Here is a 57,671-nt window from a genome sequence, read left to right as displayed (position 1 = left end):
ATCGCTATATTCTAAACAACTTACCTCTATATTATAAAGTTCTAATGCAAAATGTTTGTTTAAACAATAATATACTTTGCTATAACCTTCTTTATTGACTTCAAGGCCCATACTTTTTTTCCCTACTAAGTTAAAATCTATTACATCTAAAGCCTTTTTTATATGCAATTCTCTTCCCCTATTATAATCGTATAATCTATAGGTAGTATCACTATTTTGTTGAATTTCTGCAATGATTAACCCTTCACCCATAGTATGGATTAAGCCACTTTTTATTAAATAAACATCCCCTTTTTTTACTTCTATTACATTCATATACTTTTCTGGATTTCCCTCATAAATAGCCCTTTCAAATTCCTCCTTAGTGCATCCATTGGTACCTAAAATTAATTTAGCTCCCCTTTTTGCAGCTACTACATACCAAACCTCTGTTTTTCCCATATCCTCTTCCACTTCTTGGGCATATTTATCGTCTGGATGTACTTGTACTGATAACTTGTCGCTTGTGTTTAATAGTTTTACCAATAAAGGAAACCAATCCATTGAAATTTTACTTCCTATTAAATCTGGACCTTTTTTAGTAATAAGGTCATCTAGCCTTATACCCTTATACTCACCATTAGCAACTATACTAGTACCATTTTTGTGACAAGCTACATCCCAACTTTCACCTATTTTGCCTTCAGGTAGATTCCCCCTAAATGTTTCTAAATCTCTGCTGCCCCATACCTTTTCACTATATATGTTTTCAAACTTTAATGGATACATTTTAATTCCTCCTTATAAGCAATATTTATTCCTGTATAAGTAAACTAAAAGTCTATTTAAAGTTTTTATTATAATATAAATTTAAATTCATTTATTGCCCTTTCTATACTTCCCAAAGAAGTGTCTATATCTATTCCAAGTGCCATTATTTTACTGTAATCTAATCTTAAATCCCTTTTTCTATCTTTATACCTTTCATTGTCCCTAATTACTATCTCTTCAATCCTCTTTTCTGAAATTCCCATCTTTTTTAACATAAATAGGGCTGTGTCATAAGTACTATTTTCATTGATTGAACCAAAATGATAAGTATCATAGGGAAGTTCAAATATTTTTTCTAAATTATCAATTAAATCATAGGCATAGGTTATTCCTCTGTACTCGTTAGATGCTATCTTAATCGGTCTATTAGATATAAGAGCTCCTATAAGTTTCCAAAAGAGATTAAGATTGTTAGGCATACCTCTTTATGGCAAACTAAACATCCAACTAAGCCTTAAAATCCAAAGCTCTTCTAATTCTTTTTTTAATAGGTTTTCTGCAGTTAATTTAGTCTTACCATATACTGTGCTAGGAACTGGTTCTTGATCTTCTTTATAAGGCCCATCATTTATATTCCCATTAAAAACCTGTTCGCTACTTATAAACAATAACTTAGAACCTATTTCTTTAGCTTTTCTTGCAATATTAACTGAGGCTTCTACATTTACTTTGTATGCAAAATCAGGATTATTTTCACAAGCTTCAGTTGCAGAAATAGCAGCAGTATGTATTATTATATTTGGCCTTACTTCTTCAAGAATTTTATTAGCTAATTGATGATTTGTAATATCTAAATCTTTACTAGTAAGTGGTATCATCTCATGTTTATCCTTAAACGTTTTGTTTATCCTTGAAGCTAAAAAACCATTAGCTCCAGTGATTAATATTTTTCTTCTATCCATAACTTTCACTCCTTTTTTCTTTAAATATATAGCTTATTATCCCTCCTAACTTCCATTTCCTATATATACACAAAGTATTTCTATCATTTTTATAATCTTCTACTGTTTAATCTCTACAATACGTTATTCAATAAAAATTAAAACTTACTTCTTCTATATTATCTGAAGTTTATATTTGTGTAGTTTTTCCATTATTACTGATGAAGGTTTCTCATCAGTTATCAGAGTGTCTATATCCTTCAGATCTGCAAATTTATAGATGCCGTCATAAAAAATTTTTTATTTTCCATTACAAGGAATACCTCTTTACCACATTCTATAATTGCTTTTTTTGTATTTCCATCTTCTACATTGAATGTGGTCACACTTCCAGTTTCAATATCTACACCACAGCTACCAATAAAAGCCTTTTGAACTGTGTATTTTGATATTGATTGAATTGCAGCTGAACCAACAAAACCACCTATATTTTGATAAAGAATGCCCCCAGGAGAAATTATTTGTATTTTTTCGTTAGCAGATAGGATTTTTAAAATATCTATAGAGTTAGTGATAACTGTAAGCTGATTTGAAGAAGTAGCTATCTTTTGTGCAAGTATCATATTAGTAGATGAAATATCTAGAAATATTGTTTCTCCTTTTTTCAATAAGGAATATGCCTTTTCAGCAATCTTACATTTTTCTTCGGTGTTGTATTTAGCCCTTTCTTCAATCTTTATATACTCTGCTATTTGTTTTTTTAATATACCACCTCCATATGTTCTTTCTAAAATTCCTTGATTTTCAAGATACTTTAAATCCTTTCTAATTGCATCTTCAGATACATTAAATTGTCTGCTTAAATCTTTAACTATAACTTTTCCCTTTTCATAAAGAATCTGAACTATTCTGTCTAATCTTTCCTTAGCAAACATAGCAATTCCCCTTTATTGTTTGTTATTATTTGTTCGTATTTTTATTATACCTATAATTCGTGTATTTATCAAGGTTTTATTTTAACCGTGTCTTAAATTGTTAGTAAATCATATTGACATTTCTTTATAATCAATATAAAATAATATTAAATAATATTAAATAATAAAACATTAAGGGAGTGATTTCATGTCAAGTACAAGCCCTAGAATCGAACACTTACGTAATTTATTATTTAAAGATAGAAGAAAAATATCCCTCGAAAGAGCTAAATTGTATACAGAAAGCTATAAACAAACGGAAAATCAGCCAACTATTATAAGAAGGGCTAAAGCCACAGCTCATATCTTAAATAATATAAATATTACAATAAATGACGGTGAATTAATAGTGGGAGGAAGGACTGTTAACCCCCGTTCAGGAATAGCATCGCCTGAAATGTCTCCTTATTGGATATATAATGAGCTAAATACTCTTCCTACTAGACCTCAAGATCAATTCGATATATCTGATGAAGATAAAAAACTATTTAAAGAAGAGCTATTTCCTTATTGGAAAGGAAAATCTCTAAAAGACTATATAGAGAATAAGCTTACAGATAATGTTAAAAAATCAATTGAAAAGAAAATTGTGAAATTAAACCAAACTGATAAAGGTCAAGGGCATATAATACCTTCCTTTAGTAAACTTGTTAATAGAGGCTTAGAAGATATAATAATGGAAGTTAGAAATAAAATAAAAAAAGACACTGATAATAACTTTTATAAAGCAGCATTAATTACTCTTGAAGCTACCCAAAATTATATTCTAAGATATGCAAAATTAGCAGAAAACATGTCCTATGAAGAAAGAGATGAAATCAGGAAAAGAGAACTACTAGAAATAAGTAGGATTTCTTTAAAAATTTCAAAGGAAAAACCTTCTTCCTTTTATGAAGCTTTACAATTGTTCTGGTATGTAAATATAGCTTTACAGTATGAATCAAATGCAAGCTCTATATCTACAGGAAGATTCGACCAATATATGTATCCTTTCTATAAAAAATCTATTGAAAATGGAATGGACAAAGAATTTGCTAAAGAATTATTAAGATGTCTATGGTTAAAGATGAACGATGTTGTTCTATTGAGAAGTCAAGAAAGCGCTAAATATTTTGCAGGTTTTCCTACAGGATATACTATTATACTTGGAGGTATTGACCGTTACGGACGGGATGCAACAAATGAATTGTCATATATTGTTTTAGAAACATATGCAGATATAAAACTTCCACAACCTAATATAGGGGTAAGAATTAATGAGAAAACTCCTAGAAAGTTCCTTGTAAAAACAGCAGAAACTATAAGATTAGGTACTGGAATTCCTCAAGTTTTTAATGATGAAGTAATAATACCTGGTTATATAAATAGAAGAGTAAGTCTTGAAGATGCAAGGGATTATGCTGTAGTAGGATGTGTTGAGCTTACTATACCAGAAAAAACCTATGGTCTTCATGATATAGCATTATTTAATTTGCTAAAAATTATGGAAATTACACTTAAAGAAAGCAAAGGTCAAATAGCAACCTTTGATGAGTTAATTGGTAATATTAAAAAGAATATTTCTAAATATGTAAAGGATATGGTAGAAGGCTCTAACATTGTTGATGAAAGCCATAAGGAATTTGCACCAACTCCATTGCTTTCTTCCTTTATTGAAGGATGTATAGAAAGTGGTAAAGATGTTACTTCAGGAGGAGCCAAGTATAATTTTTCCGGTGTGCAGGGAATAGGAATTGCAAATCTAAGCGATTCCCTATACACTATTAAAAAGGTTGTATATGATAATAAAGAAATGACATTAACTGAATTGTTGAAGATATTAGATTCAAACTACCAAGGCTACGAACCTCTTCGCCAAAGGTTTATCAATAAATTTGAAAAATACGGTAATGATATTGATGAAGTTGACTATTTAGGTAGTGAAATATTAGCTTATTACTGTAAAGAAGTAGAAAAATATAAAAATATAAGAGGTGGTTTTTTTCAACCAGGGTCTTACACTGTTTCTGCCCACATTCCTTTAGGCGAAGCTGTAGGAGCAACTCCAGACGGAAGACTAAATGGTGAACAGCTGGCCGACGGTGGTCTATCTCCAATGGTTGGCAGGGATAAAAATGGACCTACTGCTGTATTAAAGAGTGTAAGTAAACTTGATAATTATCTAACCTCCAACGGAAGTCTTTTAAATGTAAAATTTAGCCCATCAGTTTTAGAAGGTGATGAGGGTATTAAAAAGTTAGTTGGATTTTTACAGGCCTTTATGAGGTTAAAATTACAACATATACAATTCAATATAGTATCGGCAAAAACCTTAAGGGAAGCTCAAAAGCATCCAGAAAAGTACAAAAATCTAGTTGTAAGAGTAGCTGGATATAGTGCTATATTTGTCGAATTAAATGAGGCAATTCAAAATGATATTATAAATAGAACAGAACACAGCTTATAGGATGTGATATTATGAATAAAGCAACTATTTTCAATATACAAAGATATAGTATACATGATGGTGGAGGTATTAGAACAATTATATTCTTTAAAGGTTGTCCCCTTACATGTCCTTGGTGTTCAAATCCAGAGTCTCAGGATTTTAAGCCTGAAATAATGCGAAAAGAAAATTTATGTATTAAGTGCAAAAGTACAAGCTGTTTTACCTGCACTAATACTCCTGATCTTTGTCCTACAGGTGCACTAGAAATTGTAGGAAAAGAAATTGATATTGAGAAAATTATTAATGAAGTGAAAAAGGATATAGTTTTTTACGACAGTACAGGTGGTGGTGTTACTTTATCTGGCGGTGAACCTCTCTCTCAAGGAAAATTTGCTATAGAATTATTAAAAAGGCTGAAATATCTAGGTATAGATACTGCTATAGAAACTACAGGCTTTGGAAAATGGGAAATCCTTGATGAGATGTCTAACTACCTAAACACAGTATTATTTGATTTGAAAATAATGGATAGGAAAAGGGCAAAAGAATTTTTAAATGCTGATGTTAAATTGATACTAAGTAATTTTAGAAAGTTAATTAATAAAAGAGCAAAGGTTATTCCTAGAATCCCTCTAATTCCTAATTTTACTATGGATGATAATAACATTAATTCAATTATTGACTTTGTTGTATCCCAAAAAATCAAAGAAATTCATATTCTTCCTTTTCATCAGTATGGCAGCTCAAAATATAAGGGTTTAGGTAGAAAATATGAATTAGAAAACTTATCCCCTCCTACAGAAGAAGAAATAAATAAAATTAAAGAAAAAATGACTAACTATGGTTTAAATGTAATAGTAGGTGGAAAATAATAAGGACCTTTTCTAGGTCCTTGTTATTTTCTACTATATGAAAATTTTATCATACTGATTTTTATGTTAAACATCCCTTTATTTTACATATCGTCCTGCATTAAATAATAGCCTCGCAATCTAAAAAATATCTATTTAGTATATTCGTGAATCTATCTAAATCCTTTATGTAAAAATATACCCCAACAAACTCTAAAGTAAAACCTATAATAAATAAATAGCAAGCCCTAATATTAACATTTTCAGCATTTTTAATCTTATTTCCCGTAATCCTTTGTCTATTTACACATAAGTTTGCTCGTGAAAGGTTTACTCATAAAATGAGTATTCATACGCAGCGTATAACCTACAGAGGAAATATCAAAACCACATACACATCGTAATTTTACTTGATTTCAAAGAATTACAACTGCGTAAAAATTCATATTTTTATTTATTTCAATATATATTTCTACACACAAAAAAACCGCCAAAGGTATCTAAACCCATGACGGTTGGCACTTGCAATAAACAAACTTTGTAAGTTTGAACAAACTCGTGTGTAAATAAACAATTTTTATCTCTTTGAGAATTGTGGAGCACGCCTTGCTTTCTTTAAACCGTACTTCTTTCTTTCCTTCATTCTTGAATCTCTAGTTAAGAAACCACCCTTCTTAAGTACTGGTCTTAACTCTTCATCAGCTTTAAGTAATGCTCTTGCAATACCATGTCTTATAGCTCCTGCTTGACCAGTAAATCCTCCACCTTTAACATTAGCCACAACATCATACTTATCTACTGAGTTTGTAGCAACGAGAGGTTCTACAACTATAACTTTTAATGTATCATAATCAAAATATTCATCTATACTTCTATTATTTATAGTGATATTTCCATTTCCTGGAATTAACCTTACCCTTGCTACTGCCTTTTTTCTTCTTCCAGTACCATAATATTGAACGTTAGCCACTTACAGTCCTCCCTTCCGAACTTATATTTCATAAACTTCGGGTTTCTGAGCTTCATGATTATGCTCGGATCCTCTGTATACTCTCAATTTCTTCAACATTGATCTTCCTAAGCTATTTTTAGGAAGCATCCCTTTTACTGCTAATTCTATAACTTTTTCAGGTTTTTCTGCCATCATTCTTTTATAAGGTATCTCTTTTAATCCTCCTGGATAACCTGTATGATATCTATATTTCTTTTGTTCAAGTTTCTTTCCTGTTAATTCAACTTTATCGGCATTTATAACTATTACAAAATCTCCCGTATCTACATGAGGTGTATATATTGGTTTATGTTTTCCACGCAAAATCTTTGCAATTTCGCTAGCCATTCTACCAAGTTTTTGTCCTTCAGCGTCTATAATATACCATTTCTTTTCTACTTCATTTGGTTTAGCGATATAACTTTTCATTGTTTTCCCTCCTTACTACCTAGTTAAAAATAAATCCATATCTATATAAAATCCGGGGCTAGTGGATTTTTATCACACATACACATTTATATATTTTAATACATGGTGCCAAGAGTGTCAAGCTGTATCTCTCATATTTTGTGATTATTTTGATATTTTTTTAATTGTAATATACTTTTTCTAAATATAGTCCATGAGGTGGTGCAGTATGTCCTGCTTTAGTTCTATCTTTAGCTTCTATTATCGATGAAATAGAGTTAATATCAAGTTTTCCTGCTCCTACTTCTACTAATGTACCAACTATTATTCTAACCATATTATATAAAAATCCATTTCCTCTTACTCTAAAATCTATAATATTATCATTACTCGTCAAGGACATATCATGTATAGTTCTAACTGTGTTAGTTACACTACTACCAGAAGCCATAAATGAGCAAAAGTCATGTTCTCCACAAAAATATGGTATAGCCTTTTTCATTTTATCTATGTCTAATTTATATGGAATATAATATGTATAATTTCTTAATATAGGGCTTCTTATCTTATTATTATAAATTAAATATCTATACTCTTTTCCAATGGCACTATATCGTGAATTAAACTCATTACTAACCTCTTCAGACTCTATTATAGCAATATCTGGTGGCAAATGATTATTAATTGCGTATTTAAACTTTTCTCCAGGAATAGTCGAATTTGTATAGAAATTTGCCACCTGTCCTTTTGCATGAACACCTTTATCAGTCCTACCAGAGCCAAATATTGTTATCTCTTCGTCTAATATTTGAGATATTAACCTTTCTAATTCACCTTGAATAGTTAAAATCCCTGGTTGTTTTTGCCATCCGTGAAACCTTGTACCATCATATTCTATTACTAATTTTATATTCCTCATATCATCACCTAAACTTAAATATGAGAATGTAATTTTTGCTTATTCTCATGAAAATTAAATTACAGTAAATTTTAATTTTATATATATCTAATAATAATGATAGCAGAAAATATTACTATTGAAGTATATAAGACCACAAAATCCCTTTTTTCCATTTTTAGTTCTTTCATCCTAGTCCTATTTTCTCCACCTCTATAACATCTCGCCTCCATAGCCATAGCTAATTCATCTGCTCTTCTAAAAGCACTTACAAACAATGGAACAAGCAAAGGAATAAGGCTTTTTGCTCTCTTAATTATATTTCCACTTTCAAAATCTGCTCCTCTCGCCATTTGGGCTTTCATAATCTTATCCGTTTCTTCTAATAATGTTGGTATAAATCTTAATGCTATAGTCATCATCATAGCTAATTCATGTGCTGGTACGCCAATTTTCTTAAAAGGATTTAAGAGCTTTTCAATACCATCAGTTAAAGATATCGGTGAAGTAGTTAAAGTCAAAAGGGATGTACCTACAATTAAAAATATAAGTCTTAAAGCCATAAATGTACCAATTCTTAAACCTTGCAATGATGCAGTTAGTGGTCCAATTTTAAATAATACGTCACCTTTAGTCATAAATAAATTGATAAAAAAAGTAATAAATATAATTATTAATAATGGCTTTATTCCTTTTATTACATATTTAAGTGGAACTTTTGATACTCTTACAACTAAATATATAAATAAAGCAACAAAAATATAAGGATAAAAATTATTTATAAAAAATAATGAAAAAATAAACATAAAAGTAACGAGTATTTTTATCCTTGGATCTAATCTGTGTATAATAGTATTGCCTGGATAATATTGTCCTATGGTAATATTACTTAACATTTTTATTTCTCCTCATATACCTTAGTATTTCATTTTTGGCTTCATCAACTGTTAACACATCATCTCTTACTTTTCTGCCCTTTTCTCTGAGAGCTTTCATGAAATAAGTTATCTGTGGAACTGCTAGACCTAAGTTTTCAAGCTTTGCAGTCTCTTTAAATACATCTTTTGGTACACCATCCATAGCTATTTTGCCTCTGTGCATAACTATTATTCTATTCACAAGTCGTGCAATATCTTCCATACTATGAGATACTAGAATAATTGTAATATCATTCTTTTCATATAGATTTTGAATCTGCCCAAGTATCTCATCTCTGCCTTTAGGATCTAGTCCTGCAGTTGGTTCATCAAGTATGAGTACCTTAGGTTTCATAGCTAATACTCCTGCAATAGCAACTCTTCTTCTTTGCCCTCCACTTAATTCAAATGGAGACCTATCTTTTACACTTTCAGTGTCAAGGCCAACAAGCTCCATAGCTTCCATTACTCTATGGTGAATATCACTTTGTGATAATCCTAAATTACTAGGCCCAAAAGCAATATCTTTATAAACTGTTTCCTCAAATAATTGATGCTCAGGATATTGAAAAACCAGTCCAACATTCTTACGGATTTCCTTTAAATCTGCATCCTTAGATGTAATATTTAAACCATCTATCACAATGCTTCCATAAGTAGGCTTAAGCAAGCCGTTTAAATGCTGTATTAACGTAGATTTGCCTGAGCCAGTATGCCCTATTAATCCAATAAATTCACCATCATTAATTGTCAAATTAATATTATCTAACGCTTTCGTTTCAAATGGATTACCTTGATTATAAATGTAAGTAAGATTTTTAATTTCAATTGTCATAACCACATCACCAATTCTTCAATAGTTAATATATCTGCTGGAATGTTTATTCCTTCCTTTATTAGCTCGTGAGCCAATTCAGTAACTTGCGGCACGTCAAGACCCAATTTTTTAACTTTTTCAACTTGACTAAACACTTCTTTAGGACTACCTTCTAATACTATTTTTCCCTCAGACATTACTAATATCCTATCGGCTTCAACGGCTTCATCCATGTAATGAGTGATATGAACGATAGTTTTATTATCTTCTTTGTTTAATTTTTTGATCGTTCTCATAACCTCTTTTCGTCCAGATGGGTCTAGCATAGCTGTAGGTTCATCTAAAATTATACATTCAGGTCTCATTGCAAGAATACCAGCAATTGCTATTCTTTGTTTTTGTCCTCCTGATAAAAGGTGTGGTGCATGCTTTTTATACTCACTCATTTCTACCATTTCTAAAGCTTCATCTACCCTTTTTCTTATTTCCTTTGGATTAACACCTAAATTTTCAGGGCCAAAAGCTACATCTTCCTCAACAATCGTCGCTACCAGTTGATTATCGGGATTTTGAAATACCATTCCAGCCTTTTCTCTAATGTTCCATAGTTTACTCTCATCTGTTGTATCCATTTCGTCAACATATACTTTCCCTTTTGTTGGTAAAAGCAATGCATTCATCAATTTAGCTAATGTAGATTTACCTGATCCGTTATGTCCTAAAATAACAACAAATTCTCCTTTTTTTATTTCTAAATTAATATTTTGCAAAGCAACAAAATCTTTGTCTTCATTTGACATGTATTCAAATGTCACATTATTCATTTTTATCATTGAATCGCTCATATTATCCCTCATTTATATACTAATACTAATGTTTTTACTAAATACTCATCTGTTGCTTATTTTAGCACAAGTAATATTATGATTCAATCATAATCATTAATAAAATATAAAATTAGGGATTAAGTTAAAAAAGTTAACTTAATCCCCTCACTCATTTTAAAGTAACTCTATTATAACCATTTCTGAAGCATCGCCTCTACGTGGGCCTAACTTTAATATTCTAGTATATCCACCATTCCTATCTTCATATTTAGGAGCTATCTCATCAAATAATTTTTTAACTGTTGTTTCATCGTATACATATGCTAAAACCTGACGTCTTGCATGCAAGTCTCCTCTTTTAGCTAAAGTAATCATCTTTTCAGCCATTCTTTTAGTTTCTTTTGCTCTAGTTTCAGTTGTTTCAATTCTACCATGTTTCAGTAAACTAGTAACTAAATTTCTTAGCATAGCTTTACGATGATCAGTTGGACGTCCTAATTTCCTTAATTTAGCCATTATCATCCCTCCTATTCCTTATAGGGTCATACTATTCGTCACTTTTTCTCAAGCTCAATCCCAATTCTGCAAGTTTATTTTGAACTTCTTCAAGAGATTTCTTTCCAAGATTTCTAACCTTCATCATATCTTCTTCAGTTTTTGTAGTAAGTTCTTCAACTGTATTTATTCCTGCTCTCTTTAGACAGTTATAAGATCTAACTGATAAATCTAACTCTTCTATGGTCATTTCTAATACCTTTTCTTTTTTATCTTCTTCTTTTTCTACCATTATTTCTACATCATTAACATGATCAGTAAGTGTAATAAACAAATTCAAATGTTCGTTTAATATTTTTGCAGCTAATGATGTAGCTTCATCTGGTTTAATAGTACCATTTGTCCAGACCTCAAGAGTTAGTTTATCGTAGTCAGTAATTTGCCCAACTCTCGTGTCTTCAACTTTAAAATTTACTTTTCTAACTGGTGTGAATATTGAATCTACAGGAATTACGCCTATAGTTTGTTCATCGCCTTTATTTCTTTCTGCTGTTACATATCCTCTCCCTGATACCATTTCCATTTCCATATAGAGTTTTCCATTATCGCTAATAGTTGCTATATGCAAATCTTTATTTAGTATTTCTACATCAGGTCCTGTAATAATATCTCCAGCAGTCACTTCTGTTGGGCCTTCTAAATCAATTTTAAGAGTTACAGGCTCATCAGTATACATCTTTGCAGCAATATCTTTTATATTTAATATTATTTCAGGAACATCTTCTAAAACACCTGGAATTGTCGAAAATTCGTGAAGAACGCCCTGAATTTTAATAGTATGCACTGCTGCACCAGGTAAAGAAGACAATAAAATTCTTCTTAAAGAATTTCCTAATGTAGTACCATATCCTCTTTCTAGAGGTTCAACAATAAATTTGCCATACGTGTTATCATCACTCAATTCAACTATCTCAATTTTAGGCTTTTCAATTTCTATCATTTACAATAACCCTCCTCATCAAATTTTTTATATCTTGAGGGCAACTGATTCTAACTATATTACTTAGAATACAACTCAACAATATTATGCTCTTGAATTGGTATTTCTATTTCTTCTCTTGATGGTTCAGCTAAAACTCTGCCTTTCATTCCTTCTAAATCAACTTCTAACCAGTTGACCAATGTCTTTTGATGGTTTTCTATTAATTCTTTAAATTTGGGTGAATTTTTACTTTTCTCTTTAACCTCTATTACATCACCAACGCTTACCAAATATGATGGTATGTTTACTTTATTGCCATTAACTGTGAAATGTCCATGTGTAACTAATTGCCTTGCTTCAGCTCTTGATGAAGCAAATCCTAATCTATAAACAACATTATCAAGTCTTGATTCTAATATTTTTAATAGATTTTCACCAGTTACTCCATGAGTTTTTTCAGCCATGTTAAAGTATTTTTTCATTTGACTTTCTGAAATACCATAGTATCTTCTAACCTTTTGTTTTTCTCTTAACTGCAACCCGTACTCAGTTAATTTTTTTCTTCCTTGTCCGTGTTGTCCTGGAGCATAGTTTCTTTTAGCTATAGCACATTTATCTGAATAGCATCTATCTCCCTTCAAATAGAGCTTTTGCCCTTCTCTTCTACAAAGTCTACACACTGAATCTGTATATCTAGCCATGTTGTACACCTCCTATTTCATCAATTTATTATACTCTTCTTCGTTTAGGTGGCCTGCAACCATTATGAGGTATTGGTGTCGTGTCTTTAATTAAACTTACTTCCAATCCTGCAGCCTGTAATGATCTAATCGCAGCCTCTCTACCCGATCCTGGTCCTTTTACATATACTTCTACTGTCTTTAGGCCATGCTCCATTGCTTTTTTAGCAGCTTCTTCAGCAGCAGTCTGTGCAGCAAATGGAGTTGACTTTCTAGAGCCTTTAAATCCAAGTTGCCCTGCACTGGCCCATGAAATCACATTGCCTTTTGTATCGGTTAATGTCACTATTGTATTATTAAAAGTTGATTTAATATGCGCTTGACCTCTTTCGATATTTTTACGTTCTCTTCTTTTAACACGAGTTCTACTAGCTTTTTTAGCTACCAATTAACTTCCCTCCCTCATTTCCTACTTTTTCTTCTTACTTGCTAATTTTTTTGGGCCTTTTCTAGTCCTAGCATTATTTTTAGTGTTCTGTCCTCTTACAGGTAATCCTTTTCTATGCCTAATACCCCTGTAGCATCCAATTTCTTTTAATCTCTTAATATTCATGGCAACTTCTCTTCTAAGGTCACCTTCAACCATATATTTATCTATAACATTTCTCAATGCTGTAACTTCTGACTCTGTTAAGTCTTTCACTCTTGTATCTGGGTTAACATTAGCTTTTGATAATATCTCATTAGCTCTTGATCTACCAATACCATAGATATATGTCAACCCTATTTCTACTCTTTTATCTCTTGGTAAGTCAATACCAGCAATTCTGGCCATTAATTTTCACACCTCCTGAACTATATATGCTTTTTGTGAATGTCCTACAATAATAAATGATATTTAAAACAGCCGCGGTATATATTTTAATAGTATTTTTAAATACTATTATACACTTAAATAACTAAAAAACCATCTTAGCATTTAATATTATCCCTGCTTTTGCTTATGTTTTGGATTTTCACAAATAACCATTACTTTCCCTTTTCTTTTGATTATTTTGCATTTTTCACAGATCTTCTTTACAGATGGTCTTACTTTCATCGTAATCCCTCCTCACTACTTTTTACGCCATGTAATTCTACCTCTCGTTAAATCATATGGCGATAATTCTACAGTAACTTTATCTCCTGGCAATATTCTTATAAAGTTCATCCTTAATTTACCTGATATATGAGCTAAAATTTCATAGCCATTTTCAAGCTTAACTTTAAAAATAGCATTTGGTAGAGCTTCAATTACAGTCCCCTCTACCTCAATTACATCCTTTTTTGACATCCGGCAATCGAACCTCCCGTTCATTGCATTTTAAATCTCCTTATTGAAAGGTGCCAACATTTTTCTTATATAAGCATTATTAATCTTCTCTTTATTTTTTATTTTACCCTTTATTTCATTAAGCACTGTGTTATATACTATCAGGTGTTTGATTTTTTTCTTTTTAGGATGATCCAGCTTCCTTAGGTCTCCATCAACTATCAAAACATATTTATCATCTAAAATGTCTACTACCACAAATATTCTCCCTTTGTCACGTCCTGCTCTAGATTTGACCACCTGACCAATCTCTATATCGCTAGTGCTTTCCATTAATTTCACCTCTTTAAAAGGGGATTATCCTTAATAATTATATAATACTACTTGCTTAATAATGGTAATCAATTTGTAAAATCCTTGAGAAAGGCATGACCATGCCTTTCTCTTTAATGCAGTTAAATTATTTTTCCAATGCATTAACTATGTCTAAAAATACTTTATCAATATCTTGTTCACCATTTATATCAAGAAGTATTTCTTTTTTCTTATAGTATTCTATAAGTGGTTTAGTTTGTTCAGAATAAACCTCTATCCTTTTTGATACTGTTTCAACTGTATCATCTTTTCTTTGGTAAAGCTCTCCTCCGCATAAATCACATTTTCCATCTTGTTTTGGAGGGTTATATTTTATGTGATATGTTGCACCACAGTTTTTACAAATTCTTCTTCCGATTGCCCTTTCAACTAATATATCCTTGTCAACATTAATGTTAATAACATAATTTAGTTTATAACCTAATTTTTTCAACTCACCATCAAGTGCGTCAGCTTGAGCAACAGTTCTTGGAAATCCATCCAATAAAAAACCATTTTTACAGTCTTCCTCAGTTAATCTATCTTTTACAATAGCTACTACTATATTATCAGGTACAAGCAATCCTTTATCCATATACTCTTTTGCTTTAACACCAAGTTCCGTATTTTCCTTAATATTTTTTCTAAATATATCGCCTGTTGATATATGAGGAATACTATATTTTTTTACTATTGATTCAGCCTGTGTTCCTTTTCCAGCACCAGGTGGTCCTAATAATATTAGTCTCAATACAATCATCTCCTTAGGGAGTTATTTTAAAAATCCTTTATAATGTCTCATGAGCATTTGAGATTCTATTTGTTTCATTGTTTCCAAGGCAACCCCAACAACAATTATCAGTGCAGTACCTCCAAATCTAATATTTAGCTTTGTAGTTGAAAGTAGTATTATTGGAAGCGAAGCTACCAAAGCTAGTACAATAGCACCAATTAAAGTTATTCTGGATATTATTTTGTTTAAATACTCAGCAGTAGGTCTACCTGGTCTAATTCCTGGTATAAATCCTCCGTATTGTTTTAAATTGTTAGCATATTCTATAGGATTAAATTGTATAGCAGTGTAAAAATATGTGAATAAAATTATTAAAAAGAAGTTTAAAATAGAGTATATCCAAATTCCAACTCTTCCATTCACTGTTAAATATTCAGTAATCCATTTAGCAGCATTTCCTTTAAAAAACAGAGCTAATGTCTGTGGAAAAGCTAATAATGAAGTTGAAAAGATTACTGGAATAACACCTGCCATCAATACTTTTAATGGTATATGTGTACTTTGTCCGCCATACATCTTACGTCCAACTACTCTTTTAGCATACTGCACAGGTATTTTTCTTTGACCTTCTTGTACTAAAATTATCAATACTATTACTGCTAAAGCAAATATAACAAAAGCTAAAATCTCAAGTATATTCAATTCACCAGCAGAGAATAAGCTTAATATTTTTGCTATTCCCGAAGGTAATCTTGATACAATACCTATAAAAATGATAAGTGAAATACCATTGCCAATACCTTTATCTGTTATTTGTTCTCCAAGCCACATGAGGAAAGATGTTCCAGCAGTAAGTGTAAGTATTACTATTGAAACAGAAAGAAAATCTTTTCCTATTAAAGCTTTATTGAAAAATCCAATAGTAAATCCTAGAGCTTGAATTAAGGCAAGAATTACAGTTCCATATCTAGTGTATTGAGCTAGTTTTTTCCTTCCTTCTTCGCCTTCCTTAGCTAACGCTTCAAGTCTAGGTATAGCAATAGTTAATAATTGTATTATAATAGATGCAGTAACATATGGGTATATATTTAAAGCAAATATGGTGAAGTCTTTAAAAGCCCCACCTGCCATTAAATTTAAGAAATCTAATATACCACCAGATGTGCCTTCAAACATTTCAGCAATAATAGCCTTATCCATACCAGGCACTGGAATATTAGCTCCTATTCTAAACACAGCAAGCATCAATAAAGTAAATAGCATTCTTTTCCGCAAATCAGGTATTTTCCAAGCATCCTTTAAAGTTGAAAACACTTTAAATCACCTCTACCTTTCCTCCTGCAGCCTCAATCTTTTCAGCAGCAGATTTGCTGAATTTATTGGCTTTCACAATGAGTTTTTTATTTATTTCCCCATCTCCTAAAATTTTAACGCCATCCTTTACTTTATTAATAATCCCTTCTTGGATTAATAATTCTGTAGTTACTTCTGTTCCATCCTCGAATCTATTTAGATCAGAAACATTAACAATGGCAAATTCCTTAGCAAATATATTTGTAAAACCTCTCTTAGGCAATCTTCTATATAAAGGCATTTGTCCACCTTCAAATCCTGGTCTAGTTCCTCCACCTGAACGTGAATTTTGCCCTTTTTGACCTCTACCAGCTGTTTTACCTTGCCCTGTTGCTGTCCCTCTACCAAGTCTTTTTGTATTTTTACTTCCTCCGCCTTTGTTAGGTCTGATTTCATGCAGTTTCATTATTACACCTCCTCTTCTTACCCTTACTCTATAACTTCTACCATATGTTTAACTTTCTCAATCATACCTCTTATCTGAGGAGTATCTTCTTTTTCAACAATTTGGCCGATTTTTCTCAAGCCCAAAGCTTCAATAGTTCTTCTTTGTTTTTCGATTCTACCTATTTTACTTTTTTTAAGTTTAATCTTTATTGTAGCCAAGGTATTTTCCCCCCTAACCTAATAACTCTTCAACTGATTTACCTCTTTGTCTAGCAACATCTTCAGCTCTTTTTAAACTTTTTAAAGCTTCCATTGTTGCATTTACAACGTTTCGAGGGTTATTTGAACCTAAAGATTTTGTTCTTATATCTCTTATACCAGCGAGCTCTAATACTGCACGAACAGCTCCACCAGCTATAACTCCTGTACCTTCTTCAGCAGGTTTCAATAATACTCTTCCAGCACCAAATACTCCTATAATTTCATGTGGAATAGTTGTTTCAACTATTGGAACTTCTATTAGTCTCTTTTTAGCATCTTGTATTGCTTTTCTAATCGCTTCAGGAACTTCTAATGCCTTTGCCATGCCCACTCCTACATGGCCATTTTCATCACCAACTACAACTAAAGCACTAAATCTAAAATTTCTACCACCTTTTACAACTTTAGTTACACGATTTATATTAACAACTCTTTCTTTTAAATCTAGTTCACTTGCATCAATACGTCCGCGTTGCATTAATTCCCCTCCTTCACCTAAAATTTAAGTCCGTTTTCTCTTGCTCCTTCAGCAAGCTCTTTAACTCTACCATGATATAGGTATCCACCTCTATCAAATACTACAGTTTTTATACCTTTATCTAGTGCTCTTTTTGCAACTAATTTTCCGACAGCCTTTGCTGCTTCTTTGTTTCCTGTATTATTTACACTATTTTTTATTTCACTATCTAATGTTGAAGCTGAAACTAAAGTCCTGCCTTCAACATCATCTATAATTTGTGCATATATATGCTTTAAACTTCTATATACATTTAATCTTGGTCTTTCAGGAGTTCCTTGTACTGTTTTCCTAATTCTCTTATGCCTGATCTGTCTTTTTTGGTTACTATTCACCTTCTTAAGCACCTTTATTCACTCCTTTCTACTTACCTGTTTTACCTTCCTTACGTCTTATATGTTCTCCAACATATTTGATGCCTTTACCTTTATAAGGTTCAGGTTTTCTCAATTCTCTAATAACAGCCGCATAATTACCTACTTTTTGTTTGTCTATTCCTTTTACAACTATCTTATTGTTACTAGGAACTTCTACTTCAATTCCTTCTGGGTCTTCCATCTCTACAGGATGAGAAAATCCTAAATTTAATACTAATTTTTTCCCTTGTTTTTGCGCACGGTACCCTACTCCTACAATTTCTAATTCTTTAGTATATCCCTTAGTAACTCCGTCAATCATATTAGCTATTAATGTTCTTGTCAATCCGTGCAATGATTTATGTTTTTTATTTTCTGTAGGACGTTCTACTGTTATAGTATTATCTACAACTGATATTTTCATATCTTTGCTAAATTGTTGTTCAAGCTTTCCTTTTGGTCCTTTAACTATTACATAGTTTTTATCATTTATATTAACTTCTACGCCATCTGGAATTGCTATAGGTTTTACACCTATTCTTGACATAATCGCACCTCCTGTTCCCTAACTTATTATAAATACTATTACCATACGTAGCAAACAACTTCTCCTCCGACACCTTCTTTTCTAGCATTTTTATCTGTAATTATGCCCTTAGAAGTTGATAATATAGCTATACCAAGACCTCCTAATACTTTAGGTATTTCATCATGTCGTGCATAAACCCTTAATCCTGGCTTAGATATTCTCTTAATTCCCGAAATTACTCTTTCGTTATTGTCACTATATTTAAGTTGAATTCTAATAATCCCTTGCTTTCCATCATCTATTACATCAAAACCCTTTATATATCCTTCTTCTAATAAGATATTAGCAATAGCCTTTTTCATATTAGAACTAGGAATATCAACAGTTTCGTGTTTTGCATTATTACTATTTCTTATTCTAGTTAGCATATCAGCAATAGGGTCAGTCATAACCATTACAGTCTACCTCCTTCCAATCTAGAAACTTACTCTTACCAGCTCGCTTTCTTCACTCCAGGAATTTGTCCTTTATAAGCTAATTCTCTAAAGCAAATACGGCAAATTCCAAATTTCCTTAAATATGCATGTGGTCTTCCGCAAATTTTACATCTATTATATTCTCTTGTACTAAATTTTTGTTTTCTTTGTTGTTTTACTTTCATTGATTTCTTGGCCAAATTTCTCCCTCCTTATCTACTTTTTAAAGGGCATACCCATCATTTTCAAAAACTCCTTAGCTTCTTCATCAGTCTTTGCTGTTGTAACTATTACAATATCCATACCTCTTACAGCATCAACTTTATCATATTCTATTTCTGGGAAAATCAATTGTTCCTTAACACCTAATGCGTAATTTCCTCTTCCATCAAATGATGTGTCTGAAACTCCTCTAAAATCTCTAACTCTTGGCAATGCAATATTCATTAATTTATCAATGAAATAATACATTTTTTCTCCTCTTAATGTTACTTTAACGCCTACAGGCATTCCTTTACGAACCTTAAAGTTAGCAACTGATTTTTTTGCCTTTGTAATTATAGGTCTTTGCCCAGTTATTACACTTAATTCTTCAACTGCTGATTCAAGAGCCTTTGGATTCTCTTTCGCTACACCGATTCCCATATTAATTACTATTTTCTCTAATTTTGGAACTTCCATTACATTCTTATATTTAAATTTTTCCATCAAAGCAGGGATAACTTCATTGTTGTATTTTTCTCTAAGTCGTGAAGCCATTTAGTCTACCTCCTTCCTCATGTGATTCTAATCTAGAACCTCACCGCATTTTTTGCATACTCTCACTTTTTCGCCATTATCTAAAAATTTATATCCAACCCTTACGCCCATTTTATCTTTTTCGCAATAAAGCATAACTTTTGACGCATCAATAGGTCCTTCTTGATGGATTATCCCACCTTGTTGAAGTTTAGGAGTTGGTTTTTTATGCTTAGTTAACATATTTACTCCTTCAACTATAACTTTATTTTCTTTTGGAAAAGCAGTCAACACTTTCCCTTTTTTCCCTTTATCTTCACCAGATATAACTACTACTGTATCACCTTTTTTAACGTGCATCAACTACACCTCCCTAACACAGAAATTATTAACTCTCTGTTTTATAAAACTTCTGGTGCTAATGATATTATTTTCATAAAATTTCCATCTCTTAACTCTCTTGTAACAGGGCCAAATATACGAGTACCTACTGGTTGTTTGTCATCTTTTATAATAACAGCTGCATTCTCATCAAATTTAATATATGAACCATCATTTCTCCTCAAACCTTTTTTTGATCTAACAATAACAGCTTTAACAACTTGACCTTTTTTTACAACACCTCCAGGCGTTGCACTTTTAACAGTAGCTACTACTATATCACCTATATTTGCATACCTTCTTCTTGACCCTCCAAGAATTTTAATAACTAATAACTCTTTAGCTCCTGAATTGTCTCCTACTTTCAAACGAGTTTCAGCTTGAATCATTTTATAACCTCCCTTCTGTAGACGCAAGGACTATTTTGCTTTTTCAACAATGCTAACCAATCTCCATCTTTTATCCTTGCTTAATGGTCTGGTTTCCATTATTTTTACTCTATCACCGATTTTACATTCATTATTTTCATCATGCGCCTTAAATTTTTTAGTTTTTTTAATTTGCTTGCCATAAAGTGGATGAGTAACAAGAGTTTCTACTGCAACAACTATGGTTTTATCCATTTTATCGCTTACAACTTTGCCAATTCTTACTTTTCTATTACCTCTTTCCATCTAGCTGGCCTCCTTTCCTTCTGGTTACGCCTTCATTTTCCCTAATTCTCTCTCTCTTAAAACTGTTTTTACACGTGCAATATCTTTTCTAACAGCCTTTATTCTCATTGGGTTATCAAGTTGACCTGTAGCTAATTGAAATCTAAGATTAAATAATTCAGCTTTTAAGTCTAATAATTTATTATCTAACTCTTGAGTCGTCATTTCACGAATTTCATTAGCCTTCATTAACTTCACCACCCTCTTCAATTGCATCTTGTCGAGTGACAAATTTACATTTTATAGGTAGCTTATGAGCAGCTAATCTCATAGCTTCTCTTGCAATTTCTTCTGAAACACCGCCCATTTCAAATAATATTCTTCCTGGTTTAACAACAGCTACCCAATATTCTGGTGCACCTTTACCGGAACCCATACGAGTTTCTGCAGGTTTTTGTGTTACTGGTTTATCAGGAAAAATCTTAATCCAAATTTTCCCACCTCTTTTTACATATCTAGTCATAGCCCTTCTTGCAGCTTCTATTTGATTTGAAGTTATCCAAGCTGGTTCCAGAGCTTGTAGCCCATAATCACCATAAGCTATTTTATTGCCTCGAGTAGCTTTACCAGTCATTCTTCCTCTATGAACTCTACGTCGTTTAACTCTTTTAGGCATTAACATGTTAACTCCTCCTTCCTACACTACCTTATTTATCTAATTTATCTTCGTTTTGTTCTACCTTTGCAGTAGGAAGAACCTCTCCTTTATATATCCACACTTTTACACCTAATTTCCCATAAGTTGTATTAGCTTCATAGAAACCATAATCGATATCTGCTCTTAACGTATGAAGAGGTATTGTCCCTTCACTATAACCTTCTGTTCTCGCCATATCAGCTCCACCAAGTCTACCTGAAACAGCTGTTTTAATACCCTTAGCTCCAGCTCTCATACTTCTTTGTATTGCTTGTTTCATAGCTCTTCTAAAAGAAACTCTTCTTTCCAGTTGACTAGCTATATTCTCTGCAACAAGCTGAGCATCTAATTCCGGTGTCTTAATTTCTTCTACATTTACTATTACTTGTTTTTTTGTCATTTTCTCTAATTGTAATCTTAATTCTTCTACTCCTTGACCGCCCTTACCAATTACCATTCCAGGTTTAGCAGTGTGGACTGATACTTTTACTCTATTTGCTGCTCTCTCTATTTCAATACGTGAAATTCCAGCAATAAATAATTTCTTTTTAATATATTCACGAATTTTGTGGTCTTCAATTAAGTACTCAGCATATTTTTTCTTATCTGCATACCATTTTGAATCCCAATCCTTGATTATTCCAACCCTTAATCCATGTGGGCTAACTTTTTGACCCATTTTATCCCTCCTTCTTTTATTCTCTCTCCTTAAGAACTACTCCTACATGACTTGACCTTTTTAATATTTTAAAGGCTCTACCTCGTCCTCCTGCTCTCCATCTTTTCATTATAGGACCGTCATTTGCGTAAGCTTGAGCCACATATAATTTTTCTCTATCCATGTCAAAGTTATTTTCTGCGTTAGCAAGTGCTGATTTCACTACTTTTTCTAATACTCTAGCACCTCTTTTAGGAGTGAATTTCAAAATCGCTATAGCTTCTTCGACATTTTTTCCTCTTATAAGGTCTGCTACTACATTTACTTTTCTAGGAGCAATACGTACATACTTAGCAATAGCTTTAGCTTCCACTTATTGTCCCTCCTTTTCATCTATTTTAATGCAGTTGATCTTTCAGTATGGTCTCCGTGACCTCTAAATGTTCTTGTTGGCGCAAATTCACCAAGTTTGTGTCCAACCATATCTTCAGTTATATAAACGGGTACATGTTTTCTCCCATCATATATAGCTATAGTATGCCCAACCATTTGTGGAAAAATAGTTGAACGTCTTGACCATGTTTTTATTACTTTTTTTTCATTTTTCTTATTCAATTCTTCAACTTTTTTCATAAGGTGTTCATCACAAAATGGTCCTTTTTTTAATGATCTACCCATGCATTTTCCTCCTTTCGATAGGAATAAATCAGTTCTATATTCAAATAATTAATATTTACTTTGTAATATAAAACTTTATTATTACTTCCTTCTTCTAACAATAAATTTGTCAGACTTCTTATTCTTTTTACGTGTCTTGTATCCAAGTGCAGGTTTTCCCCAAGGTGTTACAGGACTTGGTCTACCTATTGGTGCTCTACCTTCACCACCACCATGTGGATGGTCGTTAGGATTCATAACACTACCTCTAACAGTAGGTCTAATACCCATATGTCTCTTTCTACCAGCTTTTCCTATTGTGATGTTTTCATGATCAATATTTCCTACTTGGCCAATTGTTGCTCTACATTCTAATCTGATAAGTCTTGTTTCACCAGATGGAAGTCTAATATTTGCATAATCTCCTTCCTTACCCATTAGCTGTGCAACATTTCCAGCAGAACGAACTAACTGTCCACCTTTTCCAGCTTTTAATTCGATATTATGGATAAGAGTACCTACAGGTATATTCTTTAAAGGTAATGCATTGCCTACTTTTATATCTGCATTTTCACCAGATTCAATAACATCCCCAACCTTTAAACCGTTAGGAGCAATAATATACCTTTTTTCCCCATCTGCATAATTAATTAAAGCAATATTTGCTGTTCTATTTGGATCATATTCTATAGCTGCAACCTTTCCAGGAATTCCATCCTTATTTCTCTTAAAATCTATTATTCTGTATTTTCTCTTGTTTCCTCCACCTCTATGCCTTACAGTTATCTTACCATGCGCATTTCTACCACCAGTTTTATCTAAACTTATAACAAGGCTTTTTTCAGGCTCTTTTTTTGTAATTTCTTCAAAAGTAGATACTGTCATCTGCCTTTTAGAAGGTGAAGTTGGCTTAAACTTTTTGATACCCATTTTATTCCCTCCTCTTCATAGTATTCTTAAGTTACATTCCTTCAAAGAATTCAATACCTTTACTGTCAGGAGTAAGAGTAACAATCGCCTTTTTCCAATTAGGTCTCTTTCCTACGTGAACGCCCATTCTCTTTACTTTTCCTTCCACATTCATGGTATTTACTTTATCAACTTCAACGCCAAATATTTTCTCAACGGCATTTTTAATTTCAGTTTTGTTTGCTTTTTTATCTACTACGAAGGTGTATTTTCCCTCCGCCATCATATCCATACTAGCCTCAGTAATAACTGGCTTAATTAAAATATCGTGTGGATTACGCATTATGCATACACCTCCTCCACTTTTTTAACAGCTTCTTTAGTTATTATAAATGAATCATGCTTTAATATATCATAAACATTTATATTATTAACTAAAATAGTGTTTACTCCTGGAATATTTCTAGCTGATTTTAATACATTTTCATTTTTAGTATCTAAGACAATAAGCGACTTTTTTCCAGCATTAATATTTTTAAGTATATTTACCATGTTTTTAGTCTTTGGTCGATCTAAGTTTAATTCTTCTAGTACTATTAACTCATTATTTTGTACTTTTGAACTCAATGCAGATTTAATAGCAAGTCTTTTAACCTTTTTAGGTATTTTATAACTATAATCTCTTGGCTTTGGAGCAAATACAACTCCACCACCAGTCCAATGTGGTGCTCTTATACTACCTTGTCTAGCTCTTCCAGTTCCTTTTTGTCTCCAAGGTTTTCGTCCTCCACCTCTAACCTCAGCTCTGGTTTTAGCTGATTGAGTCCCTTGCCTTTTGTTAGCAAGTTGACATTTTACAGCCTCGTATAGTGCATGTTCATTAACTTCTATTCCAAATACATCGTCGCTTAAATCAATATTGCCTACCTGTTGCCCAGATACATTATATAAAGCTACTTTTGGCATATTATTTCCTCCTTTCTATAAAACTTACTTAGAAACCTTTTTAGTTTCCCTTATGGTCAATAATCCACCCTTTGGTCCTGGCACTGCGCCTTTTACAAGCAATAAATTTTTCTCAGCATCTACTCTCACTATTTCAAGATTTAAAACTGTAACTTTCTCATTACCCATATGTCCTGACATCTTCTTGCTCTTTAATACTCTACCTGGATATGTTGCTCCAGCCATCGCACCTACAGCCCTATGATACTTTGAACCATGGCTTTCAGGGCCTCTATGATGCCCATGTCTTTTTATAACTCCTTGATATCCTTTACCTTTAGAAGTCCCAGTAATATCCACTTTTTCTCCTGCTTTAAATATATCAACTTTTATTTCTTGACCTATTTCATATTGTTCGATATCGTCAACTTTAAATTCTTTTAGATATTTTTTATACTCAACTTCAGCTTTATCAAAATGTCCTTTTAAAGGTTTATTTAATTTACTTTCTTTTATGTCCTGATATCCTACTTGTATAGCATTATATCCATCTTTGTCTTTAACTTTTTTTTGAACAACTTTGATTGGACCAGCTTCAATTACTGTTACAGGTACAACAGTTCCATCTTCGTTAAATATCTGTGTCATACCTAATTTTTTGCCTAATATATTTTTCATTAATATACACCTCCTGTTTTCTTACAGCGGATTACACTTTATAGTAATGTGTAATCATACTAAGCAGAGTGCATTTTATTTCTCTACTTAATTCACTTAATTACAATTTTATTTCAATATCTACGCCAGCAGGCAAGTTTAGTTTCATAAGAGAATCAACTGTCTTTGGTGTTGGATTTAAAATGTCAATTAATCTCTTATGAGTTCTTTGTTCAAACTGTTCTCTAGAGTCCTTATACTTGTGAACAGCCCTTAAAATTGTAATAATCTGTTTTTCTGTTGGCAATGGTACAGGACCTGATACTGTAGCTCCTGTTCTCTTAGCGGTTTCAACAATTTTTTGAGCTGATGAATCTAGTATTTCATAATCATAAGCTTTTAACCTAATTCTAATTTTTTGTTTGCTGTTACCGTTTTTTGGCATTAATAATTCCCTCCTTCTATCGCATGTTTTAATACATACGACTAGACATTACCGATACACTTAACCGGGTGTTTAGTAAGTTTTTTTAATTTGCATACCCAGCAATGTCAGCCGCCCGATTTTTAACCGGACATTCTCAGCAAAAATTCCCTGATTAATATCAGCAACCTTTTGCATCATCGCATGTCAACAGCATACTATAACATTTTATATTAAAACTTTAAAAAACTCAAGCCCCTCTAGAAAATTTTTTAATAAATTGTTTTAGATATTAAAAGAAGGGTATACCCTTCTTTTAATATCTAAAGTTTACTATTCAATAATTTTAGTAACAACGCCAGCTCCTACTGTTCTTCCACCTTCACGAATAGCAAATCTTAATCCTTCTTCCATTGCTATTGGTGTGATTAATTCTATATCAAATCTTGCGTTGTCTCCTGGCATTACCATTTCTACTCCTTCTTCTAACTTTATTGTCCCTGTTACGTCTGTTGTCCTAAAGTAGAATTGTGGTCTGTATCCATCAAAGAAAGGTGTATGTCTTCCTCCTTCTTCCTTTGTTAATACATATACTTCTGATTTGAATTTTGTATGTGGTGTTATTGTCCCTGGCTTAGCTAGTACTTGACCTCTTTCTATTTCTGTCCTCTGTACTCCTCTTAGTAATGCTCCTATGTTATCCCCTGCTTGTGCTTGGTCTAATAACTTCCTGAACATTTCTACTCCTGTTACTACTACTGTTCTTGTCTCTTCTGCTAACCCTACTATTTCTACTTGGTCTTGTACTTTTAATACTCCTCTTTCTACTCTTCCTGTCGCTACTGTTCCTCTTCCTGTTATACTAAATACATCTTCTACTGGCATTAAGAATGGTTTGTTTATATCTCTTTCTGGTGTTGGTATTGTTTCATCTACTACTTTCATTAATTCTAGTATCTTATCTCCCCATTCGCTACTTGGGTCTTCTAATGCTTTTAATGCTGACCCTACTACTATTGGTGTGTTGTCTCCATCAAATTCATATTCGTTTAATAATTCTCTTACTTCCATTTCTACTAATTCGATTAATTCATCGTCATCTACCATGTCTGCTTTGTTTAAAAATACTATTATCTGTGGTACTCCTACCTGTCTTGATAGTAATATGTGTTCTCTTGTTTGTGGCATTGGTCCATCTGCTGCCGATACTACTAGAATTGCTCCGTCCATCTGTGCTGCTCCTGTGATCATGTTCTTTACATAGTCAGCATGGCCTGGACAGTCTACGTGTGCGTAGTGTCTATTTTCTGTTTCGTATTCTACGTGTGCTGTTGATATTGTGATTCCTCTTTCTCTTTCTTCTGGCGCTTTATCTATGTTGTCAAATGCTACATATTCCCCTGTACCTAATCTCTCGTGTAATACTCTTGTTATCGCTGCTGTTAATGTTGTCTTACCGTGGTCTACGTGCCCTATTGTTCCAATATTAACATGTGGTTTAGTTCTCTCAAATTTTTCTTTTGCCATCTTTTATTCCTCTCCTTCCATAATATCTAATAATACTTATTTCTTATTTAAGCAAATTGTACATTAAAATATATTTTCACTATTATTATGCGGTTTCACTATCTGTTTTCTAATATTTTCTTAGCTATATTATTAGGAACTGGTTCATAATGATCAAATTGCATAGTATATGTTCCACGTCCCTGAGTTTTTGATCTTAAATCAGTAGCATACCCAAACATTTCAGCTAAAGGTACAAAGCCTCTTATTACCTGTGCACCACTTCTAGGTTCCATTCCTTCTATTCTTCCTCTTCTAGAATTAATGTCACCCATAACGTCTCCCATATATTCTTCAGGAACAACTATTTCAACCTTCATATATGGTTCAAGCAATACAGGATTTCCTTTTTGCATACCTTCTTTAAATGCCATTGAACCAGCTATTTTAAATGCCATTTCAGAGGAATCTACTTCGTGGAATGAACCATCATATAAAGTGACTTTTACATCAAGTACTTCGTATCCTCCTAAAACTCCATTTAACATTGCTTCTTGGATACCAGCATCAACAGCTGGAATATATTCTTTTGGGATAACTCCACCAGTTATCTTATTAACAAATTCATATCCAGAACCTGGTTCTTGTGGTTCTATTTTAATTTTTACATGACCATATTGACCACGTCCACCTGATTGTCTAACATATTTACCCTCAACATCAACAGGCTTAGTAATCGTTTCTTTGTAAGCAACTTGAGGGCTACCAACATTAGCCTCAACCTTAAATTCTCTCAAAAGTCTATCTACTATAATTTCAAGGTGAAGCTCTCCCATACCAGCAATTATTGTTTGCCCTGTTTCCTCATCTGTATATGTTTTAAATGTAGGGTCTTCTTCAGCAAGTTTTGCCAATGCTACAGACATCTTTTCCTGACTTGCTTTTGTTTTAGGTTCAATTGCTACTCTAATAACTGGTTCAGGGAATTCCATTGATTCCAATATAATTGGAGCATTTTCATCGCATAGAGTATCCCCAGTTGATGTATCTTTTAAACCTACTGCTGCAGCAATATCTCCAGCATATACTTCGTCAACTTCTGTTCGCTTATTAGCATGCATTTTTAGAATACGTCCTATTCTTTCCCTTTTACCCTTCGTTGAATTAAGGATATAAGATCCAGATTTTAAAACTCCAGAATATACTCTAAAAAAAGCTAACTTTCCTACATAAGGGTCAGCCATTATCTTAAAAGCTAAAGCTGCAAATGGTTCATCATCTGAAGATTTTCTTTCATCAACTTCATCGCTATTTGGCTTTACTCCTTTTATAGGAGGAACATCTAGTGGCGATGGCATAAAATTAACTACTGCATCAATTAATGGTTGAACACCTTTATTCTTATATGAAGACCCACAAAGTACAGGTATTATGCTATTACTTATAGTGCCTTTTCTTATAGCTCTAATTATCTCATCTTCACTTATTTCTTCGCCTTCCAAATACTTCATCATTAATTCTTCATCTTGGTCGGCAATACTCTCTAACATTTTTTCTCTGTACTCTTGTGCCAATTCCTTCATATTATCTGGTATGTCACTTTCTTCCATTTTTGTACCTAAATCGTCTTTATATATTATAGCTTCCATCTTTATCAAATCAACAATTCCTAAAAATTCTTCCTCTTTTCCTATAGGAAGTTGAATTGGCACTGGATTAGCTTTAAGTCTATCTTTTATCATATCTACAACTCTATAATAATCTGCACCGGTAATGTCCATTTTATTTACAAATGCAATACGTGGAACATGATATTTATCTGCTTGACGCCATACAGTTTCAGATTGAGGCTCAACACCACCTTTTGCACAAAATACCGCTACTGAGCCGTCAAGAACACGAAGTGATCTTTCAACCTCTACAGTGAAATCCACGTGTCCAGGCGTATCTATAATATTAATTCTATGATTTTTCCAATAACATGTAGTAGCAGCAGATGTTATGGTTATGCCTCTTTCTTGCTCCTGCTCCATCCAATCCATTTGTGCTGCACCTTCATGTGTTTCACCTATTCTGTGTATTTTACCAGTGTAAAATAATATTCTTTCTGTAGTTGTAGTTTTTCCTGCATCAATATGAGCCATTATACCTATATTTCTTGTTTTCTCTAATGAAATTTCTCTAGGCACAATTATTCCTCCTTTCTGCTGCTATAGTATCATACAATAACCATAACTTGTCACTAATACACTACCATCTATAATGTGCAAAAGCCTTGTTAGCTTCAGCCATCTTATGCGTATCTTCTTTTTTCTTAACACTAGCTCCAGTATTATTAGCAGCATCTAAAATTTCTTTAGCAAGCCTTTCTTTCATTGTCTTTTCTCCTCTTTTTCGAGCAAAATCAACTAGCCATCTAAGGCCTACTGTCTGTCTTCTGTCACTTCTAACTTCAACAGGTACCTGATATGTTGCTCCACCTACACGTCTTGCTTTTACTTCTAGTACAGGCATTATATTATTAAGTGCTTTATAGAATACTTCCAATGGATCTTCACCAGTTTTTTCCTTTACATAATCAAGTGCTCCATAAACTATCTTCTGTGCTACTCCTTTTTTACCATCTAACATTACTTGGTTAATTAATTTTGTAATGACTTTGTCTTTATATATTGGGTCAGCCATTACTTCTCTTTTTTGTATGTGTCCTCTTCTTGGCACTATACTTCCCTCCTTAATAATCTAAGACTAATTCATAGGTACTCGACAAGCAATGTTGCCGTAGCGTGCACAAAATGCAATTTGTAAAATCTATCTACAAACCGCTATTCTAATCGTAATAGCTGCATTTAGCACTTATAACCCCTAAATATAATACCTATTTTTTAGGTCTCTTAGTACCATATTTTGATCTAGCTTGTTTTCTGTTTTCTACTCCTGCAGTGTCTAAAGTTCCTCTTACAATATGGTATCTAACACCTGGTAAGTCTTTAACTCTACCTCCTCTTATAAGAACAACACTGTGTTCTTGCAAGTTATGTCCTATACCAGGAATATAAGCAGAAACCTCAAGACCATTAGTAAGCCTTACTCTGGCAATTTTTCTTAAAGCTGAGTTAGGTTTTTTAGGGGTAACTGTCTTTACTGCTGTACAAACCCCTCTCTTTTGAGGAGAACTTACTTGGGTAGGTCTTTTCTTTAAAGAATTATATCCAATATTCAAATGTGCAGATTTGGATTTATAAGTAACCTTTTCTCTACCCTTTCTTACTAATTGACTAATAGTTGGCATCTAGGCACCTCCTTCCAATAAAATAAAGCTATTTTAATATTGCAGCTGATGCTGCTTTTACATCAATTCCACATGCTTTGCCTAATTCTCTCATAGTATTAACATGTACTATTTCGACATTATTATTCTTTGCCAATTCTATTACATCTTTTACCACTCGAGAATCTGCATCATTAGCAACAAATAACACCTTAACCTTACCACTTTGCAATGCTCTTCTAACTTGTTTAGTACCTACTACTTTTTTTTCTGTTTTAAGCATATCTAACATAATAGTTTCCTCCCCCCTTAAATATCCGGAAGATTATGTAGATCACTCTACATAATCTTCCTTAACTTTAAAAGAGTCAACTACATTTTTGCACACTTTAATATTCTATCATCAGATTTTTTCTATGTCAATATTATACTTCTTGTATTTCATTTGTTTTATCTTCTGAAATAATTTTATCTTCTTCAGTCTTAACCGCAATATTTTTATATTTTCTCATTCCTGTCCCTGCAGGTATCAATTTACCAATTATGACATTTTCCTTTAATCCTATTAAATGATCTTCTTTGCCTTTTATTGCAGCGTCAGTTAATACTCTTGTAGTTTCTTGGAATGATGCAGCGGACAAGAAAGATTCTGTTGCTAGCGATGCTTTAGTAATTCCTAACAAAACTCTTCTTCCTACTGCTGGCTTTTCACCTTTTTCTTCAGCTATTTTATTTTTATCCTCAAATTCAAATAAATTTACAAGACTTCCTGGCAATAAATCCGTATCCCCTGCATCTTCAATCTTAACTTTACTAAGCATCTGTCTTACTATAACTTCTATATGCTTATCATTTATATCAACACCTTGTAGTCTGTAAACTCTTTGAACTTCTTTAACAAGGTAAGATTGTACTCCTGATACTCCTTTTATTTTTAAGATATCGTGAGGATTTACAGAACCTTCAGTTATCTCGTCTCCTGCTTCAATTACATCACCAGCTCTTACCTTCAATCTAGAGCCATAAGGAATAGTATATGACTTAGATTCTCCATCATCTGAAGTAATAATTACTTCCTTCCTTCTCTTTGCTTCGTTAATTGATACAGTTCCTGCTATTTCTGATATTATTGCAAGACCTTTTGGTTTTCTAGCTTCAAACAACTCTTCAACTCTTGGCAAACCTTGAGTAATATCTGCTCCTGCTACTCCACCAGTGTGGAAAGTACGCATAGTAAGCTGTGTTCCAGGCTCACCTATTGATTGTGCCGCAATTATTCCTACTGACTCACCAACATTTACAACATCTCCAGTAGCCATATTTTTCCCATAACATTTAGCACATACTCCATGTCTAGTTTTGCATCCTAAAACTGACCTTATTTTAACTTTTTGAATACCTGCCTTCACTATCTTATCTGCAATATCTTCTGTAATCAGTTCGTTAGCACCTACAATTAGTTCATTAGTTTCAGGATCATAAACGTCCTCAAAGCTAAATCTGCCTTCAATTCTATCCTTTAAACCCTCAATAACTTCCTTACCATCCATGAATGGTGTGGCAACAATATATTGGTCAGTTCCACAATCTTCCTCTCTTACAATGATATCTTGACTTACATCAACTAGTCTTCTAGTCAAATATCCAGAATCAGCTGTTCTTAAAGCAGTATCAGCTAATCCTTTTCTAGAACCGTGAGTAGATATAAAGAACTCTAAAACTGATAATCCTTCTCTAAAATTAGATTTTATAGGAATTTCTACAGTTCTACCTGACGCGTTCGCCATCAAACCTCTCATTCCTGCTAATTGCCTAATTTGGTTTTTACTACCTCTAGCACCTGAATGAGCCATGATATATATGTTATTCAGTTTATCTAAATTTTCCATTAATGCCTCTGTAACTTTTTCCGTTGTTTTATTCCAAACAGATATAACTTTTTCATATCTTTCTTCTTCAGATATTAAACCTCTTCTATAGTTCTTTTCATATTTATCAACAATTTCCTCAGCTTGAGATAGAAGCATTTCCTTTTCATCTGGTACTACTATATCTCCAATACTAATGGTTATTGCTCCAATAGTAGAATAATGATAGCCCATTGATTTGATATGATCTAAAACTATAGCAGTAATAGTATTGCCGTGTTTTTTATAGCATTTTTCTACAATTTTTCCTAACATTTTTTTATCAACTAAAGTGTCTATTTCCAAAGCATATTTGTCCTTTGTTCTATCTACAAATCCTAAATCTTGAGGAATATGTTCATTAAATATAAATCTACCTACAGTACTTTCTACTAGTTTTCCTCTATCCTTTGGATGTAATTTTCTTCTAACCTTTACTCTAGCGTGCAATCCTACTTCTTTATTATAATAAGCCATTAACATTTCATCATAATCTTTGAAAATCATTCCTTCCCCTTTTTCTCCAGATATTGTAACTGTCAAATAATAACTTCCTAATACCATATCTTGAGTTGGGGTCGTAATTGGCTTGCCATCTTTAGGTGCTAGTATATTGTTTGTAGATAGCATAAGGAGCCTTGCTTCTGCTTGAGCTTCAGTAGAAAGTGGAACATGCACAGCCATTTGATCACCATCAAAGTCTGCATTATACGCAGTACATACTAATGGATGCAGCTTAATTGCCTTTCCTTCTACAAGGACTGGTTCAAACGCCTGTATTCCTAGTCTATGCAAAGTAGGAGCACGATTAAGAAGCACAGGATGTTCTTTTATAACAGAATCTAATACATCCCAAACTGCTGGTTTAACCCTTTCTACCATTCTTTTAGCACTTTTAATGTTATGAGCATAGCCTTCATTCACTAGTCTTCTCATTACAAAAGGTTTAAATAGTTCTAATGCCATTTTCTTAGGCAATCCACATTGATAAAACTTAAGTTCAGGTCCAACAACTATAACTGAACGTCCAGAATAATCAACCCTTTTACCTAGTAAATTTTGTCTAAATCTACCTTGTTTACCTTTCAGCATATCTGACAGGGATTTAAGTGGTCTATTTCCAGGTCCAGTAACAGGTCTTCCCCTTCTGCCATTATCTATTAGGGCATCTACTGCTTCCTGCAACATTCTTTTTTCATTTCTTACAATAATATCTGGTGCACCAAGATCAAGCAGCCTTTTAAGCCTATTATTTCTATTAATTACTCTCCTATACAAATCATTTAAGTCTGAAGTTGCAAATCTCCCTCCATCTAATTGAACCATAGGTCTCAAATCTGGTGGAATTACAGGTATAACATCAAGTATCATCCATTCTGGTTTGTTTCCCGACTGTCTAAACGCTTCTATAACTTCAAGCCTTCTAATAATTCTTACTTTCTTTTGCCCTGAACTATCTTTTAATTGACGTCTAAGCTCTTTTGCTTCTTTATCAAGATCTACTTTTTGGAGCAATTCTTTTACTGCTTCTGCTCCCATAAGAGCCCTAAATTTATTACCGTATTTATCAACAGCTTCCCTATATTCATTTTCTGTAAGAAGTTGTTTTTCTGAAAAAGGAGTTTCTCCAGGGTCAATAACTACATAAGAAGCAAAGTATAATATTTTTTCAAGAGATCTTGGAGACATATCGAGAACTAAACCCATTCTACTTGGTATCCCTTTAAAATACCAAATATGAGATACAGGAGCTGCTAGTTCAATATGCCCCATTCTTTCTCTTCTTACTTTTGATTTCGTAACTTCTACGCCACATCTGTCACATACTACACCTTTATACCTTACTCTCTTATATTTTCCGCAATGGCACTCCCAATCTTTAGTAGGGCCAAATATCTTTTCACAAAATAATCCTTCCTTTTCAGGTTTTAATGTCCTATAATTAATTGTCTCAGGTTTTTTAACTTCTCCTCGAGACCACTGCCTAATTTTTTCAGGAGATGCTAAACCAATTCTTATTGAATCAAAATTATTAAGTTCAAACAAGGAGCTTTCTCTCCCTTCATTATTAGTTTAGAATTGATTGTTTAAAAAAATATTTTAACAAAATATTTTTTAGACAATATTATTCTTCTTGATAATCTTCAAAGTTATCATCATAGTCATCATCAAATTTATCAACTATTTCCTCATTATTTTCGTCATCACTATTTTCGTCATCATTATCTTCGTCTTCTTTGTCATTTGGTTCATCGTAATCATCAAGATGTTGCGAACTATCATCTAAATCTATACCTAAATCTAAATTACTTACTTCATCATCATCATCTACAGACTCTTTAATTTCGATTTCTTTGTCTTCTTCAGTTAATACTTTTACATCTAATGCCAAACTCTGTAATTCTTTAATAAGTACCTTGAAGGACTCAGGAACTCCAGGTTCAGGCACATTTTCTCCTTTTACGATAGCTTCATATGTCTTGACACGACCAACTACGTCATCAGATTTTACAGTTAAAATTTCTTGAAGTGTATGAGACGCTCCATAGGCTTCAAGAGCCCAAACCTCCATCTCACCAAATCTCTGGCCTCCAAATTGTGCTTTACCTCCTAAAGGTTGCTGAGTCACTAGTGAATAAGGTCCAGTAGATCTTGCATGGATTTTATCATCAACTAAATGATGTAGTTTAAGCATATACATATACCCTACAGTAACAGGGTTATCAAAAAATTCTCCAGTTCTACCATCTCTAAGCTGTATTTTACCACTTTCAGGAAGTCCTACATCTCTCAATGCTTTCATTATATCATCTTCAGAGGCACCGTCAAATACTGGTGTAGCTATCATTACCCCTGCATATTTAGCTGCCATACCTAAATGTACTTCGAGTACCTGCCCAATATTCATACGTGAAGGTACACCAAGTGGATTTAAGACAACCTCTACAGGTGTTCCATCTGGTAGGAATGGCATATCTTCCTCAGGTAGTATTCGTGATATGACACCTTTATTTCCATGGCGCCCACACATCTTATCACCAACATTAATTTTGCGTTTTGTCGCAACATAAACTCTAACCAATTCATTTACTCCCGGTGGAAGTTCATCGCCGTTTTCTCTTGTAAATACTTTTACATCAACTATTATTCCTGTTTCTCCATGTGGAACCCTCAAAGATGTGTCTCTAACTTCCCTAGCTTTTTCTCCAAATATAGCTCTTAGTAATCTCTCTTCTGCTGTCAGCTCTGTTTCTCCTTTAGGTGTAACTTTTCCTACTAATATATCTCCAGATTTTACCTCAGCACCAATCCTAATTATTCCTCTTTCATCTAAATCCTTCAACATATCTTCGCCAACATTGGGAATATCTCTAGTAATCTCCTCAGGTCCAAGCTTTGTATCTCTAGCTTCAGATTCATACTCCTCTATATGAATTGATGTCAAAGTATCTTCTTTTACAAGTTTTTCACTAATAAGTATTGCATCCTCATAATTATATCCTTCCCAAGTCATGAAAGCAACTAACAGGTTTTTACCTAATGCAATTTCACCTAAATCTGTAGAAGGTCCATCTGCAATAACCTGTCCTTTCTCTACTCTTTCATTTTTGTTTACTATTGGTCTTTGGTTAATACATGTTCCTTGGTTTGAACGTTTAAACTTCAACAACTTATATCTATCAGTCTGACCATCTGAATCTCGCTTAATCACAATCTCATTTGAAGTTACTTTAATTACAGTTCCACTGTGTTTCGCAATTATTGCAACTCCAGAATCTTTAGCAGCCCTATATTCCATTCCTGTTCCGACTATAGGTGCTTCCGTTTTTAGCAAAGGCACCGCCTGCCTCTGCATATTAGCACCCATAAGTGCTCTATTTGCATCATCATTTTCTAAAAAAGGTATCATAGCTGTACCTACAGAGACAATCTGTTTTGGTGATACATCCATGTATGAAGCTTCATTACTTGGGAAAATATCTATAACTCCATTTTTCCCTCTAGCAATAATTTTTTTATTTATAAACCTTCCTTCTTCATCTAATGGCTCATTAGATTGTGCTATAATAAATTCATCCTCAACATCTGCTGTTAAATACTCTATCTGATCAGTTACTACTCCTCTTTCGCGATCTATTTTTCTATAAGGAGCTTCTATAAATCCATATTCATTTATTCTGGCATATGTCGTAAGCGAAGTTATAAGACCAATGTTAGGTCCTTCAGGAGTTTCTATAGGACACATTCTGCCGTAATGAGAATGATGAACGTCTCTTACTTCAAAACCTGCCCTATCCCTACTCAAACCACCAGGCCCAAGAGCAGACATTCTTCTTTTATGAGTTAACTCAGCTAGAGGATTAGTTTGATCCATAAATTGAGACAACTGACTGCTGCCAAAAAACTCTTTAATCGAAGCTGCTACTGGTCTTATATTAATTAAAGCTTGAGGTGTCACAACATCGATATCTTGAATGGTCATTCTTTCTTTTACTACTCTTTCCATTCTTGATAATCCAATTCTAAATTGATTTTGTAATAGTTCTCCTACTGACCTCAACCTTCTATTTCCTAAATGATCAATATCATCAACATCTCCAATACCAAAAAAGAGATTCAATTCATAATTTATAGATGCCACTATATCGTCAATTATAATATGCTTAGGAGATAAATCTTTGTGTCTTTCTTTTATTGCCTCCTTAAGCTCATCCATATCTTTAATTTCATCAATTAATTCTTTCATTATAGGATAATATACCTTTTCCTTTAAACCAATATCATCAGTTGAAAAAGGTAAATTAAAAGCTTTTATATCAACAAAATTATTTCCTATTACTCTTATAGCTTTATCATTTTCCCCTAAAATGTCTACAGAATTTATTCCACTTGCTTCTATTTTAAGGGCTTTATCCCTTGTAATTTTTTCACCTTCACTAACAAGCAATTCACCCGTATTAGGATCAATAATATTATTGTAAGCTATTCTATCTATTATTCTATTTCTAAGTGCCAATTTTTTATTAAATTTATACCTACCAACTTTAGCTAAGTCATATCTTTTAGGGTCAAAAAATAGAGTATTTATAAGGGATTTGGCACTATCTACAGTAGGAGGTTCTCCAGGTCTAAGCCTTTTATAGATCTCGATAAGACCTTCTTCAACGCTACTAGTATTATCTTTTTCTAGTGTCTTTAATAATTGCTCACTTTCTCCAAAAATATCCTTTATCTCAGCATTAGTTCCATATCCTAAAGCTCTTAATAAAGTAGTAAGGGGCAATTTTCTAGTCCTATCTACTCTAACATAAATAACGTCATTTGAATCACTTTCGTATTCTAACCAAGCTCCCCTATTAGGTATAACAGTTGAAGAAAAAAGTTTTTTTCCTGTTTTATCTATATCTTGCGCATAATAAACTCCTGGAGATCTTACTAACTGACTCACTACAACTCTTTCTGCACCGTTTATTATAAAAGTTCCCTTTTCTGTCATTAAAGGAAAATCTCCCATAAAAACTTCTTGTTCTTTTACTTCACCAGTTTCTTTATTTATTAATCTTACCTTTACTTTTAATGGTGCTGCATATGTCGCATCTCTTTCTTTACATTCTTCTTCATCATATTTTGCTTTATCTCCAATACAATAATCTACAAATTCTAATATGAGATTTCCAGTATAGTCTTGTATTGGAGAAATATCATCAAAAACTTCTTTTAGGCCTTCTTTAAGAAACCATTCATATGATTTCCTTTGTACCTCAATTAGATTGGGTAGTTCTAATACTTCATTAATCCTTGAATAACTCATTCTAACCCGTTTTCCAAATGAAACAGGATGCACCATTACATTTCACCCCTTATTGAATACTAAGGCAACCCAAAAAATATAATTGGTCCCTTGGTAATTTTTGTTTAAACACATGTATTATAATATTGCCAGAATTAATATCTTTTATTCAATTTTCGTGCCAAAATTCGTCTATTTTGCATCTTACTATGCTACCATACTAAAATAAACTTGTCAAGCATAGTTTAGCACTTTTTACAAACTAGTTTTTATATTGTCTACATTTGTGGAAATTGCATAATTATTGTAGGGCCAAAATTTCTTAAATTATTTATTATGCAATATCCTAATTTTGATAATTAGGATATAAATTTATATTTCGTTATAAGAATATAAAATGGTGGTTACATGTAAAAAGGGCTTTCTTTATTACTGAAAGCCCTTTTATATAGGTCGATTATTTAACTTCTACAGTTGCTCCAACTTCTTCAAGTTTAGCTTTGATTTGGTCAGCTTCCTCTTTAGATGCACCTTCTTTAACTGGCTTTGGTGCATTGTCAACTAATTCTTTAGCTTCTTTTAATCCTAATCCAGTTATTTCTCTAACAACTTTTATAACTTTGATTTTTTGAGCTCCTGCACTTGCTAATACAACATCAAATTCAGTTTTTTCTTCTTCAGCTGGTGCTGCTCCACCTGCTGCAGGCATAGCTGCCATTGCTACTGGAGCTGCTGCACTTACACCAAATTCTTCTTCTAATGCCTTTACTAATTCTGATAATTCTAATACTGTAAGGCCTTTAACCTCTTCAATCAAATTTAACACTTTTTCACTTGCCATTTTAAAATCCCTCCGTATCAATTTTTATATTTTTTAATATTTGTTAAGCTTGTGCTTCTTGCTTCTCTTTTATAGCATTTAATGCATATACAAGATTTCTTATATTTCCTTGTAATACATTGACAAAACCAGTAATAGGTCCATTTAAACCTCCAAGTACTTTTGCAATAAGTACTTCTCTTGGTGGTAATTCTGCTAATTCTTTTATTTCATCTAAAGAAATAATTTTGCCATCTACAATACCTGATTTAATTTCTAAGTTTTTATGCTCTTTTGCAAATTCATTTGTTATCTTAGCTGGAGCTACTGGATCATCATAACAAAATGCAATAGCATTTGGACCAGTTAAAAACTTAGTAAATTCTTCAAATCCAGCATCCTTAAATGCAAATCTCATTAAAGTGTTCTTGTAGACTTTATAATCAACTCCAGCTTCTCTATATTTTTTTCTTAACTCAGTTACTTCCTCTACATTTAATCCTCTATAATCAACAAGAACAACAGACTGAGCTTTATTAACTTTCTCTTTAATTTCCTCTACAATCTGCTTTTTTGCCTCTATCGCAGCCTTCAATCAGTACACCTCCTTATGGCAAATTTAAAAACACTTATTAAATATAACAAAAAGCCTCCCGCAGACATAAGGAGACTTTGTATTCTAAAACTTAAAACATCAAAAATCACCTCGGTAGGATATTTAAACTATAATAAATAGTACCTACTGTCTACGGTATTTATATTTAATTTTGAACAACTGATATTTTATCAATAAAAAAATATGTTGTCAACTATTTTGTTTTCAAAATTAGATTTCCAAAGACAAAAATTTCATTAAGCTTCCATTAACTTCTGTGGATTAATCTTTATCCCAGGACCCATAGTACTCGATATAGTAACGCTCTTTAGATACTTACCTTTAGCAGCTGCTGGTCTAGCCTTAATAACAGCCTCCATTAAAGTATTAAAATTGTCAGTAAGCTTTTCTGTCCCAAAAGAAGCTTTTCCTATAGGTACATGTATGATACTTGTTTTATCAACTCTGTATTCAACTTTACCTGCTTTTATTTCTTTTACTGCTTTGCTAACGTCAAAAGTAACAGTTCCTGATTTAGGATTTGGCATTAAACCCTTTGGACCTAATATCCTACCTAGTCTTCCTACTACACTCATCATATCTGGAGTAGCAACAACAACGTCAAAATCAAACCAGTTTTCATTTTGAATTTTCGCAACATATTCTTCTTGCCCAACAAACTCTGCTCCTGCCTCCACTGCTTCTTTTGCCTTATCTCCTTTAGCAAACACTAACACTTTTTTTGTTTTCCCTGTTCCATGTGGTAAAACAATAGCACCTCTTACTTGTTGGTCTGCATGTCTAGGGTCAACTCCTAATTTTATTGAAAGTTCAATAGTTTCGTCAAATTTAGCCTTAGCAGTTTTTTGTACTAATTCTATAGCTTCTGAAACGTTATAAAGATTTTCTTTATTAATCAATTTAATGCTTTCGCGATATTTTTTACCTCGTTTTGCCATTTTACCTACCTCCTCGTGGTTTTAACGGTTTATACCTCCCACATTTTTCTAATCTTCTATAACAAATCCCATACTTCTAGCAGTACCTGCAACCATACTCATAGCTGCTTCAATACTACCAGCATTTAAATCAGGCATCTTAATTTCTGCAATCTCTCTAACTTTATCTTTAGATAATTTTGCAACTTTATTTTTATTAGGTTCGCCTGATCCTGATTCTACTCCTGCTGCTTTCTTTAGTAATACTGCAACTGGAGGAGTTTTAGTAATAAAAGAAAAAGATCTATCTTGATAAACTGTAAGAACAACTGGAATAATCATACCAGCTTGGTCAGCAGTCCTTGCATTAAATTCTTTAGTAAAAGCCATAATATTTACACCATGAGGTCCCAAAGCAGTTCCTACAGGTGGTGCTGGTGTAGCCTTTCCAGCTGGTATTTGTAGTTTTACTACTGCAATTACTTTTTTTGCCATTTTTCTTACACCTCCTTATTAAGTCGTGGTCATTGTAAACATTCGGATTTAACTCTCACTATTTATAATTTTTCTATTTGATCAAAATCGAGTTCAACTAAAGTTTCACGTCCAAACATGGATATAAAAGCTTTTAGTTTTCTCTTTTCATTATTTATATCTTGAACAGTACCTATGAAATTCTCAAAAGGTCCTGATATAACCTTTATAGCATCATTTTCATTGATATCAATTTTAGGAATAGAATCTTGCACTCCTAATGCTTTTATTTCTTCATCACTAAGAGGTACTGGCTTAGATCCAGGCCCAACAAATCCAGTAACCCCTCTTGTATTTCTAACTAAGTACCAGGATTCATCATTCATTACCATCTTAACTATTACGTACCCGGGGAATATCTTTCTTTCTTTTTTCTTTCTTTTACCATTCTTCACTTCTATATATTCTTCCGTAGGAACCTTTACTTCAGCTATATAATTTTTCATACCCCTGTTTTCTACAAGTTTTTCAATATTAGCCTTAACTTTATTTTCATGGCCTGAATAAGTATGAACAACATACCATTTAGCCTTATCTGACTTATCTGTCATAACATCCGGGACTATATTTCAGTCCCTTACCTCCTTCATCATACGCATTTTATCTCAATATTAAAGAAAATAGCTTGTGCACACCTAAGTCCAATATCCAAACGATCAAAGAAATAAGAAGACAAATAACAACTACAACTATAGTATGATTTGTTAATTCCTTTTTATTCGGCCATATTACCTTTTTTAATTCAGCTCTAGAACTTCTAAAATAATTTCCCATTCTTTTAAAAGGGCTCTTTTTCACTCCACTTTGAGTTGCCATCTACTCACATCCTTACTTAAAAGTATTTATTTAGTTTCCTTATGAAGTGTATGTGAACGACAGAATTTGCAATATTTTTTTAATTCAATTCTTTCAGAATTATTTTTTTTATTCTTAGTTGTTACATAATTTCGTTGTTTGCATTCCGTACACGCCATAGTAACTTGAACTCTCAAGTAAAACACCTCCTAAATCATTAACACTATATATAAGTATCTCTCATCCGAGCACAAAAAAATCATGATATCTACATTACTTTATATAAACTATCATAAAAAATTTATTATGTCAATAAAAATATTAGTTTAACCAACTTTAGAGTACCAAACATGTAAACTTTCTTTAAAAAAGACTAGGCAAAAGACCTAGTCTTTTTATCATTACTATTCAATAATTTTAGTAACAACGCCAGCTCCTACTGTTCTTCCACCTTCACGAATAGCAAATCTTAATCCTTCTTCCATTGCTATTGGTGTGATTAATTCTATATCAAATCTTGCGTTGTCTCCTGGCATTACCATTTCTACTCCTTCTTCTAACCTTATTGTCCCTGTTACGTCTGTTGTCCTAAAGTAGAATTGTGGTCTGTATCCATCAAAGAAAGGTGTATGTCTTCCTCCTTCTTCCTTTGTTAATACATATACTTCTGATTTGAATTTTGTATGTGGTGTTATTGTCCCTGGCTTAGCTAGTACTTGGCCTCTTTCTATTTCTGTCCTCTGTACTCCTCTTAGTAATGCTCCTATGTTATCACCTGCTTGTGCTTGGTCTAATAACTTCCTGAACATTTCTACTCCTGTTACTACTACTGTTCTTGTCTCTTCTGCTAACCCTACTATTTCTACTTGGTCTTGTACTTTTAATACTCCTCTTTCTACTCTTCCTGTCGCTACTGTTCCTCTTCCTGTTATACTAAATACATCTTCTACTGGCATTAAGAATGGTTTGTTTATATCTCTTTCTGGTGTTGGTATTGTTTCGTCTACTACTTTCATTAATTCTAGTATCTTATCTCCCCATTTACCATTTGGGTCTTCTAATGCTTTTAATGCTGACCCTACTACTATTGGTGTGTTGTCTCCATCAAATTCATATTCGTTTAATAATTCTCTTACTTCCATTTCTACTAATTCGATTAATTCATCGTCATCTACCATGTCTGCCTTGTTTAAAAATACTATTATCTTTGGTACTCCTACCTGTCTTGATAGTAATATGTGTTCTCTTGTTTGTGGCATTGGTCCATCTGCTGCTGATACTACTAAAATTGCTCCGTCCATCTGTGCTGCTCCTGTAATCATGTTCTTTACGTAGTCAGCATGACCTGGACAGTCTACGTGCGCGTAGTGTCTATTTTCTGTTTCGTATTCTACGTGTGCTGTTGATATTGTGATTCCTCTTTCTCTTTCTTCTGGCGCTTTATCTATGTTGTCAAATGCTACATATTCCCCTGTACCTAATCTCTCGTGTAATACTCTTGTTATCGCTGCTGTTAATGTTGTCTTACCGTGGTCTACGTGCCCTATTGTTCCAATATTAACATGTGGTTTGGTTCTCTCAAATTTTTCTTTTGCCATCTTTTATTCCTCCTTATTTTGTTTAAAAATTAATAAACTCATCCGGGTGTTTCACAATATAAATGTGCTTGTGGAGCCCACGACCGGACTTGAACCGGTGACCTCTTGCTTACCATGCAAGTGCTCTACCTGCTGAGCTACATGGGCATTCATCACTGTTAATTATTTTACTATTTGGGTAATCTATTGTCAATAGTAAATAATTATTTGCCATTAATGTTATGAATCTCTAACTTCTAAATATCTTTCTAATTTTCTTTTAACTCTTTGCAGTGCATTATCTATTGATTTTACATGCCTGTCTAAATCTGCAGCTATTTCTTGATAAGACTTACCTTGTAAATATGACATCAATACTTCCAACTCAAGATCACTTAATATTTCACCGATCTTGTTCTCAATATTATTTAATTCTTCCCTACTTATTATGAGTTCTTCAGGATCAGTTATTTTTACACCACACAAAACATCTAATAAAGTCCTATCAGATTCTTCATCGTATATAGGTTTATTTAAAGATACATAAGAATTCAAAGGGATATGCTTTTGTCTTGTGGCTGTTTTTATTGCTGTTATAATTTGTCTTGTAATGCACAATTCAGCAAAAGCTCTAAAAGAAGTGAGTTTGTCCTTTTTATAATCACGAATTGCCTTATATAGTCCGATCATTCCTTCTTGTATTATATCTTCTTTATCAGCACCTATTAAAAAATAAGACCTAGCTTTAGCCCTAACAAAATTTTTATACTTCTTCATTAAATACTCTAATGCATTATGATCACCGTTTTTTGCATCTTCTACTACATCTTCATCGTCCATTAAAGCATAAATTTCCATAGACAGCTCCTTATATACACCAAATCCCACAAGCATCCCCTCCAAAAATACATAAAAAAATGTAAAACCCATAAATTTATTATAATTAATATCAACCCTTGAGTCAAGAATTTTACTGATTTTCTCTAAATCTTTGAAGTTTTTTTAGTTGTTCCTCATCTAATCCACCAATTAATAAATTATTTTTAGCTTTAGCTCTAGACGCTTTAGCACGAATATTTTTTTTGCAATCTTCTACTTCTATTTTTAATTCCCTTGCTGATATCCTAATGCCACCTCTACCAAAGACTACTTGCTGTTCAAGCCAGTCTGAAGTAGCAACTCTTACCTTTTTAGTTTTTCCTATATCGTTTAACATTCTTTCAATATAGTGGTCTGCACTTTCTCTCTCCCTAGTGTAAATAACTTCTACTCCTTTAATTACATCTTTTTTCTGTATGCTTCCCTTAACCAAATGAGCATCAAATACTATGGCTACTTTTATACCTGTATAAGAACTATATTCTGCCATAATTTCTATTAGCTCATTTCTTGCTGCTTCAAGGCTATCTTTGCTTAATAGTCTTAGGTTATCCCATGCGTTAATAATATTGTAACCATCTACAAATAAATATTCCTTTATATCTCTTTTCATTTCACATTTTTTTATATTCTCTTTGCCTTAAAACCTCATACATTATTAAAGAAGCAGCAACAGAAGCATTTAGTGAATTTATATTACCTTTCATAGGTATACTTATTAAAAAATCGCACTTTTCCTTTACCAATCTGGATATACCTTTGCCTTCACTTCCTATAACCAAAGCAACTGGTCCGGTTAATTTTTTTTCAAAATAATTTTCTTCCCCTTTTGCATCTGCACCATATATCCAAACACCTCTATTTTTAAGCTCATCTATGGCATATGATATATTGGATACCTTAGCTACAGGTATGTATTCTAAAGCTCCAGCAGAAGTTTTTGATACTACCGATGTTACCCCTGCTGACCTTCTTTTAGGTATTATTACTCCATGAGCACCAGCACATTCCGCTGTTCTAATTATAGAACCTAAGTTATGAGGATCAGTAATTTCGTCAAGTACTACTACGAAAGGATCTTCATTGTGTTCCTTAGCATTCTCAAATATATCATCTATAGTCTTATATCTATATGCAGAAGCAATAGCTATTACCCCCTGGTGAGAATTTGTAGAAGACATTAAGTCCAATTTTTTCCTCTCAACGTTCTGAATAATAATCTTTTTATCCCTAGCCATACCAATAATTTTCCCAATGGAACCTTGCTGTGAACCTTTAGCAATTAAAATCTTTTCTATCTCTCTATCAGACTTTAAAGCCTCAATAACTGGATTTCTGCCCTCTATAATACCTGTATCTTTCAACTCTATTCACTCCCTAAATTTCACTATTAATCATATGTTTTTAAATTTTTCTCTTACTTCATTAATCATACCACAGCTCATTTTACCTTCAGGACATGGACCACTAATACAACTTGGCCCCGAATATTTAAAAAGAGTAGGACAAACTCTACGAACCTGTTTTAACATTTCAATAGCAAGCTGCCTAATTTCCCATTGAGCTCTATTACAACATCTATGCTTAAAAAAATTAAACAGCGCCCTCGCATTCATGGTAAAAACTATCTTTGTTTCACATGCATTTGGGAAAACATAACGCGCATCCTCAATAGCACGTTTTTCAGCCATGAATTTAGCTTTTTCTTCTTTATATCCTTTTTTTTTATATTCACCATAATGCTTTTTAAATAAAATATTAGTTAACTCGTCATAATATTTTTGCGCTTCCTTCATTGACTTAATAAACAAACTTTTAGCTCCAGAGTCATTTGCAATATCAGGTGGAATAATATACTCAAATTGTTCAAGTTTCACATATCTTTGTGATTGTTGAGAGTAGGAGGCCCCTATTCTGTGCCTTACTAATTGATGAGTAAGCACTCTACTTACACCTTCAACTCCAAAAGTAAAAGAAACATGTTCTACTGGTGATTCGTGTCCCATACTCATAAGCATATTTAAAAATTTAGCTACCTTATCTTCACTAAGTTTATCCTCTATATCGTTAATCCCAACTCGTGAATAACATAACTTAGCTGCTGAAGCTACTAATCTTTCAGCATCTGGTGTATATCTTAATAAGTTAACTTTAAGCTTTGCCTCCATTAAACTCCCCCTTTAATTATAAAACCATTAAAAATTTCTCCAATTACTATAAAATTATTATATCATAAAAGTAAAGGAGCTTTAGCAAATCTCCCTTACTTTTTGATAATCATATCAAATATCTCCATTATTCTTTTATTTTGTCCTGTTAAGTATAAATATCCTATTAAAGTTTCAAAACCAGTAGCATATTTATAATCTTGAAGGTTAGCATTTTTAGGTGTAGAACCAGATTTGGCATTTCTACCTCTTTTTACTATATTCCACTCCTCTTCAGTAAGTTTATCTTCAATATAATGTATTATATCAGCCTGAGCCTTTGCCTTAACATATTTTACAGACTCTTTATGAAGTTCATTGACTGACAAATTATTTATTCCTATCAGATAAGTTCTTACCATCAAATCATATACAGCATCCCCAATATATGCAAGTTGAAGTGGAGATAGCATTTTTACATTTTTTATATTCCATGAATCATTTACTATACTAAAGTCTATCATTAATTTTTTTCTCCTCATTATCTTATTTTTTTCCACTTTACTCCATTTGGAGTATCCTCTAATAAAATTCCCATACTTTTAAGTTTATCTCTTATTTGATCTGCTAACTTGTAATCTTTATTCTTTCTTGCTTCACTTCTCTTTGATATAAGCTCTTCTACCTCTTTGTCTAATTTTTCCTCTTCTTTTTTAAGTAAACCTAATATATCACTTAAATTCATAAGCACTTCGTAAGTTTCTTTAATTAAAGCCTTTGAAGATTGATTTGAAAAATAAGTATTAGAATATTTTACTATCTCAAATAATGAAGCAATAGCATCAGCAGTATTTATATCATCTTCCATGCTTTGAATAAATTTATTCTTTAATTCATTTATATTCTCTATATGTTTATTATCTTCTTCTGTAAGTACTTTATCTTCACAAACATTCATCAAATATTCAAGATTTTTTTTGCCGTTATACAGTCTCTCAAGGCCTTTTTTAGATTGAGCTAGTAATTCCCTGCTAAAATTAATAGGATTTCTGTAGTGAGCTGATAATATAAAAAATCTCAAAATTTCAAGGTCAAATTCTTCACTTATTTCCCTTACAGTAAAGAAATTAGATTTAGATTTTGACATCTTCTTATTATCAATATTAATCATAGAATTATGAAGCCAATAATTAGCAAAAGGCTTCCCTGTGCACGCTTCACTTTGAGCAATCTCATTCTCGTGATGAGGAAATTGCAAGTCTTCCCCACCTGCATGTATATCTATAGTATCCCCAAGATAGTTTTTTGCCATTACAGAACATTCAATATGCCACCCAGGTCTTCCTTTCCCCCATGGGCTATCCCATGATGGTTCTCCTGGTTTTTCCTTTTTCCAAAGAGCAAAATCCATAGGATTATTTTTTTCATCACTTACTTCCACTCTTGCACCAGAAATTAAGTCATCAATATTTTTACCAGAAAGTTTTCCATATCCATCAAACTTAGATATGTTAAAATACACATTTCCATCTACATTATAAGCGTAACCCTTTTCTTCTAAAGTTTCAATAAACTTTATTATCTGTGGTATTTGCTCTGTAGCCCTTGGGTGCATAGTTGCATCTTCTTCCAATAATAGTCCTTCCGCATCTTTAAAGTATTCTTTTATATACTTATCAGCTATTTCTTTAACTGTTTTCCCCTCTTCATTAGCTTTTTTTATCATCTTATCGTCAATATCAGTAAAATTAACTATATAATCTACTTCATATCCCTTGAATTGAAAGTATCTTCTTAATGTATCAAATACTACTAAAGGTCTAGCATTTCCAACATGGATGTAATTATATACCGTTGGACCACATACATACATGGTAACTTTATTTGGAACAATAGATTTGAATTCTTCCTTTTTTCTAGTCAAGCTATTATACAATCTCACAACCTACATCTCCTTTCTAACGTTTTACCTTATAGATAAGCAACGTTTTAATATTTGTTTTATATCATTTATATCGTCTTAAAAAAATAGCCATCTCTAATTTACAGAGACGACTATATCGCGGTTCCACTCTAATTGAATAAAATTCCACTCATTAAAAATAACGGCTTGTTCCGGTTTACCATACTACTACTTCAGGCAACAGCTCTAAGGTGCACTTCAATCTATCATTTACTTAAGACTCCTCTCAGCTAATAAAGCCTCTCTCTGTAAGCATTTATAGACTTACTCTACCTTATCATAGCTTTTAAATCATATTTACTTTATATTTATTTTATATAAATATTTGAAAATATTCAAGACAATTGATTTAAAATATTACTTTCTACATATTCTATGCGCTTTAATATTTTTTGTTTACCTAATACTAATAAAACATTTGACAACTCAGGCCCATGCAATTGGCCTGTCAAAGCTGCTCTTATTGGCATAAATAATTGTTTTCCTTTAATTCCTGTAGATTTCCTTAACCTCTTCATAACAGAAGATGCAAATTCTTCATCTACTTCATCTACCTCTTGTAACTCAGCTTTAAATTTCTTAAACAAATCTGGTACTTGTTCTCCGCTAAGTACTTCTAATACTTCATCATTCTCAGGCTTTATTTCGTTTTTAAAGAATATATCTACCTTATCTGTTATCTCTGACATATAAGATAAGCTTTCACGTACAGTAGAAACTAAAGTTTTTATCCATTCGTATCTATTATTAATATCATCATCATTTATGTAACCTGCATCTTTAAGATATGGGATTGCAAGTTTAGTAATCTTATCAATATCAGTACTCCTAATATAATGGCCGTTTACCCAATCTAATTTATCTTTATCAAATACTCCACCAGCATTTGATACTCTATCAAATGAAAATTCATCAATCAACTCTTCCATTGTGAAAATTTCTTTATTGCTATTAGGACTCCAACCTACCATAGCAAGATAATTTATTAAAGCTTCAGGCAAATATCCTTTTTTCCTAAAATCTCCTACAGATACATCACCGTGTCTTTTACTTAATTTTTTCTTTTCCTTATTTAAAACTGTTGGAAGATGAACATATTCTGGCTGTTCCCAGCCAAATGCTTCATAAAGATATACATGCTTAGGAGCTGATGGAAGCCACTCTTCTCCCCTTACCACATGAGTTATCTTCATAAGATGATCATCAACAACTACTGCAAGGTGGTAAGTAGGGAACCCATCTGATTTTAACAATACTTGATCGTCTAAATCATTAGTATTTATAGTTATATCTCCTCTAATAACATCGTGAAATTTTATATCCTTATTAGGAGGAAGCTTAAGTCTTACTGTATATTTCTCTCCTTTAGCTATCCTTTCTTTAGCTTCTTCAATATCTATGCCCCTGCAAAAACCATCATATTTTGGTACTTCACCTCTATGCTTTTGTTCTTCTCTAATCTTATCAAGCCTTTCTTTAGTACAAAAACAATAATAAGCATGTCCTTTTTCTATTAATTCATCAATATACTTTTTATATATATCTAATCTTTCTGATTGTATATATGGTCCATACTCACCTTTTTGTACTATTTTCCCATTTTCAACAAATACACCTTCGTCATGAACAATTCCTGCCCACAACAATGATTCAATTAAATTTTCTATAGCTCCTTCAACATATCTTGTTCTATCGGTATCTTCTATTCTTAGAATATACTTACCATTATTGTGTTTTGCAAATAAATAATCATAAAGAGCTGTTCTCAATCCCCCAATATGCAAATATCCAGTAGGACTGGGAGCAAACCTCACTCTCACTTCCTTCATTATTACACCTCCAAAATACCATTTATACTTGTTATATTATATAATACATGATTATTAATGGCAACTTATGTTTACAAATTGTTTAGCAATGTTGATAATCCCTTAAATAGTTTTTTAAAAAAATCTAATATCCTTTGCAGTAATGATTTAACTTCTTTGTTTTCTTGAGATATTTCATTTACTTTATCAGATATATTTTTAAGCTGTCCCTTTATGTCCTCTAAATTAAGGTTTAATGAAGAAATATTCTTCATAAGCTCCAATATATCATTAATCTGCTCTTCTGTAAGATTGATTTCAAGGTTTTGTGATATATTTATAATAATTTGTCTTATATCTTTTTCATCTTTAATATTCTTTTCTACTATTTCTTCTTTTATTTGCTTAATAAGTTGGCTAGCATTATCTTTCCCAATTTCCTGACCTAATTGTCCAGTCTTTGATATTTCCTCGTTTGCAATTTGCTTTTCTTTTTCTCCTATGTTTTTTCCACTTATATCTTCAAAGGCTTTTATTATCCCTGTGAGAGCTGCAGTACCAGAAACAGCCACAGGTGCAGCTACCTTTACCTCAGCGTCTTTTATTCCTGCTGTTATTAAAGCATTAGCATACATTTCTTTTGTTACCCAGTTTATATTATATGTACTAATATTTATACCTTGATTATTAGAAAGTTTCCTCACATATGCGCAAGATATAGCTTTTGTTCCTATTTTCTTTTCATCAATATATTGTCCAAGATACTTTCTCTCTTCTTGGTTTGTAACATAAACAGTTCTTACATCATCATCAACGTCAAATAAATCAAGTACTTGAATCCTTTGTTCCTCGCTTAAATCCTCACCTAAACTTACAACAATATCATTATAAGAATCCCCAAAAGCAATATTCGAAACTATTATAAGCAATAATATAATCCATATGTTTTTTCTCATCATATCTCATCCCATCCTCTATACCTTTATTATATAGATAAACAAACTCAGCACTTTAATTACTACATAATCAAAATCGTGCAAATCTAAATAAATCATTTTATGAAATTTCTTCTACAACCATATGTTTATTATTCTATACATTGAAAAATATTATACACATAGGTAAATTGCATAATGTAGATAAAATTTATTTTTCTTAAAGATATTTAAAATTAAAGTTTGAATACTTGCATATAATACCATAGTGATTATAAATTTTTCCCATAAAAAAATAACATGGTAAAATACCATGCTATTAATCTAATTTCAAATTTCCGGCAATTACTCCAACTATATCTCCTTTGTCATTAACAATAGGAGCTGAAATAATCATAATAGGTTTTTTAATAATAGCAGATATAAATACATCAGTCTCATATATCTTACCTTTTATAGACTCTCTAAACCATGGTCTATATGCAAAACTTTTTATATTTGTATCAAGGTATGTATATAAGACATTCCCATTTTTATCTAAGGTTATAAAATCTCCAAACAACTCTTGTTTTGACATTATTTCCGAAATTTTAATTTTATGCTTATCCTTATCCATAGACACTATTTCACTTAATGTCGCTATGCTTTTAATTATTTCCTTTCCTTTTTTAATTCTCTTGTCTAACTCTCCTTTATCAATATCTAAAGATACAAATTTCTTCAAAAAATCATTTAATTCATTAGAATTATTTTTAAGATTTTTTACTTCATTTAATAACTCTACTAATGATAAATCATGTTGCTGAATAGATGCTGTTATCTGTTGTGTTGCTGCTGAAATTTCCTCAATTGCTGCAGATAAAGTTTCCATCTCCTCTTGTATATTAAGTACGCCACTTGATTGCTCATCACTTAAAACAGTTATACTATTAGCATCTTGATTAATTTCGTCTATAGCATTTTTTGTCTGTTCAAACATTTCTGATACTTCTTTGAGTTGCTCAATGTTTAACTTTATTTTCTCAAAAGCATCTTCTATTCCCAATATAGTTTTTGTAGTTTTAGCATTTATTTCTTTCGCCATATCGCTTATTCCTTCAACAGCATTAGATGATTGAGTAGCTAACTTTCTTATTTCCTCTGCAACTACAGCAAATCCTTTTCCATGTTCTCCTGCTCTAGCTGCTTCGATAGCAGCATTTAATGACAATAGATTAATCTGTTCAGCAATATCTCCTACTATCTGAACAAAATCCTGTATTTTAGCTATATTTTTTTCGAGCTCGCTAATTACTTTTACTGATTCTTCACTTTGATCATAGGTTTGCATCATACTGTAATTAAATTTGTCGAAAGCATTTACTACCTTATTTACATAATCTTTAAAATCTACTGTTCTTTTTAATGTTAACCTTGATTTTTCTTTTACTTCACTAGCTTTATTTACTATGTCCTTAGTATTAGATACAATTTTTTGAGCGGAATCAGCACCATCTTCCGCTCCTGCAGAAATTTGTCGAATAGATATTAATATCTCTTCAGATGTTTCTTTTGCAATATTAACATTATAATCAATTTGTTTAGAACCTGAACTTATTATGTCAGATGTTATCTGAAGTTTACTCACTAATTCTTTAAAATGATTTGTAACTTTTTTTAATGCAGCAACTATATTTGATACACTATTATCAAAAAATAATAGCATTTTATTTGTATGTTTATCAAAATTAATGCTTTTTCCTTTAATAAATCTTTCACTCTCTTGTGCTAACTTTTTAAATATTTTTGATCTTACTTCCTGATTAATAAGCTCAAATATAATAAATACAGCTGAAATAGTTAAAAATAAAATAGTATTATCTTTAAAAAAATAAAGAATTGCTATTAATAGTGCTTTTATGATAATACTCATATTTCTTCCTCCTAGTTTTAGTTTACGTTCTGTTAACTTAAATGAAAATTGAAAGCCTCGAACTCCTTTAGGTATAATAGTAATTGTCAACCAAACATTACTCCAAAGGAGGTCGAGGCCTATGACTATTATACCAAAAATTAAGTGTCCTAGATGTAATTCTTCAAAACTTTATAAATTTGGCAAAGATCCTTACGGTTATCAAAAGTATCAATGCCGTGATTGTAAACGTCAATTCTCTACAAAGCCTAAATCTAATACTTCACGTAATAGCAAATATCCAAGATGCCCCAAATGTGGCAAAGCATCTTTTATTCATCATGATTATAAGCACTATACAAACTACAGATGCTCAGATAAAAAATGTTATCATTCTTTCTTTATCGCAAAACCAACTACTATCCATAATCCCTCATCGTCTAATCTTTCTGGTAAAACTAATTTTAAAAGAATGAGATTTCCTATGTTTGTTATTATTACTGCCCTTAACCTTTATTTTTTAAATAACTCTTCAACAAGAAAAATATCACAGTTTCTTTATATTACATATAATATTAAGGTTTCCCATGTATCAATTGCATCCTGGGTTAAAAAGTTTGCACCTTTGTTTGACAGTATGGCTAATAAGTTTTCTTCACACATTGACTTATCTTCTTCTGATGAGTGGCATGCTGATGAAACTGTTGTTAAAATTAATGGTAAAAAACATTATCTCTGGTTTATCATTGATTCTGAAACTCGCTTTATTATAAATTTTCATCTATCTCCTTACAGAAATTCTAACCAGGCCTTCAGCCTTTTTAAAAAAGCAAAGAAATTTGGCATTCCTAATACTATCGTTACTGATAGATATAGTGCTTATAAGGTGCCTGCTAAATCTATCTTTGCCGGTGCCAACCATATAAGAGTTGAATCTTTTGATGATGATATATCAAACAATATAATTGAATCTTTTAATAAGGAATTTAAAGCCTGGTATAAACCAAAGCGAGGTTTTAACTGTTTCGAAAGCGCTAATAACTTAATTGCAAACTTTGTATTCTTCTTTAATTATATACGGCCTCATTCTTCTTTGAGTAACCTTACTCCTGCCCAGGTAGCAGGTGCCAAATATAGCGATAGAGATCGCAGTAATTGGTTATTATCTGCATAATATTTACTTGTTAAGGGTTCTCTCTGCTTTGCCTTATTTCTTGGTTTATTTGCTATGCAATTTTTATTTTTACAGCCCTTAACCATTCCATAGCTATTTAAAATAAAGCTGTCAAGGGCGAGCTTTGCTCGTTTATCTTGACCCTTGACAGCTTTATTGTAATAGCTAAAATTCATATAGGGCTGTAAGGTCAAGATCCATTAAGAATTTTTCTATAAAATCATGCTATTTTTTCATTTTAAGTTAACAGTTCCTTAGTTTATCATTTATATAAATATCATTCTATATTAGATTATGTATTTCCTCCTTTTTCTTTAATTTTCTGTAAAAACAGATAAAGTTCTTTTGTTTTAAAACAAAAGAACTTTATCTGTTTTTTAATAACTTTAATCTAAGTTTTATATTTCTAAGCCTTCTTCCTCAAAAGCTTCTTTAATTTTATCAAATATTTCGTCTGTACTTATTTCAATCTTATTATCTTCTTTTCTCAATGAATACTCTACTATGTTTTCGCCTGCTTTTCTTCCTACTGTAATTCTTATAGGTATCCCTATAAGATCAGCGTCCTTAAACTTAACTCCTGGTCTTTCTTTTCTGTCATCAAGCAATACCTCAATTCCCTTTTTAGTCAATTCATCATGAAGTTTCTCACCGAGTTTCATTTGTTTTTCATCTTTTACATTAACTACAGTAATTATCACATGATATGGAGCAACAACTAAAGGCCAGATGATTCCTTTATCATCATGGTACTGTTCTATAATAGCTGCCATAGTTCTAGATATGCCAACGCCATAAGACCCCATTACAAATTTTCTTTCTTTACCATCTTCGTCTAAAAATGTCGCATTTAATCCATCACTATATTTAGTACCTAATTGAAATATATTTCCCACTTCTGTTCCTCTAGCAATTTTTAACTTTTCACCACATTTAGGACAAATATCTCCTGCACGTACAAGCAATAAGTCTTCTACAACTTCACCTGTGAAATCTCTTCCATAGTTCACATTTTTAAAGTGGTAGTCACTTTCATTAGCTCCAACAATACAATTTTTCATCTTAGTTACTCTTGAATCAATTAATACTTTAACATCACTTTTTAATCCTATAGGTCCTGCAAATCCAACTTTTGCTCCAGTAACTTCTTTAACAGTCTCTTCATCTGCCATCTCAAGTTGATGTTCAGGTATCCCTAATACTTTACATAATTTAACTTCGTTTAACTCTCTATTACCTGGTATTAGTACAGCTACAACTTGATCTTTAGCTTTATATATTAAGGTTTTAACAAATTTATCTTTTGATACTCCCAAAAAATTTGTCAATTCCTCTATAGTTTTTATATCTGGAGTATAAATTTTCTCAAATTGAAGTTCTTCTAAATTATCTTCTTCAATTATATAACAAGCTGCTGCTTTTTCATTTGTAGCCGCATAATCGCATTTTTCGCAATAGGCTATTTCGGCTTCTCCAACCTCCGACATAGCAATAAATTCATGTGAATCGCTTCCACCCATTGCTCCTGAATCGCCTTCTACTACTTTATAATTTAACTTACACCTAGTAAAAATTCTATCATATGCTCTCCACATTTCCATATAAGACTTTTTCATGCCCTCTTCATCTTTATCAAAACTATATGCATCTTTCATGATAAATTCTCTACATCTTATAAGTCCAAACCTAGGCCTTTTTTCATCTCTGTATTTTGTCTGTATTTGATAAAGATTTAAAGGTAACTGCTTATATGATTTTATCTCATCTTTAATCAAACTTGTAAAATATTCTTCATGGGTAGGTCCTAAACAAAACTCTCTTTCGTTTCTATCCTTTAACTTAAACATTTCAGGGCCAAAATTATCCCATCTTCCAGTCTGCTTCCATATCTCTGCAGGCTGTATAGCTGACATAAGTAATTCCTGTGAACCAGACCTATCCATTTCTTCCCTTACTATATTTTCTATCTTTCTTATCACCCTATATCCCAAAGGCAAATAAGAATATACTCCTGAAACTAGTTTTCTAATCATACCTGCTCTCAATAATAATTGATGACTTGATATCTCAGCTTCAGATGGTATTTCTCTCAACGTAGGCATATACATTTTATTCATTTTCATATTCATTTCTCCCTTCATTTATATTAAAAATAAAAACCTTCATCTCATTCTAGAGACGAAGGTCATCCGCGGTACCACTCTAGTAGACTTAAAAGTCCACTCTTATGCTATAACGTAGCAATCGTTTAGGGTTTTAGCTCCCTAAAAGCTCAAGGACGGGTTCATTATCAAGAGGATTTGAAATCTTTCAGCCAAGGATTTCATCTCTGAAAATCATTGATAACTACTATTTCCTCTCACTGCCATTGATATTTATATTATTGAAAAGATTAAATAATTATTCAAAGTCAAAATTTTACAAAATATAAATTTTTAAGTCCTATTTGTTGGATTTTTAATTGATTTTAAGCTTATAAACTTACAAAGTTTAGAAAACATTCTACCATGAAATTTTCTATATCATTAATATTATTTTATATATTACTAGAAAATTAAACCTTTGTCAAATGTTTTGTAATATTTTTGTTGACTCTTTTAGAATATTAGTGTACTATATTATTAGTACACTAATTCTTTATTGCCCTTTATGGTTGGGAGGTGTTTCATTGAATATAAATTTTGACGATAAGATCCCAATTTACATTCAAATAATGGATTTAATAAAAAAAGAAATAGCTACTGAAAATTTAAAAGGAGGTGATAAGTTGCTTTCTGTACGCGAATTATCATCAAAACTAAAAGTCAATCCAAATACTATTCAAAGAGCATATAGAGAATTGGAAAGAGAAGGTTTAACTTATACTCAAAGAGGAATGGGTAGTTTTGTAGTAGAAAATAAAGAAACAATAAAAAAATTAAAGATGAATATGGCCAAAAATGTAATAAATAACTTCATCATTGGTATGAAAGAACTAGGATTTAATAAAAATGATATGTTAGACGCTTTAAATAAAGAACTAAATAAGGAGGGACTTTAAATGGATTTAATCTTGGAAACTAATAACTTGAGTAAAAGTTATTTCACTAAACAAGCTTTAAAAAATGTCAATATTAAATTGGAAAAAGGTAAAATACTTGGTCAACTTGGCCCTAATGGCAGTGGAAAAACTACATTAATAAAG

71 protein-coding genes, 1 tRNA gene and 3 other annotated features (2 of these 75 running past the window's edge) are annotated in these 57,671 nt (G+C 32.3%); of the genes, 5 read left to right on the top strand and 67 right to left on the bottom strand.

Going from position 1 to position 57,671, the window contains the following annotated elements; genetic code table 11:
• From ACZ41D_RS03325 to ACZ41D_RS03310, 4 genes are all read right to left on the bottom strand, one after another.
• Positions 1-768, bottom strand: partial view of a type I phosphomannose isomerase catalytic subunit gene (locus tag ACZ41D_RS03325; RefSeq protein WP_464152509.1) — the 5' portion only. Its footprint begins 207 nt before the window's first position; only the first 768 of its 975 coding nucleotides appear in the window; it begins with the start codon at positions 766-768; its stop codon lies beyond the left edge, outside the window.
• 68 nt (positions 769-836) lie between these two features.
• On the bottom strand, positions 837-1,229 hold the full coding sequence (locus ACZ41D_RS03320; RefSeq protein ID WP_464152508.1) for a Rossmann-fold NAD(P)-binding domain-containing protein: 393 nt from the start codon (positions 1,227-1,229) through the stop codon (positions 837-839).
• 6 nt (positions 1,230-1,235) lie between these two features.
• A complete protein-coding gene (locus tag ACZ41D_RS03315) occupies positions 1,236-1,712 on the bottom strand; it encodes an SDR family oxidoreductase (RefSeq protein ID WP_464152507.1) in 477 nt (158 codons plus the stop codon).
• Positions 1,713-1,951: 239 nt separating this feature from the next.
• Positions 1,952-2,626: a DeoR/GlpR family DNA-binding transcription regulator gene (locus tag ACZ41D_RS03310; RefSeq protein WP_464152506.1), complete on the bottom strand. Its 675-nt coding sequence runs from the start codon at positions 2,624-2,626 to the stop codon at positions 1,952-1,954.
• Between the two features lie 187 nt (positions 2,627-2,813).
• Between ACZ41D_RS03310 and ACZ41D_RS03305 the strand changes: the two genes are divergently transcribed.
• The gene (locus ACZ41D_RS03305; RefSeq protein WP_464152505.1) at positions 2,814-5,111 is read left to right on the top strand and encodes a formate C-acetyltransferase; all 2,298 of its coding nucleotides are present in this window, start codon (positions 2,814-2,816) and stop codon (positions 5,109-5,111) included.
• A gap of 11 nt (positions 5,112-5,122) precedes the next feature.
• Positions 5,123-5,965, top strand: coding sequence for a [formate-C-acetyltransferase]-activating enzyme (locus ACZ41D_RS03300; protein WP_464152504.1), 843 nt, complete (start codon positions 5,123-5,125; stop codon positions 5,963-5,965).
• Positions 5,966-6,521: 556 nt separating this feature from the next.
• Here the strand turns inward: ACZ41D_RS03300 and rpsI are convergent.
• From rpsI to ACZ41D_RS02990, 62 genes are all read right to left on the bottom strand, one after another.
• Complete coding sequence (gene rpsI, locus ACZ41D_RS03295) at positions 6,522-6,914, bottom strand: 30S ribosomal protein S9 (protein ID WP_464152503.1); 393 nt, start codon at positions 6,912-6,914, stop codon at positions 6,522-6,524.
• A gap of 21 nt (positions 6,915-6,935) precedes the next feature.
• On the bottom strand, positions 6,936-7,364 hold the full coding sequence (rplM, locus tag ACZ41D_RS03290) for a 50S ribosomal protein L13 (protein WP_464152502.1): 429 nt from the start codon (positions 7,362-7,364) through the stop codon (positions 6,936-6,938).
• 160 nt (positions 7,365-7,524) lie between these two features.
• Positions 7,525-8,262: a tRNA pseudouridine(38-40) synthase TruA gene (truA, locus tag ACZ41D_RS03285; protein WP_464152500.1), complete on the bottom strand. Its 738-nt coding sequence runs from the start codon at positions 8,260-8,262 to the stop codon at positions 7,525-7,527.
• A 77-nt stretch (positions 8,263-8,339) separates the two neighbouring features.
• Complete coding sequence (locus ACZ41D_RS03280) at positions 8,340-9,137, bottom strand: energy-coupling factor transporter transmembrane component T family protein (protein WP_464152498.1); 798 nt, start codon at positions 9,135-9,137, stop codon at positions 8,340-8,342.
• A complete protein-coding gene (locus ACZ41D_RS03275) occupies positions 9,127-9,993 on the bottom strand; it encodes an energy-coupling factor transporter ATPase (RefSeq protein WP_464152497.1) in 867 nt (288 codons plus the stop codon). Before ACZ41D_RS03275 ends, ACZ41D_RS03280 begins: the two co-directional genes overlap by 11 nt.
• Positions 9,990-10,808, bottom strand: coding sequence for an energy-coupling factor transporter ATPase (locus ACZ41D_RS03270; RefSeq protein ID WP_464153108.1), 819 nt, complete (start codon positions 10,806-10,808; stop codon positions 9,990-9,992). The genes ACZ41D_RS03275 and ACZ41D_RS03270 overlap by 4 nt, the downstream gene beginning before the upstream one ends.
• Positions 10,809-10,976: 168 nt before the next feature.
• The gene (gene rplQ, locus ACZ41D_RS03265) at positions 10,977-11,318 is read right to left on the bottom strand and encodes a 50S ribosomal protein L17 (protein WP_464152496.1); all 342 of its coding nucleotides are present in this window, start codon (positions 11,316-11,318) and stop codon (positions 10,977-10,979) included.
• A 31-nt stretch (positions 11,319-11,349) separates the two neighbouring features.
• The gene (locus tag ACZ41D_RS03260) at positions 11,350-12,297 is read right to left on the bottom strand and encodes a DNA-directed RNA polymerase subunit alpha (protein WP_464152495.1); all 948 of its coding nucleotides are present in this window, start codon (positions 12,295-12,297) and stop codon (positions 11,350-11,352) included.
• Positions 12,298-12,356: 59 nt separating this feature from the next.
• Positions 12,357-12,980, bottom strand: a complete 624-nt coding sequence (gene rpsD, locus ACZ41D_RS03255) for a 30S ribosomal protein S4 (protein WP_464152494.1) — start codon at positions 12,978-12,980, stop codon at positions 12,357-12,359.
• Positions 12,981-13,008: 28 nt separating this feature from the next.
• A complete protein-coding gene (gene rpsK / locus ACZ41D_RS03250) occupies positions 13,009-13,407 on the bottom strand; it encodes a 30S ribosomal protein S11 (RefSeq protein WP_464152493.1) in 399 nt (132 codons plus the stop codon).
• 21 nt (positions 13,408-13,428) lie between these two features.
• Positions 13,429-13,794, bottom strand: a complete 366-nt coding sequence (gene rpsM, locus ACZ41D_RS03245) for a 30S ribosomal protein S13 (protein WP_464152492.1) — start codon at positions 13,792-13,794, stop codon at positions 13,429-13,431.
• Between the two features lie 150 nt (positions 13,795-13,944).
• Complete coding sequence (rpmJ, locus tag ACZ41D_RS03240) at positions 13,945-14,058, bottom strand: 50S ribosomal protein L36 (protein WP_241422219.1); 114 nt, start codon at positions 14,056-14,058, stop codon at positions 13,945-13,947.
• 15 nt (positions 14,059-14,073) lie between these two features.
• Positions 14,074-14,292: a translation initiation factor IF-1 gene (gene infA / locus ACZ41D_RS03235; protein WP_464152491.1), complete on the bottom strand. Its 219-nt coding sequence runs from the start codon at positions 14,290-14,292 to the stop codon at positions 14,074-14,076.
• A gap of 30 nt (positions 14,293-14,322) precedes the next feature.
• On the bottom strand, positions 14,323-14,604 hold the full coding sequence (locus tag ACZ41D_RS03230; RefSeq protein ID WP_464152490.1) for a KOW domain-containing RNA-binding protein: 282 nt from the start codon (positions 14,602-14,604) through the stop codon (positions 14,323-14,325).
• Between the two features lie 127 nt (positions 14,605-14,731).
• Complete coding sequence (locus ACZ41D_RS03225) at positions 14,732-15,376, bottom strand: adenylate kinase (RefSeq protein WP_464152489.1); 645 nt, start codon at positions 15,374-15,376, stop codon at positions 14,732-14,734.
• A gap of 21 nt (positions 15,377-15,397) precedes the next feature.
• Positions 15,398-16,672, bottom strand: a complete 1,275-nt coding sequence (gene secY / locus ACZ41D_RS03220) for a preprotein translocase subunit SecY (RefSeq protein ID WP_464152488.1) — start codon at positions 16,670-16,672, stop codon at positions 15,398-15,400.
• A 1-nt stretch (position 16,673) separates the two neighbouring features.
• Positions 16,674-17,117 (bottom strand): 50S ribosomal protein L15, encoded by a 444-nt coding sequence (gene rplO, locus ACZ41D_RS03215; RefSeq protein ID WP_464152487.1) that lies wholly within the window; start codon positions 17,115-17,117, stop codon positions 16,674-16,676.
• A 23-nt stretch (positions 17,118-17,140) separates the two neighbouring features.
• A complete protein-coding gene (gene rpmD / locus ACZ41D_RS03210; protein ID WP_464152486.1) occupies positions 17,141-17,317 on the bottom strand; it encodes a 50S ribosomal protein L30 in 177 nt (58 codons plus the stop codon).
• Positions 17,318-17,330: 13 nt separating this feature from the next.
• On the bottom strand, positions 17,331-17,837 hold the full coding sequence (gene rpsE / locus ACZ41D_RS03205) for a 30S ribosomal protein S5 (protein ID WP_464152485.1): 507 nt from the start codon (positions 17,835-17,837) through the stop codon (positions 17,331-17,333).
• Positions 17,838-17,854: 17 nt separating this feature from the next.
• The gene (gene rplR / locus ACZ41D_RS03200; RefSeq protein WP_464152484.1) at positions 17,855-18,223 is read right to left on the bottom strand and encodes a 50S ribosomal protein L18; all 369 of its coding nucleotides are present in this window, start codon (positions 18,221-18,223) and stop codon (positions 17,855-17,857) included.
• Between the two features lie 16 nt (positions 18,224-18,239).
• Positions 18,240-18,779 carry a 50S ribosomal protein L6 gene (rplF, locus tag ACZ41D_RS03195; protein ID WP_464152483.1) on the bottom strand — a complete coding sequence of 180 codons (540 nt, stop codon included), beginning with the start codon at positions 18,777-18,779 and terminating at the stop codon, positions 18,240-18,242.
• Positions 18,780-18,817: 38 nt separating this feature from the next.
• Positions 18,818-19,216: a 30S ribosomal protein S8 gene (gene rpsH / locus ACZ41D_RS03190; RefSeq protein WP_464152482.1), complete on the bottom strand. Its 399-nt coding sequence runs from the start codon at positions 19,214-19,216 to the stop codon at positions 18,818-18,820.
• Between the two features lie 35 nt (positions 19,217-19,251).
• Positions 19,252-19,437, bottom strand: a complete 186-nt coding sequence (locus ACZ41D_RS03185; protein ID WP_464152481.1) for a type Z 30S ribosomal protein S14 — start codon at positions 19,435-19,437, stop codon at positions 19,252-19,254.
• Between the two features lie 16 nt (positions 19,438-19,453).
• The gene (gene rplE / locus ACZ41D_RS03180) at positions 19,454-19,996 is read right to left on the bottom strand and encodes a 50S ribosomal protein L5 (RefSeq protein WP_464152480.1); all 543 of its coding nucleotides are present in this window, start codon (positions 19,994-19,996) and stop codon (positions 19,454-19,456) included.
• Between the two features lie 27 nt (positions 19,997-20,023).
• On the bottom strand, positions 20,024-20,335 hold the full coding sequence (gene rplX, locus ACZ41D_RS03175; protein WP_464152479.1) for a 50S ribosomal protein L24: 312 nt from the start codon (positions 20,333-20,335) through the stop codon (positions 20,024-20,026).
• Positions 20,336-20,376: 41 nt separating this feature from the next.
• Positions 20,377-20,745 (bottom strand): 50S ribosomal protein L14, encoded by a 369-nt coding sequence (gene rplN, locus ACZ41D_RS03170; RefSeq protein ID WP_464152478.1) that lies wholly within the window; start codon positions 20,743-20,745, stop codon positions 20,377-20,379.
• A 30-nt stretch (positions 20,746-20,775) separates the two neighbouring features.
• The gene (gene rpsQ / locus ACZ41D_RS03165; RefSeq protein ID WP_464152477.1) at positions 20,776-21,030 is read right to left on the bottom strand and encodes a 30S ribosomal protein S17; all 255 of its coding nucleotides are present in this window, start codon (positions 21,028-21,030) and stop codon (positions 20,776-20,778) included.
• Between the two features lie 24 nt (positions 21,031-21,054).
• A complete protein-coding gene (gene rpmC, locus ACZ41D_RS03160; RefSeq protein ID WP_464152475.1) occupies positions 21,055-21,258 on the bottom strand; it encodes a 50S ribosomal protein L29 in 204 nt (67 codons plus the stop codon).
• Complete coding sequence (rplP, locus tag ACZ41D_RS03155; RefSeq protein WP_464152474.1) at positions 21,248-21,691, bottom strand: 50S ribosomal protein L16; 444 nt, start codon at positions 21,689-21,691, stop codon at positions 21,248-21,250. The genes rpmC and rplP overlap by 11 nt, the downstream gene beginning before the upstream one ends.
• Before the next feature lie 25 nt (positions 21,692-21,716).
• Entirely contained in the window at positions 21,717-22,385 is a 669-nt protein-coding gene (rpsC, locus tag ACZ41D_RS03150) for a 30S ribosomal protein S3 (protein WP_464152473.1), read from the bottom strand.
• A 16-nt stretch (positions 22,386-22,401) separates the two neighbouring features.
• Positions 22,402-22,737, bottom strand: coding sequence for a 50S ribosomal protein L22 (gene rplV, locus ACZ41D_RS03145; protein WP_464152472.1), 336 nt, complete (start codon positions 22,735-22,737; stop codon positions 22,402-22,404).
• A gap of 20 nt (positions 22,738-22,757) precedes the next feature.
• Positions 22,758-23,042 (bottom strand): 30S ribosomal protein S19, encoded by a 285-nt coding sequence (rpsS, locus tag ACZ41D_RS03140; RefSeq protein ID WP_464152471.1) that lies wholly within the window; start codon positions 23,040-23,042, stop codon positions 22,758-22,760.
• An 81-nt stretch (positions 23,043-23,123) separates the two neighbouring features.
• On the bottom strand, positions 23,124-23,951 hold the full coding sequence (rplB, locus tag ACZ41D_RS03135; protein WP_464152470.1) for a 50S ribosomal protein L2: 828 nt from the start codon (positions 23,949-23,951) through the stop codon (positions 23,124-23,126).
• 31 nt (positions 23,952-23,982) lie between these two features.
• The gene (gene rplW, locus ACZ41D_RS03130; protein ID WP_464152469.1) at positions 23,983-24,273 is read right to left on the bottom strand and encodes a 50S ribosomal protein L23; all 291 of its coding nucleotides are present in this window, start codon (positions 24,271-24,273) and stop codon (positions 23,983-23,985) included.
• Positions 24,273-24,896, bottom strand: a complete 624-nt coding sequence (gene rplD, locus ACZ41D_RS03125) for a 50S ribosomal protein L4 (RefSeq protein ID WP_464152468.1) — start codon at positions 24,894-24,896, stop codon at positions 24,273-24,275. Before rplD ends, rplW begins: the two co-directional genes overlap by 1 nt.
• 24 nt (positions 24,897-24,920) lie before the next feature.
• The gene (rplC, locus tag ACZ41D_RS03120; protein WP_464152467.1) at positions 24,921-25,553 is read right to left on the bottom strand and encodes a 50S ribosomal protein L3; all 633 of its coding nucleotides are present in this window, start codon (positions 25,551-25,553) and stop codon (positions 24,921-24,923) included.
• 100 nt (positions 25,554-25,653) lie between these two features.
• Entirely contained in the window at positions 25,654-25,977 is a 324-nt protein-coding gene (gene rpsJ / locus ACZ41D_RS03115; RefSeq protein WP_464152466.1) for a 30S ribosomal protein S10, read from the bottom strand.
• A gap of 312 nt (positions 25,978-26,289) precedes the next feature.
• Positions 26,290-27,483, bottom strand: coding sequence for an elongation factor Tu (gene tuf, locus ACZ41D_RS03110; RefSeq protein WP_464152465.1), 1,194 nt, complete (start codon positions 27,481-27,483; stop codon positions 26,290-26,292).
• A gap of 98 nt (positions 27,484-27,581) precedes the next feature.
• Positions 27,582-29,651: an elongation factor G gene (gene fusA / locus ACZ41D_RS03105; protein WP_464152464.1), complete on the bottom strand. Its 2,070-nt coding sequence runs from the start codon at positions 29,649-29,651 to the stop codon at positions 27,582-27,584.
• Positions 29,652-29,712: 61 nt separating this feature from the next.
• Positions 29,713-30,183: a 30S ribosomal protein S7 gene (rpsG, locus tag ACZ41D_RS03100; protein WP_464152462.1), complete on the bottom strand. Its 471-nt coding sequence runs from the start codon at positions 30,181-30,183 to the stop codon at positions 29,713-29,715.
• 157 nt (positions 30,184-30,340) lie between these two features.
• On the bottom strand, positions 30,341-30,754 hold the full coding sequence (rpsL, locus tag ACZ41D_RS03095) for a 30S ribosomal protein S12 (RefSeq protein WP_464152461.1): 414 nt from the start codon (positions 30,752-30,754) through the stop codon (positions 30,341-30,343).
• Positions 30,755-30,782: 28 nt separating this feature from the next.
• Positions 30,783-31,025 carry a ribosomal L7Ae/L30e/S12e/Gadd45 family protein gene (locus ACZ41D_RS03090; RefSeq protein ID WP_464152459.1) on the bottom strand — a complete coding sequence of 81 codons (243 nt, stop codon included), beginning with the start codon at positions 31,023-31,025 and terminating at the stop codon, positions 30,783-30,785.
• A 133-nt stretch (positions 31,026-31,158) separates the two neighbouring features.
• Positions 31,159-34,686: a DNA-directed RNA polymerase subunit beta' gene (gene rpoC, locus ACZ41D_RS03085; RefSeq protein ID WP_464152458.1), complete on the bottom strand. Its 3,528-nt coding sequence runs from the start codon at positions 34,684-34,686 to the stop codon at positions 31,159-31,161.
• Between the two features lie 79 nt (positions 34,687-34,765).
• Positions 34,766-38,488, bottom strand: coding sequence for a DNA-directed RNA polymerase subunit beta (gene rpoB, locus ACZ41D_RS03080; protein ID WP_464152457.1), 3,723 nt, complete (start codon positions 38,486-38,488; stop codon positions 34,766-34,768).
• A gap of 400 nt (positions 38,489-38,888) precedes the next feature.
• Positions 38,889-39,272 carry a 50S ribosomal protein L7/L12 gene (rplL, locus tag ACZ41D_RS03075; RefSeq protein WP_464152456.1) on the bottom strand — a complete coding sequence of 128 codons (384 nt, stop codon included), beginning with the start codon at positions 39,270-39,272 and terminating at the stop codon, positions 38,889-38,891.
• A gap of 43 nt (positions 39,273-39,315) precedes the next feature.
• Positions 39,316-39,846 (bottom strand): 50S ribosomal protein L10, encoded by a 531-nt coding sequence (rplJ, locus tag ACZ41D_RS03070; protein ID WP_464152454.1) that lies wholly within the window; start codon positions 39,844-39,846, stop codon positions 39,316-39,318.
• A gap of 37 nt (positions 39,847-39,883) precedes the next feature.
• Positions 39,884-40,021 (bottom strand) — a sequence feature (ribosomal protein L10 leader region).
• A gap of 82 nt (positions 40,022-40,103) precedes the next feature.
• Positions 40,104-40,805, bottom strand: a complete 702-nt coding sequence (gene rplA, locus ACZ41D_RS03065; RefSeq protein WP_464152453.1) for a 50S ribosomal protein L1 — start codon at positions 40,803-40,805, stop codon at positions 40,104-40,106.
• A gap of 48 nt (positions 40,806-40,853) precedes the next feature.
• Complete coding sequence (gene rplK, locus ACZ41D_RS03060; RefSeq protein WP_464152452.1) at positions 40,854-41,279, bottom strand: 50S ribosomal protein L11; 426 nt, start codon at positions 41,277-41,279, stop codon at positions 40,854-40,856.
• Positions 41,280-41,341: 62 nt separating this feature from the next.
• Complete coding sequence (gene nusG, locus ACZ41D_RS03055) at positions 41,342-41,869, bottom strand: transcription termination/antitermination protein NusG (RefSeq protein WP_464152450.1); 528 nt, start codon at positions 41,867-41,869, stop codon at positions 41,342-41,344.
• A 49-nt stretch (positions 41,870-41,918) separates the two neighbouring features.
• Positions 41,919-42,134 carry a preprotein translocase subunit SecE gene (gene secE, locus ACZ41D_RS03050; protein ID WP_464152448.1) on the bottom strand — a complete coding sequence of 72 codons (216 nt, stop codon included), beginning with the start codon at positions 42,132-42,134 and terminating at the stop codon, positions 41,919-41,921.
• A gap of 26 nt (positions 42,135-42,160) precedes the next feature.
• Positions 42,161-42,310, bottom strand: a complete 150-nt coding sequence (gene rpmG, locus ACZ41D_RS03045; protein WP_464152446.1) for a 50S ribosomal protein L33 — start codon at positions 42,308-42,310, stop codon at positions 42,161-42,163.
• A 207-nt stretch (positions 42,311-42,517) separates the two neighbouring features.
• Positions 42,518-43,711 (bottom strand): elongation factor Tu, encoded by a 1,194-nt coding sequence (gene tuf / locus ACZ41D_RS03040; protein ID WP_464152444.1) that lies wholly within the window; start codon positions 43,709-43,711, stop codon positions 42,518-42,520.
• Positions 43,712-43,782: 71 nt separating this feature from the next.
• A tRNA-Thr gene (locus ACZ41D_RS03035) sits at positions 43,783-43,858 on the bottom strand.
• A 72-nt stretch (positions 43,859-43,930) separates the two neighbouring features.
• Entirely contained in the window at positions 43,931-44,578 is a 648-nt protein-coding gene (gene sigH / locus ACZ41D_RS03030) for an RNA polymerase sporulation sigma factor SigH (protein WP_464152442.1), read from the bottom strand.
• An 82-nt stretch (positions 44,579-44,660) separates the two neighbouring features.
• Positions 44,661-45,182 (bottom strand): NYN domain-containing protein, encoded by a 522-nt coding sequence (locus tag ACZ41D_RS03025; protein WP_464152441.1) that lies wholly within the window; start codon positions 45,180-45,182, stop codon positions 44,661-44,663.
• A 1-nt stretch (position 45,183) separates the two neighbouring features.
• Entirely contained in the window at positions 45,184-45,933 is a 750-nt protein-coding gene (rlmB, locus tag ACZ41D_RS03020; protein WP_464152440.1) for a 23S rRNA (guanosine(2251)-2'-O)-methyltransferase RlmB, read from the bottom strand.
• A gap of 30 nt (positions 45,934-45,963) precedes the next feature.
• Entirely contained in the window at positions 45,964-46,737 is a 774-nt protein-coding gene (gene thyX, locus ACZ41D_RS03015; protein ID WP_464152439.1) for an FAD-dependent thymidylate synthase, read from the bottom strand.
• Between the two features lie 95 nt (positions 46,738-46,832).
• Entirely contained in the window at positions 46,833-47,258 is a 426-nt protein-coding gene (locus tag ACZ41D_RS03010) for a Mini-ribonuclease 3 (RefSeq protein ID WP_464152438.1), read from the bottom strand.
• Positions 47,258-48,658, bottom strand: a complete 1,401-nt coding sequence (gene cysS / locus ACZ41D_RS03005; RefSeq protein ID WP_464152437.1) for a cysteine--tRNA ligase — start codon at positions 48,656-48,658, stop codon at positions 47,258-47,260. The genes ACZ41D_RS03010 and cysS overlap by 1 nt, the downstream gene beginning before the upstream one ends.
• Positions 48,659-48,760: 102 nt before the next feature.
• Positions 48,761-48,969 (bottom strand) — a binding site (T-box leader).
• Between the two features lie 45 nt (positions 48,970-49,014).
• Entirely contained in the window at positions 49,015-50,508 is a 1,494-nt protein-coding gene (gene gltX / locus ACZ41D_RS03000; protein WP_464152435.1) for a glutamate--tRNA ligase, read from the bottom strand.
• Between the two features lie 71 nt (positions 50,509-50,579).
• Positions 50,580-51,446, bottom strand: a complete 867-nt coding sequence (locus ACZ41D_RS02995) for a DUF1002 domain-containing protein (protein WP_464152433.1) — start codon at positions 51,444-51,446, stop codon at positions 50,580-50,582.
• Positions 51,447-51,741: 295 nt separating this feature from the next.
• Positions 51,742-53,334, bottom strand: a complete 1,593-nt coding sequence (locus ACZ41D_RS02990) for a methyl-accepting chemotaxis protein (RefSeq protein WP_464152432.1) — start codon at positions 53,332-53,334, stop codon at positions 51,742-51,744.
• A 121-nt stretch (positions 53,335-53,455) separates the two neighbouring features.
• On the opposite strand from ACZ41D_RS02990, the gene ACZ41D_RS02985 reads away from it, so the two are divergent.
• Positions 53,456-54,487, top strand: a complete 1,032-nt coding sequence (locus tag ACZ41D_RS02985; RefSeq protein WP_464151820.1) for an IS6 family transposase — start codon at positions 53,456-53,458, stop codon at positions 54,485-54,487.
• Positions 54,488-54,885: 398 nt separating this feature from the next.
• Here ACZ41D_RS02985 and ACZ41D_RS02980 read toward each other — a convergent pair whose 3' ends face one another.
• Positions 54,886-56,610, bottom strand: a complete 1,725-nt coding sequence (locus ACZ41D_RS02980) for a proline--tRNA ligase (RefSeq protein ID WP_464152431.1) — start codon at positions 56,608-56,610, stop codon at positions 54,886-54,888.
• A 48-nt stretch (positions 56,611-56,658) separates the two neighbouring features.
• Positions 56,659-56,859 (bottom strand) — a binding site (T-box leader).
• 296 nt (positions 56,860-57,155) lie between these two features.
• Between ACZ41D_RS02980 and ACZ41D_RS02975 the strand changes: the two genes are divergently transcribed.
• Together ACZ41D_RS02975 and ACZ41D_RS02970 are read left to right on the top strand one after the other, a co-directional pair.
• The gene (locus tag ACZ41D_RS02975; protein ID WP_464152429.1) at positions 57,156-57,527 is read left to right on the top strand and encodes a GntR family transcriptional regulator; all 372 of its coding nucleotides are present in this window, start codon (positions 57,156-57,158) and stop codon (positions 57,525-57,527) included.
• Positions 57,528-57,671, top strand: the start of a protein-coding gene (locus ACZ41D_RS02970; RefSeq protein WP_464152428.1) for an ABC transporter ATP-binding protein. The gene runs 552 nt beyond the window's last position; only the first 144 of its 696 coding nucleotides appear in the window; it begins with the start codon at positions 57,528-57,530; its stop codon lies off the right edge, out of view.

The organism is Brassicibacter thermophilus (genome assembly GCF_055378355.1).
This window is presented reverse-complemented; position numbering and strand designations above follow the sequence as displayed.

Coding starts and splice junctions, on each gene's coding strand:
- rplB (WP_464152470.1), bottom strand. CDS start 23,951: ATGGGTATCAAAAAGTTTAAGCCAACTTCACCTTCTAAAAGGCAGATG.
- ACZ41D_RS03010 (WP_464152438.1), bottom strand. CDS start 47,258: ATGAGGAGAAAAAAATTAATGATAGACTTTAGTATAGTAAATGATTCA.
- ACZ41D_RS03025 (WP_464152441.1), bottom strand. CDS start 45,182: ATGAAAAGAGATATAAAGGAATATTTATTTGTAGATGGTTACAATATT.
- rplE (WP_464152480.1), bottom strand. CDS start 19,996: ATGGCTTCACGACTTAGAGAAAAATACAACAATGAAGTTATCCCTGCT.
- ACZ41D_RS03300 (WP_464152504.1), top strand. CDS start 5,123: ATGAATAAAGCAACTATTTTCAATATACAAAGATATAGTATACATGAT.
- rplD (WP_464152468.1), bottom strand. CDS start 24,896: ATGCCAAAAGTAGCTTTATATAATGTATCTGGGCAACAGGTAGGCAAT.
- tuf (WP_464152444.1), bottom strand. CDS start 43,711: ATGGCAAAAGAAAAATTTGAGAGAACCAAACCACATGTTAATATTGGA.
- ACZ41D_RS03230 (WP_464152490.1), bottom strand. CDS start 14,604: ATGGAAAGCACTAGCGATATAGAGATTGGTCAGGTGGTCAAATCTAGA.
- rplQ (WP_464152496.1), bottom strand. CDS start 11,318: ATGGCTAAATTAAGGAAATTAGGACGTCCAACTGATCATCGTAAAGCT.
- ACZ41D_RS02980 (WP_464152431.1), bottom strand. CDS start 56,610: ATGAAAATGAATAAAATGTATATGCCTACGTTGAGAGAAATACCATCT.
- rpsQ (WP_464152477.1), bottom strand. CDS start 21,030: ATGGAAAGAGGTAATAGAAAAGTAAGAATTGGCAAAGTTGTAAGCGAT.
- ACZ41D_RS03315 (WP_464152507.1), bottom strand. CDS start 1,712: ATGGATAGAAGAAAAATATTAATCACTGGAGCTAATGGTTTTTTAGCT.
- ACZ41D_RS02985 (WP_464151820.1), top strand. CDS start 53,456: ATGACTATTATACCAAAAATTAAGTGTCCTAGATGTAATTCTTCAAAA.
- gltX (WP_464152435.1), bottom strand. CDS start 50,508: ATGAAGGAAGTGAGAGTGAGGTTTGCTCCCAGTCCTACTGGATATTTG.
- infA (WP_464152491.1), bottom strand. CDS start 14,292: ATGTCAAAAAAGGATGTAATTGAGGTAGAGGGGACTGTAATTGAAGCT.
- ACZ41D_RS03310 (WP_464152506.1), bottom strand. CDS start 2,626: ATGTTTGCTAAGGAAAGATTAGACAGAATAGTTCAGATTCTTTATGAA.
- tuf (WP_464152465.1), bottom strand. CDS start 27,483: ATGGCAAAAGAAAAATTTGAGAGAACTAAACCACATGTTAATATTGGA.
- rplL (WP_464152456.1), bottom strand. CDS start 39,272: ATGGCAAGTGAAAAAGTGTTAAATTTGATTGAAGAGGTTAAAGGCCTT.
- nusG (WP_464152450.1), bottom strand. CDS start 41,869: ATGACAGATAAGTCAGATAAGGCTAAATGGTATGTTGTTCATACTTAT.
- rpsH (WP_464152482.1), bottom strand. CDS start 19,216: ATGGTTATGACTGACCCTATTGCTGATATGCTAACTAGAATAAGAAAT.
- ACZ41D_RS03320 (WP_464152508.1), bottom strand. CDS start 1,229: ATGCCTAACAATCTTAATCTCTTTTGGAAACTTATAGGAGCTCTTATA.
- rpsD (WP_464152494.1), bottom strand. CDS start 12,980: ATGGCTAGATATACAGATTCAGTGTGTAGACTTTGTAGAAGAGAAGGG.
- rpsL (WP_464152461.1), bottom strand. CDS start 30,754: ATGCCAACTATTAGTCAATTAGTAAGAAAGGGTAGAGAAAAGGTTACT.
- ACZ41D_RS03305 (WP_464152505.1), top strand. CDS start 2,814: ATGTCAAGTACAAGCCCTAGAATCGAACACTTACGTAATTTATTATTT.
- rplN (WP_464152478.1), bottom strand. CDS start 20,745: ATGATTCAAGCTGAAACTCGTTTGAAAGTAGGAGACAATTCAGGAGCT.
- rpmC (WP_464152475.1), bottom strand. CDS start 21,258: ATGAAGGCTAATGAAATTCGTGAAATGACGACTCAAGAGTTAGATAAT.
- rpmJ (WP_241422219.1), bottom strand. CDS start 14,058: ATGAAAGTAAGACCATCTGTAAAGAAGATCTGTGAAAAATGCAAAATA.
- rplK (WP_464152452.1), bottom strand. CDS start 41,279: ATGGCAAAAAAAGTAATTGCAGTAGTAAAACTACAAATACCAGCTGGA.
- ACZ41D_RS03270 (WP_464153108.1), bottom strand. CDS start 10,808: ATGATAAAAATGAATAATGTGACATTTGAATACATGTCAAATGAAGAC.
- ACZ41D_RS03280 (WP_464152498.1), bottom strand. CDS start 9,137: ATGTTAAGTAATATTACCATAGGACAATATTATCCAGGCAATACTATT.
- ACZ41D_RS03090 (WP_464152459.1), bottom strand. CDS start 31,025: ATGTTAGATATGCTTAAAACAGAAAAAAAAGTAGTAGGTACTAAACAA.
- thyX (WP_464152439.1), bottom strand. CDS start 46,737: ATGGAGGCAAAGCTTAAAGTTAACTTATTAAGATATACACCAGATGCT.
- rplC (WP_464152467.1), bottom strand. CDS start 25,553: ATGAAAAATATATTAGGCAAAAAATTAGGTATGACACAGATATTTAAC.
- rpsE (WP_464152485.1), bottom strand. CDS start 17,837: ATGCAACGCGGACGTATTGATGCAAGTGAACTAGATTTAAAAGAAAGA.
- ACZ41D_RS02995 (WP_464152433.1), bottom strand. CDS start 51,446: ATGATGAGAAAAAACATATGGATTATATTATTGCTTATAATAGTTTCG.
- rpsS (WP_464152471.1), bottom strand. CDS start 23,042: ATGGGTAGATCATTAAAAAAAGGACCATTTTGTGATGAACACCTTATG.
- rplM (WP_464152502.1), bottom strand. CDS start 7,364: ATGAAAAGTTATATCGCTAAACCAAATGAAGTAGAAAAGAAATGGTAT.
- rplP (WP_464152474.1), bottom strand. CDS start 21,691: ATGTTAATGCCTAAAAGAGTTAAACGACGTAGAGTTCATAGAGGAAGA.
- ACZ41D_RS02990 (WP_464152432.1), bottom strand. CDS start 53,334: ATGAGTATTATCATAAAAGCACTATTAATAGCAATTCTTTATTTTTTT.
- truA (WP_464152500.1), bottom strand. CDS start 8,262: ATGAGGAATATAAAATTAGTAATAGAATATGATGGTACAAGGTTTCAC.
- rplW (WP_464152469.1), bottom strand. CDS start 24,273: ATGCGTAATCCACACGATATTTTAATTAAGCCAGTTATTACTGAGGCT.
- rpsC (WP_464152473.1), bottom strand. CDS start 22,385: ATGGGTCAAAAAGTTAGCCCACATGGATTAAGGGTTGGAATAATCAAG.
- rpsM (WP_464152492.1), bottom strand. CDS start 13,794: ATGGCCAGAATTGCTGGTATTGACTTACCAAGAGATAAAAGAGTAGAA.
- ACZ41D_RS03275 (WP_464152497.1), bottom strand. CDS start 9,993: ATGACAATTGAAATTAAAAATCTTACTTACATTTATAATCAAGGTAAT.
- rpsJ (WP_464152466.1), bottom strand. CDS start 25,977: ATGCCAAAAAACGGTAACAGCAAACAAAAAATTAGAATTAGGTTAAAA.
- rplX (WP_464152479.1), bottom strand. CDS start 20,335: ATGCACGTTAAAAAAGGTGATACAGTAGTAGTTATATCTGGTGAAGAT.
- secE (WP_464152448.1), bottom strand. CDS start 42,134: ATGGCAACTCAAAGTGGAGTGAAAAAGAGCCCTTTTAAAAGAATGGGA.
- rplF (WP_464152483.1), bottom strand. CDS start 18,779: ATGTCAAGAATAGGTGTAAAACCTATAGCAATTCCAGATGGCGTAGAA.
- rplA (WP_464152453.1), bottom strand. CDS start 40,805: ATGGCAAAACGAGGTAAAAAATATCGCGAAAGCATTAAATTGATTAAT.
- ACZ41D_RS03260 (WP_464152495.1), bottom strand. CDS start 12,297: ATGATAGAAATTGAAAAGCCTAAAATTGAGATAGTTGAATTGAGTGAT.
- rpoB (WP_464152457.1), bottom strand. CDS start 38,488: ATGGTGCATCCTGTTTCATTTGGAAAACGGGTTAGAATGAGTTATTCA.
- rplO (WP_464152487.1), bottom strand. CDS start 17,117: ATGAAACTGCATGAAATCAGACCTAACAAAGGCGGAGGAAGTAAAAAT.